Below are 56,058 nucleotides of genomic sequence, written 5' to 3' on the forward strand. Positions count from 1 at the left end.
GGCCGGGGTCGGTGACGAGGTAGATCGTCGCGGCGTCGACGTGGATGTAGTCGGTGGTGACGTCGGGGAACTCCTTCGCCACCTGGTTGAAGACGTTCGTCCAGAGGTGCCCTGCGTACGCGAGGACGTTGTTCTTGTGGACCAGCGTCAGCTTCTTGCGCGGGCGGGCCTGCGCGCGGGCGAAGGCGTCACGGACCACGCGCTCCACGCCGAAGGCCGTGTTGACGGAGACCTCGGTGGCGACCTCGTGCGGGGTGCCGGTGCGGATCGAGCCGCCGTTGCCCGTGTAGGGGCCCTCGGTGCCCTCGCGGACGACGATGAAGTCGATCTCGGGCTGGCCGGCGAGCGGGGTGGCGACGCCGGGCAGCAGCTTCGAGGGCCGCAGGTTGACGTGGTGGTCGAAGAGGAACCGGAGCTTCAGCAGGAAGCCGCGCTCCAGGACGCCGGACGGGACCGAGGGGTCGCCGATCGCGCCGAGGAGGATCGCGTCGTGCTGCTTGAGGGCTTCCACGTCGGCGTCGGTGAGGGTCTCACCGGTGGCGTGGTACCGCCTCGCGCCGAAGTCGAATTCCACCGTCTCGAGCTTCACATCCTGCGGAAGCACGGCGTTGAGGACCTTGAGCCCCTGGGCCACGACCTCTTGGCCGATGCCGTCTCCGGGGATGACTGCGAGATTGATGCTGCGAGAACTGGCCGACATACGAGCACCGTACTCTTCGTCCCAGGGGATGACATGCGGTGTCCGGCATGCGGACAGGCAACGAGCGCGGCACCTCGTGGTCGGATTCTGTTCATCCCGGTGTCTGGCGGGAGTTGGGCCCCGCTGGGAAGTTCCCAGGCATGGACACTCCCCACGTCGGCATTCCGGAGCGGCTCGCGGCCCGGATGAGCATGCCCGAACAGCACGAGTACCTGCGCGGGAAGTTCTCCCGCCGCAGAGTGCTCGCCAGTTCGTTCGCGACGGCCGGGGCGGTGGGCGGCGCGGGGCTGCTCGCCGGCAGTTCGGGCACGGCCAACGGCTCGGGCACGTCGCCGGCGCACTCCGTGAGCGCGCCGCCAGCCCCGGTGCGGGTCGACGGCAAGCTGGTGGCGCCCTTCGGCCGGCACCTCGCCTTCGGCGCCGACCCGAAGACGCAGATGCGGGTCTCCTGGCAGGTGCCGTTCGCGGTCAAGTCCCCCTATCTGCGCGTGGGTCTGAAGCCCTGGGAGCTGAGCCGGAAGATCGAGGCGGAGGTGCGGGACCTGCACACCCCGTCGCTCTCGAAGAAGCTGCCCGCGGTCGAGCAGTACTACCTGCACGCGGCGCTCGACGGCCTGAGCCCCGGCACGACGTACTACTACGGCGTCGGCCACGACGGCTTCGACCCGGCGTCGCCCGAGCGGATGGCCACCATCGGCTCCTTCAGGACCGCGCCCGCCGAGCCGGAGAAATTCGTCTTCACGGCCTTCGGCGACCAGGGCGTCAGCTACCACGCCCTCGCCAACGACCAGGTGATCCTGGGCCAGAACCCGTCGTTCCACCTGCACGCGGGCGACATCTGCTACGCGGACACCACCGGCCACGGCAAGGAGTCCGACACCTACGACGCGCGCGTGTGGGACACCTTCCTCGCCCAGACGGAGTCCGTCGCGAAGTCCGTGCCGTGGATGGTGACCACCGGCAACCACGACATGGAGGCGTGGTACTCGCCGAACGGCTACGGCGGCCAGTGGGCCCGCTGGTCGCTCCCGGAGAACGGCTTCGACCCGCGGAACGCGCCGGGCGTCTACTCCTTCACGTACGGGAACGTCGGCGTCGTCGCCCTGGACGCCAACGACGTCTCGTACGAGATACCCGCCAACAAGGGGTACACCGAGGGCCGGCAGACCGCCTGGCTCGACAAGCGCCTGCGCGAACTGCGCGCGGACGAGTCCGTCGACTTCGTGGTGGTCTTCTTCCACCACTGCGTGTACTCGACGTCGACGCACGCCTCCGACGGCGGGGTGCGCGACGCGTGGCTGGAGCTGTTCACCAGGCACCAGGTGGACCTGGTCGTCAACGGCCACAACCACGTCTACGAACGCACCGACGCCATCAAGGGCGGCGAGGTCGGCAGGCCCGTGCCGGTCGGCGCGTCGACCGATCCGACGCGCGACGGCATCGTGTACGTCACCGCGGGCGGCGCGGGCAAGGACCTCTACGGCTTCGGCCCCGGGGTCAAGGACAGCTATGAGGGCAACGTCCACGACCACGACAGCATCAAGAGCTTCCACTGGACGAAGTCACGCGTGCCGAACCCGGACACCGTGGAGTGGTCCCGGGTGCGCTACACCGGCTTCTCGTTCCTCGCGGTGGAGGTGACGGCCGGGGCGCGCCCGAAACTGTCGGTCTCCGCGCTCGCCGAGAGCGGCGAGCGCATCGACCACTTCGAGGTGGTGCGGGGGGTGGCGCGGGGGACTCGGTGACCTGCCGGGCTCAGTGGCCCGTCTCGCCGCCGTTGTCCCTGCGGTCGAGGGCTCGCTGGAGTGCGGCGGCGGCGTTCCTGCGCTCGGCGTCGCTGGTGCGGGGGGTGTGACGGACTCGGCGGGCGGTCGTCTCGGCCATGGGGGATCCACTCCTTGAGGGAAGGGTGCATTCATTACGAGACGCCGGGGCGGGGAGCGCTGGAGCGGCAGGGTTCGCCTGCGTGCGGCTCCGGCTCGCTACCGCATTCGCTTGATCGAGCGAGACGTTCGGCTCCTACAAAGCTAAGGGAGAACGGAGCGTCTGTCTCCACAGTTACTCGGACTTCCTACTATCTGAGACGGCTTCACCCGCGTACCGCTCTCAGCTCGCGGATCAGTGCCCGTACGGCGAGGGAAGAGGCCAGCTCAGGAGTGGTGACGTAGCCGACCGAGCGCGTCGGGCGCTCCGTTCCGAGATCAGTGATCCGCACCGTGTCCGGTGCTCCGGTCAGGGAGAGGGCCGGCATGATCGCCATGCCGTGACCGTTGCTCACCATCGAGAGCACTGCTCCGTCGTCCTCGGTCAGGACGGTCGCCGCGGGAATCCAGTCCTGCCGCCCCCACCACTCCCTCGTGTACGAGCCACAGTTCTCGTGCCAGTCCACCAGCGGCAGCGAGCGCGGGTCGGGGTGGCCCGCCGGATGCACGAACGAGTACGCCTCTTCCAGGATGACGTCACCGACAAGCCCGGCAGGCACCGGCGACGCGCCCCCGAGCGTCGCGATCCCCACGTCCGCACGCCCCTCGGCGACCTCCCCCGCCGTGCCCGCACCCAGCTCCCGCACCACGCGGACCTCCGGCCTGATACCGGGATGCGCGGCGGCGAGCCGGTCCAGGGCCGCCGGAAGAAGATGCAGCGCAGCGCTACGGAACGCGGCGATCCGCAGCGTCCCCTCCACGGCTCCGTCCGCTCCCCGCGCGGCACCCCGCGCCTCCGCGACGAGCGTGTCCAACAGCCGCAGCACCCGCCGGGCGTGCGCGGCCGCGGCTGCCCCCGCGGGCGTCGGCGTGGCCCCCTTCCTGCCCCGCTCGAAGAGCACGACCCCGACCTTGCGCTCCGTGCCGCGGATGGAGTGGGACACCGCGGACTGGGTGAGCCCCAGGGCCTGCGCCGCCGCCGAGAACCCGCGCTCCCTGTCGACCGCCACGAGGATGCGCAGCTCGTGCGGGGCGAGGTCGGCGGGCAGGGCGGCGGTGGCGCGGGAACCGGCGCCATCGGCGTTCGCCGGGGCCGGAGTGCCGGGGGTCATCAGGGGGCTCACCTGCTTCTATGAGGGCTTCTCATGGTCCGGGCCGTTCCATGAGCGCAACCCCCTGCCCCACCCCCGCATTCCTTCCTACGGTCATCCACATGACCGACACCGCACTCACCGTGCACCAGACCGCCCGCCCCCACGGCTTCCCCACCGCCGCCCACTTCGCCTTCGTGGAGTCCCCGCTCCCCCGGCCCGCCCCCGGCACCGCCCTGGTCGAGAACCTCTACTGGTCCGTCGACCCGTACCACCGCGAGATGATGGACGGCGACTTCGCGCTCCACGCCCCGCTGGAGGGCCGCACCATCGGCCGCGTCGTCGCGTCCCGCGACCCCGCCATCGCCGAGGGCGAGATCGTCCTCCACCGGCAGGGCTGGCGCACGCACGCCGTGGTGACGCCCGACGAGGTGCGGCGGCTGCCCGCCTTCGAGGGCGTGCCGCTCTCCGCGTATCTGAGCATCCTCGGCGGCACGGGCCTGACCGCGTACGTCGGCCTGACCCGCATCGCCCAACTCCGCGAGGGCCAGGACCTGTTCGTCTCCGCGGCGGCGGGCGGCGTGGGCACGGCGACCGGACGCCTCGCCCGGCTCATGGGCGCGGGACGGCTCGTCGGCAGCGCGGGCACGGCGGCGAAGGCGGCGTACCTGACCGAACACGTCGGCTACGACGAGGTCTTCGATCACCACGCGGGGCCGACCGCCGACCTCCTCGCCGAGGCGGCGCCCGACGGCATCGACGTGTACGTCGACAACGTGGGCGGCGAGCACCTGGAGGCGGCGATCTCCTCGCTGCGCCCGTACGGCCGGATCGTACGGGTCGGCACGATCGCCCAGTACAACGCCACGGGCGCGCCGTACGCGCTGCGCAACCTCCCCGACATCGTCGAGAAGAGCCTGCGCATGGAGGGCTTCCTCGTCCGTGATTACGCACATCTCCAGGAGGAGTTGTACGAGTTCGTGGTGCCGCATCTGCAGAGCGGCCGCGTACGGCTCGACGAGACGGTGGTGGAGGGGTTCGACCGGATCGTGGACGCCTTCCTGGGGATGCTGCGGGGCGAGAACCGGGGAAAGATGATCGTCCGCGCGAGCTGATCGGAATTGGTCTGCACCATGGCTCTCCGCACCATGGCGCGGAGGCCGCCCCCGCCGCAGAATCGGACCATGCCTGAGACCGAGCAGAAGCAAGCGTGGACCCCGATCCACGGTGAGCCCTACCGCTCCGTTCCCTATCGGCCCGAGCGCATGCCCGAAGCGCAATCCCTGGCGCGGGCGGCCGAGTTGAGGGCGCGGATGCGGGAGCGGCGGACAGTGCGGCAGTTCGCTCCGGACCCCGTGCCCCCGCAGGTCGTGCGGGACGCCATCGCGTGCGCGGCGACGGCACCGTCCGGCGCGCACCAGCAGCCGTGGACGTTCGTCCTCGTCCAGGACCCGGAGATACGCCGCCGCATCCGCGAGGCCGCCGAGCACGAGGAGCAGATCTCTTACGACGGCCGCCTCGGAGAGGAGTGGCTCGCGGCCCTCCGCCCCCTCGGCACCGACGAGGTCAAGCCGCACCTGACGGACGCGCCCGCCCTGATCGTCGTCTTCCAGCAGCGGTACTGGCTCGGCGAGGACGGCACCAAGCACAAGCACTACTACGTCGACGAATCGGTCGGCATCGCGGTCGGGATGCTGCTGTCCGCGCTGCACCTGTCGGGCCTCGCCGCGCTGATCCACACGCCGAGCCCGATGCGGTTCCTGTCCCAGGTGCTCGGCCGCCCCGAGAACGAGAAGGCGTTCGCGGTGATCCCCGTGGGCTATCCGGCGCCGGACTGCCGGGTCCCCGATCTCGTACGCAAGTCGCTGGATCAGGTGCTCGTGGAGGTCTGAGCGGACACCGGCAGGTCCGTGAGGGCGGGGTAGTCGGTGTAGCCCTCGGCGCCCTCTCCGTAGAGGTGGGTCTGGTCGATCTCCTGGAGGGGGGCGCCCGTGGCGAAGCGCTCCGGCAGGTCGGGGTTGGAGATGAACCCGCGCCCGTACGACACGAGGTCGGCGAGGCCCGACGCGAGGAGGGCCTCGCCCGCCTCCCTGGTCGTCGGGTCGCCGTTCTCGCCGACGTTGGCGATCAGCGTGCCGTGCCAGCGGGGGCGCAGGTCGGCGAGGGCCGGATAGCGGTCGTTGTCGGTGAGGTGGAGGTAGGCGAGGCCCAGGCCGTCGAGCTCGTCGAGCAGCGCGCGGTAGACGGGCCCGGGGTCGGCCTCCACCATGCCGAACTGCGGGTTGCCCGGCGAGAGGCGGAGCCCGAGCCGCTCGGCGCCGATGGCTGCGGCGACGGCGCGGACGACCTCGACGGCGAAGCGGATGCGGTCCGCGACCGAGCCCCTCCCGTACGCGTCGTCACGGAGGTTGGTGTTGTCCGCGAGGAACTGGTGGATCAAGTAGCTGTTGGCGCCGTGCAGTTCGACCCCGTCGAAGCCCGCCTCGATGGCGTTGCGGGCGGCGGCCGCGAAGTCCTGGACGGCGGTGCGGATGTCGTCCAGGGACATCTCGCGCGGAGTGACGGGGTCGGCCTTGCCGCCGGGCACGTGCACGCGCTCCGGGTCCACCAGCACGGCGGACGGCGCGGCGGGGGCGTCCCCGTCGACGCGGGACAGGGGGTGCCCGTGGCGGCCGCCGTGCATCAGCTGCGCGTAGATCCGGCCGCCTTCGGCGTGCACGGCATCGGTGACGCGCCGCCAGGCCGTGATGTGTCCGGCGGTCTCGATCCCCGGGTAGCGCCAGCCGCTCTGGCCCCGGCTGCTGGGCCAGATGCCCTCGGTGACGATGAGGCCGGCGCTCGCGCGCTGGGCGTAGTAGTCGGCGACGACGGGGAGCGGGGTGCCGTCGGCGGTCGCCCGGAGGCGTGTCATGGGGGCCATGACCATGCGGTTGGGGAGGAGGCCGAGGGAGCCGGCGGAGTGGGGCGCGAGGAGCGTGGTGTTCGTCATGCCGGAACGGTAGGAGTTGACACAGGTGTGAAGTTCAAGCCCGGAGGTCCGCAGGACACGGGTCGGCGAGCCGGCGCGGAGGTCCGCCGGACACGGGTCGGCCGGCCCGCCCGGAGCCCCTGGCCCGGTGCCACACCGGGCCGGTACCTTCTGGATCATGAACGTGACTCCCTCCCGCAGGACCGTCCTCGGCGCCGCCGCCGCGGCCCCCGTCTTCCTCTCCGTCCCCGGCACCGCGCACGCGGCGCCCTCCACTGAGGCTCGCCGGCGCCTGCGCGAGCTGGAGAAGGGCTACCCCGGCCGCATAGGCCTGCACGCCCTGAACACCGGCACCGGCGCCACCCTCGGCTACCGCGCCGACGAGCGCTTCGCCATCGCCTCGACGTTCAAGGTCCTGGCCGCCGCGGCGATCCTGCGCAAGGCGCGCGAGGAGGAGCCCGGGCTGCTCGACACCGTGGTCCGGTACGACCGCGACGACCTGGTCACCTACTCGCCCCGGTGCGAGATGCACCTCGCGACGGGCATGACGGTCCGGGAGCTGTGCGACGCGACCGTCACGTACAGCGACAACGCGGCGGGCAACTTCCTGCTCCGGCGGCTCGGCGGCCCGTCCGGCATCACCCGCTTCGCCCGCTCCCTCGGCGACTCCCGCACCCGCCTCGACCGCTGGGAGACCGACCTCAACACCAACATCCCGGGCGACCCGCGCGACACGACGACCCCGGCGGCCATGACCGCGAACCTGCGCAAGCTCGTCCTCGGCGACGCCCTCGACCCGCTCGACCGCGACCAGCTCGTCCGGTGGCTCGTGGAGAACACCACCGGCGACAAGCGGATCCGCGCCGGGCTCCCCGAGGGCTGGCGGGTCGGCGACAAGACCGGATCCCCGGCGTACGGCGGGGTCAACGACGTCGCCGTGGCCTGGCCCCCGAAGGGCGGCGCCCCGCTGGTCATCTCCGTCTACACGACCCGCCTGGACCCGGACACCCCCGGCGAGGACCGCATCGCCGCGGACATGACCCGTATCGCCGTCGACGCGCTCGTCTGACTCCGGACACGACACCGCCTCCGACCGGGGTGGGGCCCGGGTCGGAGGCGGGGTTCAGGGGCGGGCCGAAAGGGCCCGCGGCGGGCGTCAGCCCATGTGCGGGTAGCCGTACTCGGTCGGCGGGACCAGCGTCTCCTTGATGGCGCGGGTCAGCGTCCACCGCTGGAGGTTCTGCGGGGCGCCGGCCTTGTCGTTGGTGCCGGAGGCGCGGCCGCCGCCGAAGGGCTGCTGGCCGACGACGGCGCCGGTCGACTTGTCGTTGATGTAGAAGTTGCCCGCGGCGTAGCGGAGCTTCTCCATCGTGTACGCGGCCGCCGCGCGGTCGTTCGCGATGACCGAGCCGGTGAGCGCGTAGTCCGAGACCGACTCCATCTGGGTCAGCATCTCGTCGTACTTGTCGTCCTCGTAGACGTGGACGGCGAGGAACGGGCCGAAGTACTCGGTCGTGAAGACCTCGTTGGCCGGGTCCGAGCACTCGACGACGGTCGGGCGCACGAAGTAGCCGACGGAGTCGTCGTAGGTGCCGCCCGCGATGATCGTGCAGGAGTCGTCCGCCTTGGCGCGGTCGATGGCCGCCTTGTTCTTGGCGAACGCGCGCTCGTCGATGACCGCGCCGATGAAGTTCGACAGGTCGGTGACGTCACCCATCTTGATGCCGTCGACCTCGGCCGCGAACTCCTCCTTGAAACCGGAGTTCCAGATGGAGGCCGGGATGTAGGCGCGCGAGGTGGCGGAGCACTTCTGGCCCTGGAACTCGAAGGAGCCGCGGGTCAGCGCGGTCTTCAGGATCGCGCGGTCGGCGCTCGGGTGCGCGACGACGAAGTCCTTGCCGCCGGTCTCGCCGACCAGACGCGGGTAGGTGCGGTACTTGGCGATGTTCTCGCCGACCGTCTTCCACAGGTGCTGGAAGGTCGGGGTGGAGCCGGTGAAGTGGATGCCGGCCAGGTCGCGGTGCTGCAGGGCGACCTCGGAGACGGCGATGCCGTCACCGGTGACGAGGTTGATGACGCCCTTGGGCAGGCCCGCCTCCTCCAGGAGCTGCATGAGCAGCACGGCGGCGTGCGTCTGCGTCGGGGACGGCTTCCACACGACCACGTTGCCCATCAGGGCCGGGGCGGTCGGGAGGTTGCCCGCGATGGCCGTGAAGTTGAACGGCGTGATCGCGTAGACGAAGCCCTCCAGCGGGCGGTGGTCCAGGCGGTTCCAGACACCGGTCGCGTTCGCCGGGGGCTGCTCGGCGAGCAGGTCACGGGCGTACTTCACATTGAAGCGCCAGAAGTCGACGAGCTCGCACGGGGTGTCGATCTCGGCCTGCTGCGCGGTCTTCGACTGGCCGAGCATCGTGGAGGCGGCCAGGGTCTCGCGCCACGTCGTGGAGAGCAGCTCGGCGGCGCGCAGGATGATCGCGGCGCGGTCGTCGAAGGACATCGCGCGCCACGCCGGGGCGGCGGCCAGGGCGGCGTCGATCGCGTCCTGGGCGTCCTGCTGGGTCGCGTGGCGGCCGGTGCCGATGACGGCCTTGTGGTTGTGCGGCTGCACGACCTGGAAGGGCTCGCCGCCACCGAGGCGCTTGACGCCGCCGATGGTCATCGGCAGCTCGATGGGGTTCTCGGCCAGCTCCTTGAGCTTGGTCTCGAGGCGGGCGCGCTCCGGGGAGCCGGGCGCGTAGCCGTGTACCGGCTCGTTGACCGGGGCGGGGACCTGGGTCACAGCGTCCATGAGTTCCTTAGCTCCTTTGTGCGAGGGCTCTGCGAGGGCTCTGTACTGGGGGGCGGCTCAGCCCTTGGTGAGGATGGAGCGGCCGAAGAAGAGGAGGTTCGCCGGCTTCTCCGCCAGACGGCGCATGAAATAGCCGTACCAGTCGGTGCCGTACGCGGTGTACACACGCATCCGGTGGCCTTCGGCGGCGAGCCGCAGGTGCTCGTCGCTGCGGATGCCGTACAGCATCTGGAATTCGTACTCATCCAGTTTGCGCCCGGCGCGCCGCGCGAGCTCCTGCGCGATCGAGATCAGACGCGGGTCGTGGGACCCGATCATCGGGTACCCCTCGCCCTCCATCAGGGTACGCAGGATGCGGACGTAGGCCTTGTCCGTCTCCGCCTTGTCCTGGTAGGCGACCTCGGCGGGCTCCTTGTAGGCGCCCTTCACGATGCGGACGCGGCTGCCGTTCTCGGCGAGGCGCCGGGCGTCGGCCTCGGTGCGGAAGAGGTAGGCCTGGATGACGCAGCCGGTCTGCGGGAAGTCCTTGCGCAGCTCGTCATGGATGGCGAACATCGAGTCGAGGGTGGTGTGGTCCTCGGCGTCCAGGGTGACTGTGGTGCCGATGGCGGCGGCGGCCTCGACGACGGGACGCACATTGGCGAGGGCGAGCTCGTGGCCGCCCTCCAGCGCCTGGCCGAACATCGACAGCTTCACGGACATCTCGGCCTTGGTGCCGAGGCCGAGGTCCTTCAGGCGGTCGATCAGCTCCAGGTAGGCGTCCCGGGCCGCGTGGGACTGCTCGACGGTGGTGATGTCCTCGCCCACCACGTCGAGGGTCACCTCCAGGCCCTTGTCCGCGGCGTCGACGATGATCGGGACCACCTGGTCGACGGTCTCACCGGCGATGAACCGCGAGACGACCTGCTTGGTGCCGGGGGCCGCCGAAACGAAACGGCGCATCTTGTCGCTGCGCGACGCGGCGAGGATCACGGGACCCAGCACGGGGCACCTCCACGGGTGTACGAAATCGAGAGCCATACCGACAAACCCCTCCATGGAGGGAATGCGGCGGTACGGCACGGAGAACCACCGTGAAATTTAGGGATACACCGGATCGCGAACCATCGACAGCTGTCACGCATCCGTGCCCTGGATCTCAGACAGATGTCTGAAGAACGCGGCGACCTGCGCGAGAATGGGCCTCGTGAAGGGCGACTACCAAGAACTGGTCGACGAGATCTCGACGCTGCTCGGGGCTCCCGCGACCCTGGAGAACCGGGATTTCGAGCTGATCGCCTTCGGCGCGCACGACGGCGGCGGCGACAGCGGCTTCGACGCGTCCGTCCTCGACCCGGTCAGGACCCGGTCGATCCTGACCCGCCGGTCCACCGCCGAGGTCCGCTCCTGGTTCGAGGGCTTCGGCATCGCCCGCGCCACCGCCCCGGTCCGCATCCCGCCCACCCCAGAGGCGGGCGTCCACCGGGGCCGGATCTGCCTTCCCGTACGACACCGGGGCTTCGCCCTTGGATACGTCTGGCTGCTCGACGACGAGCCGGGCCCCGGCGAGCAGCAGCTGGCCGCCGCCATGGAGGTGGCCGCCAGGATCGGTGCGCTGCTCGCCGACGAGGCGCAGGCGGGCGCCGACCTCACCCGGGAGTTCCGGGCGGTCCTCACGGCCGAGCGGGGCTGGCAGCGCGACATGGCAGTGGCCTCGCTGCGCACGGCGCTCGGCCCGCGCGGCGAGGGACTGCACGCGGTGGTGTGCGTGGCCCCGTGGCGCTCCGCGGACCCGGACGACGCCCCGGCCGCCCGTACGGTGCCGGGCGCGGCGGCGGTGTGCACGGTGCCGTGGGGCACGACCGCGCAGTCCCTGGCGGCGCTGGTGCGGCTGCGCTCGGCCGACGCGCTGACGCCCGCGCACACGGCGGCGTCGCGTCTGCTGGACGCGGCGCCGGGTGCGGCGGCCGGCATCGCGGGGGCCCGGCACGGTCTGGAGGATCTGGGGGCCGCCTGGTGGGAGGCGTCGGGGGCGGCACGGGCGGCGCTCGCCGAGCGGCGCTTCGGCCCGGTCGCGCAGTGGTCGGACGTGGGCCCCTACCGGCTGCTGACCGCCCTGCCCCCGGAGGCGGCGCACGACCCCGTGGGCCGCCAGCTCCTCTCCCCCACCCACCGCGAACTGGCCCGTACCGCCGAGGTGTTCCTCGACTGCGCGGGGCAAGCGGGCCGCGCGGCCGCCGAGTTGGGCATCCACCGCCAGACGCTCTACTACCGCCTGTCGCGCGTGGAGCAGCTCACCGGCCTCGACCTGGACGACGGCGAGGACCGCCTGCTGCTGCACATGGTCCTGAAGTCGTCACGGCTGTAAGCGGCGGGTAACGAACGCCCGATTCCGTGATCTTGGAGGGGTACGGTTTCCCCCGTCCGAAAATCACCCTCCACACGGGAGAACGAACACCCCATGAAGCTCAGGCTGTTGGCCTCCGCCGTCGCCGTCTCCGCCGTCGCGCTCTCCGGCACCGTCCTCACCACGGGTACCGCCGCGGCCGCCACGAGGCCGGACTGCTCCCGCGGCCTCACCAACGTCCCCGCCAAGGAGACGGTGAAGGTCCGCACCACGCCGAAGGTGAACGGCCACGCGGTCGGTCAGCTGAACAAGGGCCGCAAGGCGTTCCTCTGCAACGACGGCCAGTCCTTCACCGGCCAGTCGTACCGCCTCTGCGGCAAGAGCAGCAACAAGTGGCTGTACGTCATGCCGAACAACTACAACATCAAGGGCTACGTCCCGGCCACCTGCATCGACTGGTGAACAACGACCGGTGAACAACGGCTGGTGAACAACGGCTGGTGAACAACGGCTGGTGAACAGCGAAACGCCGGGCGGGCCGGATCTCTCCGGCCCACCCGGCGTTTCGCGTTTCCCTAGTCCGTGAGGTTCACCGCGCGGGCGGAATCCGCGCCGATCTCCTCCGCCAGCTCGTTCAGAACCGGCTGCGGCACCGTGTCGTCGACGGTGAGGACGGCGAGGGCCTCGCCGCCGACGTCGGCGCGGGCGACCTGCATGCCCGCGATGTTGATGCCGGCCTCGCCGAGGACGCGGCCGACGGTGCCGACGACGCCGGGACGGTCGGCGTACCGCAGGACGACCATGTGGTCGGCGAGCGCCAGGTCCACGTCGTACTCACCGATGGCGACGATCTTCTGGAGGTGCTTGGGGCCGGCCAGCGTGCCGGAGACCGCGATCTCCTCGCCGCCGGAGAGCGTGCCGCGCACCGTGACCACGTTCCGGTGGTCGGGGGACTCGGAGCTCGTGGTGAGGCGGACCTCGACGCCGCGCTCCTGGGCGAACAGCGGCGCGTTCACATAGGAGACGGTCTCGTCGACGACGTCCTCGAAGACGCCCTTCAGCGCGGAGAGTTCGAGCACCTTCACGTCGTGCTGGGTGATCTCGCCGTACACCTCGACGTCGAGACGGGCCGCGACCTCGCCCGCGAGGGCGGTGAAGATCCGGCCGAGCTTCTCGGCGAGCGGCAGGCCGGGGCGCACGTCCTCGGCGATGACACCGCCCTGCACGTTCACCGCGTCGGGCACGAGCTCACCGGCGAGGGCGAGGCGCACCGACTTGGCGACGGCGATGCCGGCCTTCTCCTGCGCCTCGTCCGTGGAGGCGCCGAGGTGCGGGGTGCAGACGACCTGGTCGAACTGGAAGAGCGGGGAGTCCGTGCAGGGCTCCTTCGCGTACACGTCCAGGCCGGCGCCGGCGACGCGGCCCTCCTTGAGGGCGGAGTGCAGCGCCTCCTCGTCGACGATGCCGCCGCGCGCGGCGTTGACGATGCGGACGGTCGGCTTGACCTTGTGCAGCGCCTCGTCACCGATGAGACCGAGGGTCTCGGGCGTCTTGGGGAGGTGCACGGTGATGAAGTCGGAGACTTCGAGGAGCTCGTCCAGGGACAGCACCTTCACGCCCATCTGGGCGGCGCGGGCGGGCTGCACGTACGGGTCGTAGGCGACGACCTTCATGCCGAAGGCGCTCATGCGCTGGGCGACGAGGGCACCGATGCGGCCGAGGCCGACGACGCCGAGGGTCTTCTCGGCGAGCTCGACGCCCGTGTACTTGGAGCGCTTCCACTCACCGTTCTTGAGGGCGGCGTTGGCCTGGGGGATGTTGCGCGCGGTGGCCAGGAGCAGGCCGCAGGCGAGCTCGGCGGCGGTGACGATGTTCGAGGTCGGGGCGTTGACGACCATGACGCCGGCCTTGGTGGCGGCGGACACGTCCACGTTGTCCAGGCCGACGCCCGCGCGGGCGACGACCTTCAGCTTCTTGGCCGCGGCGATGGCCTCGGCGTCGACCTTGGTCGCGGAGCGGACCAGGATCGCGTCGACGTCGGCGATGGCGGGCAGCAGCTCGGCGCGGTCCGCGCCGTTGCACTGGCGGATCTCGAAGTCCGGGCCCAGTGCGTCGACGGTGGCGGGCGACAGCTCTTCAGCGATGAGTACGACGGGTTTGCCGGTGGCAGCAGTGCTCACGTGAGTCCTCACAGGTCCATTGCGGACGGCCGTCCCGACGGCCGCAGGCGGTGGAGGGTGCTTGCCGCGTGGAAGACGCACGACGCTGTGGGCCCGACGCGAATGTTGAACAGAAGCATAGTGGCGCCGAACGGATCAGCATGCGCCTCTGCGGAAGGATCACCCGTCCGTGGCTGGACGGGGTGGACAACGACAGCGGGGCCCGGGGCGGTGCCCCGGACCCCGAATACGTCAGTCCTCGTCGTTGACCCACGACATGAGCTTGCGCAGCTCCTTGCCCGTGGTCTCCAGGAGGTGGTTCTCGTCCTGGGTCTTGTACTCGTTGTACTTCTTCAGGCCGCCGTGGTACTCGTCCATCCACTGCTTGGCGAAGGTGCCGTCCTGGATCTCCGCGAGGACCTTCTTCATCTCGGCCTTGGTGGCGTCCGTGATGATCCGCGGGCCGGTGATGTAGTCGCCCCACTCGGCGGTCTCGGAGACGGACCAGCGCATCTTCTCCAGGCCGCCCTCGTACATGAGGTCCACGATCAGCTTCAGCTCGTGGAGGCACTCGAAGTAGGCGATCTCCGGCTGGTAGCCGGCCTCGGTGAGGGTCTCGAAGCCCGCCTTGACCAGCGCGGCGGTGCCGCCGCAGAGCACGGCCTGCTCGCCGAACAGGTCGGTCTCGGTCTCCTCGGTGAAGGTCGTCTTGATGACGCCCGCACGCGTGCCGCCGATGCCCTTGGCGTACGAGAGCGCCAGCTGGAAGCCGTTGCCCGTGGCGTCCTGCTCGACGGCCGCGATACACGGGACGCCGCGGCCCTCCTCGTACTGGCGGCGGACCAGGTGGCCCGGGCCCTTGGGGGCGACCATGCAGACGTCGACGCCCTCGGGGGCCTTGATGAAGCCGAAGCGGATGTTCAGGCCGTGGCCGAAGAACAGCGCGTCGCCGTCCTTGAGGTTGTCCTTGATGGACTCCTCGTAGACCTGGGCCTGGATCGGGTCCGGCACCAGGATCATGATGACGTCGGCCTCGGCCGCCGCCTCGGACGGGGTGACGACCCGCAGGCCCTGCTCCTCGGCCTTGGCCTTGGACTTGGAGCCCTCGTGCAGACCGACGCGGACGTCGACACCCGAGTCACGGAGCGACAGCGCGTGGGCGTGGCCCTGGCTGCCGTAACCGATGACCGCGACCTTGCGGCCCTGGATGATGGACAGGTCGGCGTCGTCGTCGTAGAACAGCTCGGCCACTGGGAATCTCCTATGTGTGCTGGTGTTGCGTCCCACCGTACGGCGGGTTCAGTGAGGGAAGTTCAGGGGTCTCGGTATCCGAGAGGGATGTCCGAGAGGGATACCGGAGCCCCGGGTCAGGCGCTGCGGTCGAGCGCCCGCAGGCTGCGGTCCGTGATGGAGCGGGAGCCGCGGCCGATCGCGATGGTGCCGGACTGGACGAGCTCCTTGATGCCGAAGGGCTCCAGCATCTTGAGCATGGCCTCCAGCTTGTCGCTGCTGCCGGTGGCCTCGATGGTGACGGCCTCCGGGGAGACGTCCACGGTCTTGGCGCGGAACAGCTGGACGATCTCGACGATCTGGGAGCGGGTCTCGTTGTCGGCGCGGACCTTCGCGAGGACGAGCTCGCGGGCCACGGCGGCGCCCGGCTCCAGTTCGACGATTTTCAGGACGTTGACGAGCTTGTTGAGCTGCTTCGTGACCTGTTCGAGCGGCAGGTCCTCGACGTTCACCACGATGGTGATGCGGGAGATGTCGGGGTGCTCGGTGACGCCCACGGCGAGCGAGTCGATGTTGAAGCCGCGGCGCGAGAACAGGGCGGTGATCCGGGCGAGGACGCCGGGCTTGTTCTCGACCAGGACGGAGAGCGTGTGCTTGGTGGACATGACGCGTGGTCTCTCTTTCGCTCTCGGTCTCAGTCGTCTTCGTTGTCGCCGAAGTCGGGGCGGACCCCGCGGGCGGCCATGACCTCGTCGTTCGAGGTGCCGGCGGCGACCATCGGCCAGACCTGGGCGTCCTCGTGGACGATGAAGTCGACGACGACGGGGCGGTCGTTGATGGCGTTCGCCTCCGCGATGACCTTGTCCAGGTCCTCGGGGCGCTCGCAGCGCAGCGCCACGCAGCCCATGGCCTCCGACAGCTTGACGAAGTCCGGGACGCGGGTGCCCTTGTTGGGGCCGATGTCCTCGGGACCGCTGTGCAGGACGGTGTTGGAGTAACGCTGGTTGTAGAACAGGGTCTGCCACTGGCGGACCATCCCGAGGGCGCCGTTGTTGATGATGGCGACCTTGATCGGGATGTTGTTCAGGGCGCAGGTGGTGAGCTCCTGATTGGTCATCTGGAAGCAGCCGTCGCCGTCGATGGCCCAGACCGTGCGGTCGGGCTGTCCGGCCTTGGCGCCCATCGCGGCCGGGACCGCGTAGCCCATCGTCCCTGCGCCGCCGGAGTTGAGCCAGGTGGCGGGCTTCTCGTACTGGATGAAGTGCGCGGCCCACATCTGGTGCTGGCCGACGCCCGCCGCGAAGATCGTGTCGTCGGGTGCGAGCTGCCCGACGCGCTCGATGACGTGCTGCGGGGAGAGCGAGCCGTCCTCGGGCTGGGTGTAGCCGAGGGGGTAGGTGTCGCGCCAGCGGTTGAGGTCGCTCCACCAGGCGGTGTAGTCACCCGTGTGGCCCTCGGTGTGCTCGGTCTGGACGGCCTGGACGAGGTCGGCGATGACCTCGCGGGCGTCGCCGACGATCGGCACGTCGGCGGCGCGGTTCTTGCCGATCTCGGCCGGGTCGATGTCGGCGTGGACGATCTTCGCGAACGGGGCGAAGCTGTCCAGCTTGCCGGTGACGCGGTCGTCGAAGCGGGCTCCGAGGGCGACGATCAGGTCGGCCTTCTGCAGCGCGGTGACGGCGGTGACCGCACCGTGCATGCCCGGCATTCCCACGTGCAGCGGGTGGCTGTCGGGGAATGCGCCGAGCGCCATCAGTGTGGTGGTGACGGGCGCTCCGGTGAGCTCTGCCAGGACCTTCAGCTCCGCGGTGGCCCGCGCCTTCAGGACGCCACCGCCGACGTAGAGAACCGGGCGCTTGGCCGCGGTGATGAGCTTGGCGGCCTCGCGGATCTGCTTGGCGTGCGGCTTGGTCACCGGGCGGTAGCCGGGCAGGTCCTGCTGCGGCGGCCAGGAGAACGTCGTCTGCGCCTGCAGCGCGTCCTTCGCGATGTCCACGAGGACGGGGCCCGGGCGCCCGGTCGAGGCGATGTGGAAGGCCTCTGCGATGGTGCGCGGGATGTCCTCGGCCTTGGTGACCAGGAAGTTGTGCTTGGTGATCGGCATGGTGATGCCGACGATGTCCGCCTCCTGGAAGGCGTCCGTGCCGATCGCCTTGGAGGCCACCTGGCCGGTGATCGCGACCAGCGGGACGGAGTCCATGTGGGCGTCGGCGATCGGGGTGACCAGGTTGGTGGCGCCGGGGCCGCTCGTCGCCATGCAGACGCCGACCTTGCCGGTGGCCTGCGCGTATCCGGTGGCCGCGTGGCCCGCGCCCTGCTCGTGCCGCACCAGGACGTGCCGCACCCGAGTGGAGTCCATCATCGGGTCGTAGGCCGGGAGGATGGCTCCGCCGGGGATGCCGAACACCGTGTCGGCCCCGACTTCCTCAAGAGAACGAATGAGGGACTGCGCACCCGTGACGTGCTCGACGGGGGCGGACTGCTGTCCTGAGGATCGGGGCCGCGGCTGCGGATGGTGGGCCCCGGTGGCCTGCTCGGTCATCGGCATTCTCTTCTCGAAGCTGAGGGTTTTTGCGGGGTGTTTGCGGGGGTTTGGCAGGTGCCAGTGCAACAAAAAACCCCTCGTGCCGTGAGGCAAGCGAGGGGAGCGCGCCGGGTGCGGTCGCTGGGATCCGGTGTTCGGACCGGTCGGTCCCAGCTTCAGCCGACGCGCTTTCCAAGTACGAGAATTCGGGTGCGCATGGCATTGACCCTCCCCCCGGCACGCATGGTGTGTCAAGTAGGTGGGACGGGGGTCTCATCATGTGAACGGGCGTAGGGCGAGGGGCCGCTCGCGTACGCCCCCGGGGAGCCGCCCGCGTACGTCCCCGCGGGCCCGCTCGCGAACGGCCCGGAGGACCCGCCCGCATAGGCACCCGCGGGTCCGCCCGCGTAGGTCGCCGACGCCACGCCGCCGTACGCCACCGGACGGCCGCCCGCGAGCACCGGCTCGGCCGGGCCGTGCGGCACCGGATACTCGCCGATGGTCAGCGCCCGGCGCAGCCGGTACTCGTCGAGCGGCCCGGAGAACGCCATGCCCTGGCCGTGCGTGCAGCCCATCGCGCGCAGGGCGACCACCTGCTCGGGCAGGTCGACGCCGTCGGCCACGGAGACGAGCCCCAGGTCGTTCGCGATGCGGAGCAGGCCGGAGGTGATCTTGTGCAGTCGCGCGGACTCGACGACGCCCTCGATCAGGCCGCGGTCCAGCTTCAGCACGTCGATGGGGAGCCGGCGCAGTGCGGTGATCGCCGCGTATCCGCTGCCGAAGCCGTCGAGCGCGATCCGCACGCCGAGCCTGCGCAGGGACGCGAGGCGGCGCTCCAGGTCGTCGAGCGAGACCCGGGGGTCGCTGTCGGCGAGCTCGATGACGAGCGCGCCGGAGGGCAGGCCGTGCCGGGTCAGGAGCGCCTCGATGGAACCCATGGGCATGGACCGGTCCAGCAGGCGGCGCGCGCTCATCCGGACGGCGACGGGCACCGCGTGCCCGCTCCGGCCGCGCTCGGCGGCCTGCTCGACGGCTTCTTCGAGCATCCAGCGGCCCAGCTCGGCCGCCCGGCCGCCGTCCTCGCCCTTCTTCTCGGACACGCGCAGGAACTCGGCGGGCGTGAACAGGATGCCCTGCGCCGAACGCCAGCGGGCCTGGGCCGCGACCGACGTGATCCGGCCGTCGTCGAGCCGGACCACGGGCTGGTGCAGCAGCGCGAACTCGCCCTCGTGCAGCGCGGCGCGCAGCCGCGTGGCGAGCTGCGCCTTGCGGACGACGTCGGCCTGCATCTGGGGCGCGTACAGCTCGACGCGGTTCTTGCCCCCCGCCTTGGCGCGGTACATCGCGAGGTCGGCGTTGCGCAGGAGCTCTCCCGCGCCGATGCCCGGCTCGGCGAAGGCCACGCCGATGGACGCCGCCACGCGCACGTCGTTGCCGTCGATGGCGTAGGGCTGGGACAGGGTGATTCTCAGCCGGTCGGCGAGCTCGCAGATGTGCCGTTCTCTGGCGGCCTGGTCTCTGGTCCCGTCGCCGACGATGAGGGCCGCGAACTCATCGCCGCCGAGCCGGGAGGCGGTGTCGCCCGAACGCACCGCCTCCTGGAGTCTGCGCGCGGCCTGGATGAGGAGCTCGTCCCCGGCCTGGTGTCCGATGGTGTCGTTGACGGCCTTGAAGCCGTCGAGGTCGATGAAGAGCACGGCCGTGCCGCGGTCGGTCACTCTGCGGCCGGCCAGTGCCTGGCCGACGCGGCGGGTGAACAGGGCGCGGTTGGGCAGGTCGGTGAGCGGGTCGTGCTCGGCGTTGTGCTGCAACTGCGCCTGGAGGCGGACCCGTTCGGTGACGTCTCTGCTGTTGAAGATGAGGCCGCCCTGGTGGCGGTTGACGGTGGACTCCACGTTCAGCCAGTCGCCGTCGCCGGACTTGAAGCGGCACTCGATGCGGGTGGTGGGCTCCTCGACGGGGTTGGCGGCGAGGAATCTGCGGACCTCGTGGACGACCCGGCCCAGGTCCTCGGGGTGCATGAGCGAGGCCAGTTCGGAACCGACGAGTTCTTCGGCGTCGCGGCCGTAGACCCCGGCGGCGGCCGGGCTCACGTACCGCAGGATGCCGTTCGGCGCGGCGATCATGATGACGTCGCTGGAGCCCTGGACCAGGGACCTGAAGTGGTTCTCCTTCTGGGCCAGTTCCTGGGTGAGGGTGATGTTGTCGAGGAGCATGATGCCCTGGCGGACCACGAGCGCGAGCACCACGGTGCCTGCGGTGAAGAGCACGACGCGGTCGACGCTGCGGCCGTTCAGTACGTTGTAGAGAATTCCCAAGGTGCAGACGGCGGCGGCCAGATAGGGCGTGAGGGCGGCCAGCGATCCGGCGATCGGACGGGTCGCGGGGGTCCGCGGCTCTTCGGGGGCGCTGTCGTACGGCACGCGTGCGTGGCCGGTCCCGCGCTCGCCGTACACGTGCCAGGGGGCGGCCCATGGGGCGTACGCGAGGAGCAGCGAGCCCGCGAACCATCCGGCGTCCAGCATCTGACCCGAGCGGTAACTGGCGTGCAGCAGCGGCGAGGTGAAGAGCGCGTCGCACATCACGGTCAGGGCGAGCGCGCCGATCGCGGTGTTCACCGCTGTGCGGTTGGCCGAGGACCGTCTGAAGTGCAGGGCCAGCACCATGCTGACCAGCGCGATGTCGAGGAGTGGATAGGCGAGGGAGAGCGCGGCGTGCGCGACGCTCCGGCCCTCGAACTGCGCGGTGTGCGCGAGGGCGAGGCTCCAGGAGAGCGTGAGGAGCGAGCCCCCGATCAGCCAGGAGTCGAGGGCCAGGCAGCCCCAACCCGCCTTGGTCACCGGGCGCTTGGCGAGCACGAGCAGTCCGATGATGGCGGGCGGGGCGAAGCAGAGGAAGAACAGGTCGGCGAGGCCCGGACTGGGCACGGGCCGCTCCAGTACGACCTCGTACCAGCCCCAGACGCCGTTGCCGAAGGCCGCCATCGCGGAGGAGAGCGCGAAGAGCAGCCATGCGGGTCGAAAGCGGCTGCGGCGCGTGCGGGAGTAGCGGAAGCAGGAGATCGCGGCGGCCGCCGCCGCGATGCTCAGCCCGAAGTCACCCATGATCAGGGCGAGCCGCTCCGAACCCCAGCCGAGCGCCGAGCCCGCGGCATACGCCCCGCAGAGCAGCAGGAGCACCAGCTGGGAGAAGAGGCCGCGGCCCCCGGGCAGCGGGCGCCTGACCAGCGGCACCCTGTGCGGGAGCGCCGCCACGCCCCCGTCGAGGACGGGGGTCGAGGTCGGGCGGGCACTCATCGGGCCGCCCTGGTCCGCGCCGCCCCCGTGTCCGCCCGGCGCGCGCGTCGGCCGTGCCGACAGGGGCGCTGGTGCGTGCGGCGACGGCCGCTCGTGCGGTTCCCGGCTCGCCTGCGTCTGCGGGCCGGTGTGCGGCAGAGTCGCCGGCTGCGGTCCCGCCGCGTCGGATCGTTCGCCCATAGGCCGTGCATCGCCCGTCGCCCCCCTCGCAGTCTGATGTCTCGTCCCCGGCGCCGAACGGTCCACGGCGCATCCCCTGTCGGGACGATACACCAGACTCGTCACTCAGGGACATAGCCCCTCTACGCTCCGTGACTATCGGCGGAGAAGCGGACACGGGGCGCACGCAGTCGGGCGCGGAGCGTGCGCAAAGCGCTTCCGGGCGATCAACTGCCCGTTGTCAGCACCACGTTGTCGAGGGGCTGTCCGGCCACGTACTTGGTCAGTTGTGCGGCCAGGAGGCGCCGGGCGCGGGGCCCGAACGCCGAGGTGGAGCCGCCCACGTGCGGGCTGATGAGCACTCCTGGAGCGTGCCACAGGGGGTGACCTGCGGGCAGGGGTTCCGGATCGGTCACGTCGAGGGCGGCGGTGATGCGGCCGGACTCCAGTTCCGCGAGGAGTGCCTTGGTGTCGACCACGGGGCCGCGGGCGACGTTCACGAGCAGCGCGCCGTCCTTCATGCGGGCCAGGAAGTCGGCGCCGACCAGCCCTCGCGTGCTCTCGGACAGGGGCGTCGAGAGGATGACGACGTCCGCGTCGGGCAGCAGGGACGGCAGGTCGGCGAGCGGATGCACGGGACCGCGCTCCGTGGCACGGGCAGAGCGCGCGACGCGCGCCACCCGCGCGCATTCGAAGGGGGCGAGCCTGTCCTCGATGGCGGAACCGATCGATCCGTAGCCCACGATGAGGACGGACCTGTCGGCGAGCGCCGGATAGAACCCGGACCGCCACTTCTCCAGCCGCTGCCCCTCCACGAAGCGCGGGATCCCCCGCAGCGAGGCGAGCGTCAGGGCGAGCGCGAGCTCGGCGGTGCTGGCCTCGTGCACACCGCGGGCATTGCACAACCGCACGCCGGGCGCGAGGGACGGGATCCCTGGCTCCACGTGGTCGATTCCCGCGGTCAGTGTCTGTACGACGCGCAGGGACGTCATCGCGGACAGGGGGCGTACGGCGATCTCGGTGCCCTTCATATAGGGCACGACATAGAAGGCGCAGTCGGCCGGGTCCGCGGGGAACTCCGGGCCGCCGTCCCAGAAGCGGTACTCGAGGCCCGCCTCGGAGGCCTCGGGCAGCCCTTGTATCTCGTGCGGTGCAAACGGAAGCCATACATCTGTCGTCATGGCCAGGAGGCTAGTGCGCGCCGGTGCGCGCCGCCCTGTGGAGGGCAGCGGTCGGGGCCGAGGTGGCAGCGGTTAGTTTTGATGATCTCCGAACGAGGAGTGGGAGGGTACGTCCAGGTGGAGCGCAGGACGATCGGCGCGGGGGCGCTCGAAGTGGGCGCCGTCGGACTCGGCTGCATGCCGATGAGCTGGGCGTACACCGGCTCGCGGCAGCGCGGCGACGCGTCGTTGCGCACCGTGCACGCGGCGTTGGACGCCGTCGGCGCGGCCGGTGGCGGCGGGGGGCTGCTGCTGGACACGGCGGACATGTACGGGCCGTTCACCAATGAGCTGCTGATCGGCAGGGTGTTGAAGGAGCGGCGCGCGGAGGCGTTCGTGTCGACGAAGTGCGGGCTGCTCGTGGGCGAGCAGCACATCGTCGCCAACGGCCGCCCCGGCTATGTGAAAAGGGCCTGCGACGCGTCGCTGCGGCGGCTCCAGACGGAGACCATCGACCTCTATCAGCTGCACCGCGCCGACCCCGAGGTGCCCATCGAGGAGACCTGGGGCGCGATGGCCGAGCTCGTCGCCGCGGGGAAGGTGCGGGCGCTGGGGCTGTGCGCGGTGGGGGCGCGCGCCCAGCGGCGTGCGGCGCCCGGGCGCCCGGGGCCGGGGCTGCACGACGCGACGATCCGGCAGTTGGAGCGGGTGCAGCAGGTCTTTCCGGTGAGCGCGGTGCAGGCCGAGCTTTCCGTGTGGTCACCGGAGGCGTTGGACGCGCTGCTGCCGTGGTGTGTGGACCGCGGGATAGGGCTGCTCGCCGCGATGCCGCTGGGGAATGGTTTCCTCACGGGCACGCTGAAGCCCGGCCAGGGCTTCGAGCCGGACGACCTGCGGGCCCGGCACCCGCGCTTCACCGCCGAGATGATGGCGGCCAACCAGCCGCTGGTGGTGGGGTTGCGCCGGGTGGCGGAGCGGCACGGGGCGACGCCGGCGCAGGTCGCGCTGGCGTGGGTGCTCGCGCAGGGCAGGCACGTGGTGCCGATCCCCGGTGCCAAGCGGGAGCGCTGGGCGGTGGAGAACGCCGGGGCGGCCTCGGTGCGGCTGACGGAGACGGACCTGGCGGAGATCGCGGCGCTGCCGGCCGCGCTGGGGTCGTGGGACTGAGTCCGGGAATCTGTCGTGGGGCTGAGTTCGGGAACCTGAGGGGCGCGAGCGGTGTATGAACAGTAGAAGCGCTGCGTCGAAGGGACCTGATCGTGCGACGACCTGCTGTTACGGCCTTGCTGGCCGCTGCCTCCCTCGTGTTCGCGGCGGGGTGCTCGTCCGGCGACGACGAACCGGACCGACGCGAGAGCCCGCCGCAGCGGGACACGTCGAGCCGGTCCCCCACCGGTAAGGCGGGCGCCGAGGCCCCACCGGAGAAGGGCTCCGCGAAGGTCGTCCGCACGGTCACCACGGGCCTCAAGTCCCCCTGGGGCCTCGCGCCACTGCCCGGCGGTGACCTGCTGGTGTCCTCGCGCGACGAGGGGACCATCACCCGGGTCGACGGGAAGACGGGCAAGAAGACGGAGCTCGGCTCGGTGCCGGGCGTCTCCCCCGGCGGCGAGGGCGGCCTGATGGGCCTCGCCCTCTCTCCTTCGTACGCATCGGACCACTTGGTGTACGCGTACTTCACGACGGCGTCCGACAACCGCATCGCCCGCATGCTGTACGACGAGAAGAAGCCCTCGGGCGAGCAGCTGGGCGCACCCGACACGGTCTTCAAGGGCATCCCGAAGGGCATGATCCACAACGGCGGTCGGATCGCCTTCGGCCCCGACAAGATGCTGTACGCGGGCGCGGGGGAAACGGGTGAGACGGACCTCGCGCAGGACAAGAAGTCCCTCGGCGGCAAGATCCTCCGCCTCACCCCGGAGGGCGAGCCGGCCCCCGGCAATCCCTTCGACGACTCAGCCGTCTATTCGTTCGGGCACCGGAATGTGCAGGGCCTGGCCTGGGACGAGCAGAAGCGGCTGTGGGCCTCGGAGTTCGGCCAGGACACCTGGGACGAGCTGAACGACATCAAGTCCGGCGGGAACTACGGCTGGCCCGAGGTCGAGGGCAAGGAGGGCAAGGAGGGCTTCCGGGATCCGGTGGCCCAGTGGAAGACGTCGGAGGCCTCACCGAGCGGTGTCGCCTATGCCGAGGGCTCGGTGTGGATGGCGGGTCTGCGCGGTGAGCGGCTGTGGCGCGTCCCGGTGCGGGGTGTGGAGGGCGAGCCGGAGCCGCAGGCGTTCCTGAAGGGCGAGCACGGCCGCCTGCGTACGGTGGTCGCGGCGGGCGGCGACAAGCTGTGGCTGGTCACGAACGAGACGGACTCGCGGGGCACACCCGAGAAGGGGGACGACAAGATCCTGGAGGTGCAGGTGAAGTAGGTCAGGTCAGCTGTCCGGCGCGTCGGGCGAAGGTATCTCCTCGGCACTCGGCGCCTCTTCCTTGCTCGGTGTCTCGTCGACGCTCGGTGTCTCTTCCGTGCTCGGCGTCTCGTCGATGCTCGGCTCCTCGTCGACGCTCGGCGTCTCGTCGGAGCGTGGTGCCGGGACGGGTGGGCGTACGACCACCTTGCCCGAGGTCAGGTCGATCGGTCCGCGCCCCGGGTCGCCGTCGGCGAGGTCGACGCGGGTCATCTCCAGGCGCTTCTGTTCGTCGTCGGTGTGCTTGCGCCCCGGCGCGAACAGAGCCTCGATCGCGTTGAACACTGCGCCTCCCAGGAGCCGAGATCCTGCCGTCAAGCGTAAGCGAGGCGGCCGGAAACCGGCTCGAGACGGGAAAGCGCAGGTCAGCCCCGGGCGGGCTGCTCGTCGGCGGTGGGGAACAGCCGGAGCCGGTGGGCGAGCGCAGCGGCCTCGCCGCGGCCGGTGACGGACAGCTTGGCGAGGATGTTGGAGACGTGGACGCTCGCCGTCTTCGGGGAGATGAAGAGTTCCTCGGCGATCTGGCGGTTGCTGCGGCCCGCCGCGACCAGCCGCAGGACGTCCCGTTCCCGGCTGGTCAGGCCCAGCGCCTCGGCGGGGTGGGCCGGGGCGGCGGGGGCGCGGACGGCCTCGGTGGGGTGCAGGGAGAGGCGGGCGCGCCGGGCGAGTCCGGTGATGGAGTCGGAGAGCGGCCGGGCGCCGAGCCGGTCGGCCACCTCGCCGGCCTGGCGCAGCAGGTGGGCGGCGCGGTCGCGGTCGGTGGTGTCCGGGGCGAGGAGGGATTCGGCCAGGCGCAGGCGGGCCTGGGCGAGGTCGTAGGGGCGGTCGAGGGGTTCGAGGGCGGTGACGACGGTGTGCCAGTCGGCGGGGCGGTCACGGCCCTCGGCGCGCAGGAGTTCGGTGCGGGTCCACTCGTCGAGGGCGAGGGAGAGCGGGGTGGGGGTGGCGAGGGACTTGGTGACGCCGCGGATCCGTTCGAGGGCGGCGGGGCGGCCGGGTTCGGCGGCGGGCAGGCCGCGGGCGTCGGCCTCCATCGTGGCGGCGGCGAGGAGCAGGGGCCAGCCGTATTTGTAGGTGCCGAGGGGGAGGCCGGTGGCGAGGCCGCGTTCGAACTCGGCGCGGCCGTCGAGGATCCGGCCCTCGGCGGCGGCGAGGCCGAGGGCGATGCGGACGAGGACGAGGATGTATTGGGGCTGTGGATCGTGGGTGCCGAGGTGCTGGTGGGCGGTGTGCATGTGCCGGGCGGCCGCGGCGTATTCACCGCGGTAGAGCGCCATGCGCGCGGACCGTTCGGAGGCCGAGGCCCGGGGCTTGGAGCTCTGCACGCAGCGCTGGGTCTCCGCGACGGCGTGGGCCGCCTCGTCCCAGCGGCCGAGGGAGATGAGCGACTCGGCGACATTGGCCCAGACCCAGCCCTCGGAGTCCACCAGTCCGTATTTCCGGCAGAACTCGATGCCCGCCATCGCGACCTCGACCGCTTCGGCGGAGCGGCCGACGCCTTCGAGGGAGGAAGGGAGGTTGATGTGGACCCGGCTGAGGTCGGTGACCAGGGCGTCCCGGACGACGCGGTCCCTGACCTCGTACATCTCGGCGAGGCCCGCCTCGGGGTCGCCGGCCTCGACGAGGAGGGCGCCGCGGGTGAGGCGGGCGTTGAGCTCGATCGTGTCGGCCTTGACCATGCGGGCGTACTCGACGGCGCGTTCGGCGGCGGCCAGGGTCTCGGGGCCCGGGTCGTGCAGCATGCCCCAGGAGGCGCGGTAGACGAGGACGTCGGCGTGCACCTCGGAGGGCGGCAGGCCGCGCATCAGCTCCTCGGCCTTGGCGATCTCCGCCCAGCCGTCGCCGCGGCCGAGGGTGGAGACGAGCCGGGAGCGGGCCACCCAGAACCAGGCGGAGCGGTGAGGATCGTTCTCGCCGTCGAGGAAGCGCAGGGCGCGCTTGGTGATTTTGAGGGCGCGGTCGCGTTCGCCGGAGAGACGGCCGGCGACCGTGGCCTCGGCCATCAGGTCCAGATAGCGCAGGGGGGCGGTGGCGGGGTCGCAGCCGCAGGCGGGGTAGCCCTCGACGTAGTCGGCGGGGCGGAGGGATTCGCGGACGGACTCGGGTGCGTCGTCCCACAGCTCCATCGCCCGTTCCAGCAGGCGGAGTTGCTCGGCGTAGGCGTAGCGGCGGCGGGCCTCGACGGAGGCGTCGAGGACGGCGGGCAGGGCCTTGGCCGCGTCGTGCGCGTGGTACCAGTAGGTGGCGAGGCGGGCGGCGCGCTGGTCGGCGGCGACGAGCGTGGGGTCGGCCTCCAGGGCCTGGGCGAAGCGGCGGTTGATGCGGGAGCGCTCGCCGGGGAGCAGGTCGTCGCTGACGGCCTCGCGGACCAGGGAGTGGCGGAAGCGGTAGCCGTCGCCGTCCGGCGAGGCGAGCAGGATGTTGGCGCCGACGGCCGCTCGCAGCGCCTCGATGAGGTCGTCCTCGTCGAGTCCGGCGACTGCGGCGAGCAGTTCGTACTCGACGGTGGAGCCGCCCTCGGCGACGATCCGCGCCACCCGCTGGGTGTCCTCGGGCAGTTCCTCGACGCGGACGAGGAGCAGGTCGCGCAGGGAGTCCGTCAGACCCGCGCAGCTGCCGCCGTGGGAGGCGACGGCGAGTTCCTCGACGAAGAAGGCGTTGCCGTCGGAGCGGTCGAATATGTCGTCGACCAGGGCCTGTTCGGGTTCGGCGGCGAGTATCCCGGCCATCTGGCGGGCGACTTCGTCCTTGCTGAAGCGGCTCAGCTCGACGCGGCGCACCGTGCGCAGCCGGTCCAGTTCGGCGAGGAGGGGACGCAGGGGGTGGCGGCGGTGGATGTCGTCGGCGCGGTAAGTGGCGAGGAGGACGAGGCGGCCGCCGCGCAGGGTGCGGAAGAGATAGGCGAGGAGGTGGCGGGTGGAGGTGTCGGCCCAGTGCAGGTCCTCCAGGGCGACGACGACGGTGCGGTCGCGGGAGAGGCGCTCCAGGAGGCGTGCGGTGAGTTCGAAGAGGCGGGCCGTTCCCTCGTCGGATCTGCCTCCGGGGGCGTGTCCGTGCGAGGTGTGTCCGTGCGCGGGGCCCGCCAGTTCGGGCAGGAGCCTGGCGAGTTCTTCCTCCTGGCCCTCGGCGGCGGCGGCCAGTTCGTCGGGGAGCTGGCGGCGCAGCGAGCGCAGCGCGGTGGCGAAGGGGGCGAACGGCAGGCCGTCGGCGCCGATCTCCACGCAGCCGCCGAGCGCGACGACGGCGCCTTGTCTCTCGGCGGCCGCGGCGAACTCCTCGACGAGGCGGGTCTTGCCGACCCCCGCCTCACCGCCGAGCAGCAACGCCTGCGGCTCGCCCGGGCCGGGCCCCCCGGCTCCTTCGAGCGGGGTGCCGGTGGCGCGGGCGAGCGCTTCGTTCAGTACGCCGAGTTCGTCGGCTCGGCCGACGAACACCGGGCTCACGGACCTGGTCTCCACAGCCGCGAGCATCGCACAGAGGGCGGCCGGCGCGGCACCCGATGTCCGCGGAGCGGTCACCGGCACGGGCCCCGTCATCTCAGGCGGCCCGCGTGAAGCGCGCCCTGCCCCGCATGAGGCGGTTCCTCCAGAGCGTCGTACTCACCCGCCCCTCGGCTTCGTGGCGGGCCGAACGGCGGGCGGCGGCACGGAGCTTGCGGGCCTCGCCGAGCAGGCGGTGGCGGTCGGCCTCGCGGGCCAGCTCGGCGGCGCGCACCTGGTGCATCTCGTACTCGAACATGTCGTACCCCTCGGGTTGTCGGTGGTATCGCCGGTGTCGTTCTCTGCGATGTCTCCACTTTCGTCTCCCAGGGGGGTCGCCCACATCGGGCGGATGCCGCATCTCCCGGAGGCGCGGGGCCTTAGGTACGACGAAGGGCGGGGCGGGGGCCTTAGCCCCTGCCCCGCCCTTGCCTTACGTGCGCGGGCCGATGGCTCAGGAAGGTGCGGACGGCAGTCCGAGCAGCAGGTCGGAGTACTTGGCGACGGCGAGGAGCAGCCCGATCACGCCGAGCGCGACGCCCGCCCACGCCACGGACTTGATCCACGGCGCCTGCTCCTTGCCGGGCGCGCCGAACGCAGGCCTGACGAGCACCAGGAAGCCGACGACCAGCGCGGCGGCCGCGAAGAAGCCGGCGATCAGCGCGGTGGCCTGCCAGGAGTCGCCGTACATGGCCTGGAGCTGGTCGGAGACGCTCGCGGACTGCTTGGTCTCCAGCTGCCCCATGATGTTCGAGCGCGCGCCGGCGATCGTGCCGAGCCAGCCTCCGGAGAGGCCGATCACGCCGAGCGCGGCGGACACGACGGCCGCGGCGCCCTGGCCGACACCGGTGGGCCCGGCGGGCCGGGCGGCCACGTCGGCATCCACATCGTCATCCGCGTCGGCGTTCTCTGCGTCCTCGGCGGTCTCGGCGTCCGCGTCGGCGGCCTCCGCCGCCTCGGGGGCGGCGCCCTCGGGCCCGGCGGCGTCGGCCGCGTCGGACTTCGTGACGTCGACCGTCTCCGGCTTCCCGGCCCCGGTCACTTCGTCGGCCTCGGCCTCGGTCCCGGCCGCACCCTTGGCACCGGCCGCGTCATCTGTCTTAGTACCCATGCCCCGCACCGTACGGACGGAGTCTGAGAGCTCCCTTAACGCGCGTCCGCCACCTGTGCGTCCCGCGCCGCCCGCCACTCCGGGGCGAGGACGGACCAGACCTCCATGTCGTGGCGCACGCCCTGCCAGGGGAAGCTCTCCCGCAGCACGCCGTCCCTGGTGAACCCGAGCCGCTCGGCGGCCGCCTTGCTGCGGTCGTTGAGCGAGGAGACCAGCCACTCCACGCGGTGCATCCCGCGCTCGTCCACGGCCCAGTCGATGAGCACCCGCGACGCCTTGTTGACCAGGCCGCGCCCGGCGGCCGACGGCTCCAGCCACACACCGATCTCACAGCTGTCGCTGCCGGTGTCGAAGATCCGGAAGAGGACACCGCCGACGAGGGTGCCGTCCAGCCAGATGCCGTAGAAGCGCCCGGTGTCGGAGGCCTGCTTGTCGGCGTACGTCTGGAGGTGCTTCCGCGCGGTCTCGAGGTCCGTCACGACCGCGGTGAACGGCACCCACGGCCCCGCGTACTCCCGCGCCCGCTCGACGTGCTCCAGGAACTCCTGTGCCTGCCACGGCTCCAGCGGCCGCAGCTCAGCGCCCTCGTCCAGCGATATCGCGAACATCCTGCTCCTCCAGCGCACTCACGTCGTCGGCGACGTCCCGGTTTCCGGGGATCTTCGCACGTGTGCCACGCGGGTTCGAACGAGATTCCGGCGGCTCGATGCTGATGCGCGGCAGGAGGCGGTCCAGGCGGCTCGGCAGCCACCAGTTGGCGCCGCCGAGCATGTGCATCAGGGCGGGCACGAGCAGCGTACGCAGCACGAAGGCGTCGAGGGCGACGGCCGCCGCGAGCGCGATGCCGAACATCGCGATGACCCGGTCGCCGCTGAGGACGAAGGCGAGGAAGACCGAGATCATGATGACGGCCGCGGAGTTGATCACGCGGCTGGTCTCGGCGAGGCCCACGCGGACGGCCCGCCGGTTGTCGCCGGTCTCCAGCCACTCCTCGTACATCCGGCTGACCAGGAAGACCTGGTAGTCCATGGACAGCCCGAAGAGGACGGACACCATGATCACCGGCAGGAAGGGCTCGATCGGCCCGGCCCTGCCGAGCCCGAGCAGCTCACTCCCCCAGCCCCACTGGAAGATCGCGACGACGACGCCGAACGCGGAGGCGACCGCGGCGACGTTCATCGCGGCGGCCTTGAGGGGGATCCCGATGGACCGGAAGGCCAGCAGGAGCAGGACGCAGCCGAGCCCGATGACGACACCCACGAAGAGCGGCAGCTTGCCGACGATGACCTCCGCGAAGTCGTCGTAGCTCGCGGTGACGCCGCCGACGGACACCTCCAGGGAGCTCTCCGCCTCCGCCTCAGGGAGGACGTCGTCGCGCAGCCGGTCGACGAGTGCGCTGGTCTTCTCGGACTGGGGAGCCGAGTCGGGGACGACGGTGAGGAAGGCGGCGCGGCCGTTGTCCCCGTACGTCACCGGGCTCACGGAGGCGACGCCTTCGGTCGACCTCAGCGTCGCGGCGAGGTCGTCGACGGCCACCCGGTCGCCCGCTCCGTAGATCTCGCTCACGAGCGTCAGGGGGCCGTTGACGCCGGGGCCGAAACCGTCGGCGAGGAGGTCGTACGCCTGCCGGGTGGTCGCCTTCGAAGGGTTGTTGCCCTGGTCGGACGTGCCCAGGTGCAGGCCGAGAGCGGGCAGCGCGAGCACGGCCATGACGAGGACCGCGACGGCACCGAGCAGCCGCGGGTGACGCTCCACGAAGACGGCCCAGCGGGCGGCGAGTCCGGTCGGCAGCTCCGGTTCGGGACCGTGCTCGGCCATGCGGCGGCGTTCGCGGCGGCTGAGGGCGCGCGGGCCGATCCAGGTGAGGAGCGCGGGCAGCAGGGTCACGGACGCGGCGACGGTGAGGACGACGGTGAGCGAGGCGGCGATCGCGACTCCGTTGAGGAAGCCGAGCCGCAGGATGAGCATGCCGAGCAGGGCGATGCAGACGGTGGCGCCCGCGAAGACCACGGCGCGGCCTGTGGTGGCGACGGCGCGTTCGGCGGCGACGGCCACGGGCAGGCCGCGTTTGAGGCCCTTGCGGTGCCGGGTGACGATGAAGAGGGCGTAGTCGATGCCGACGCCGAGCCCGATCAGGGTGCCGAGCATCGGTGCGAAGTCCGCGACGGTCATCACATGGCCGAGCAGCACGATGCCCGCGTACGCGGTGCCGACGGACACCAGTGCGGTGGCGATGGGCAGGGCGGACGCGGCGAGCGAGCCGAAGGCGACGAAGAGCACGACGGCGGCGACGGCCACCCCGACGATCTCGGCGACCTGGGCGCTCTTGGACTCGGTGAGGCCGATGGCGGTGCCGCCGAGCTCCACCTGCAGGCGGTCGGACGCGGCGGCCTTCGCGGTGTCGACGACGGCCTGCGCGTCGGCCTTGTCCATGTCGTCGGCCTGCTCGCGGAAGGTGACGGTGGCGTACGCCGTGCGGCTGTCCGGGCTGACCTGGCCCGCGCCCCCTCCCTCGCCCTCGTAGGGCCCGGTCACGGAGGCCACGGCGGGCAGCTCGGCGATCTTGTCGAGGGCGCCGGACATCGTCTGCTCGACGTCGGCGGCGCGCACGGAGGTGCCGGGGCCGGTGTGCCAGACGACGGTGTCGCTGTCGCCGCCGAGGCCGTGGAAGTTCTCGTTCAGGAGCTGGGTCGCGCGGCCGGACTCGGTGCCCGGCACCTCGTAGTCGTTCGAATACGCGGATCCGGCGACGGCGGCGGCCGAGACGGCCCCACCGAGAGCGAGGAGCCACAGCAGGACGACGACGAGTCGGTGCCTGACGCACCACCGGGCGAGTGCTGCCACGGACTGGCTCCCTGAATGGTTCGTGGATCTTCATCGGGAGCAACAGTCAAGCAAGTGGACAGCCCGCAGCCCGCAAAGAACGCATGAGTGGCGACATCGGCGCCACAGTCACTTTGACAGCCGTTGGTGATCGTTGGTCCGTTTCGTGGCCTTACTCACAAGGGCACAAGGTGTGCGCGGAGGCACCGGGGGTACCTCCGCGCACCCGGCGTGCCGGGGTCATCCCGAGACGCTCACGCGTCCGTTCTCAATGTGGCCCATGAGGCGGCGGCGGAAGGCGGTGTCGCGGTCGGTGGTCACCTCGACGTCGTACCAGCCGTGCTCGCCGGCGGTGTGCCAGGCGACGGTGCGGCTGCTGCGCGCCTTGACCCGGACGGTCCGCGTGCGGCGCCTGATGTCGTCCTCGTCCACATAGCCGAGGGGCTTGACCGTGAAGACCAGGTCGTGGCGGCCGCGGTTGGCGAGGGTGAGGTGTATCTCGCGGCGGGTGATCGCGGAGGCGAGCCGCGCGCCGCCGTCCCCGGCGCCCTTGGCCCCCGCGAACTCGCGGCGGAAGCCGTTCGGCCCGGTGACGGTGAAGGCGTACGCGTCCCCCGGCACCGGCACGGTCCAGGAGCCCTTGCGCACGACGTCCTGGTGCTGCGGGATCGCGAACTCACCGGCGTACGGATAGAGCGCGAAGTGCGCGCTGGAGCTGCCGCCGTTGCGCAGCCGCACCGTGAGCGTGCCGTCCTCGCCGGGCGTCACGTCGGCGTCGGGCTGGTAGGGCAGCGGGCGGGCGCGGCGGGTGCCGGGCTCCTGGACCGGCATCGACTGCTTCAGGGGCGGCTGCGGCGCCCAGCGGCCGCTGAACGCGGGGATGGCGCCGGGCTGGTCGATGTCGGGCCTGCGGTGGCCGCGCCGGAAGTCGAAGGCGCCGGTGAGATCGCCGGTGACCTTGCGGCGCCAGGCGCTGATGTTGGGCTCCCGCACGCCGGTCCACTTCTCCAGGAAGCGCACGACGGAGGTGTGGTCGAAGACTTCGGAGCAGACGTATCCGCCGACGGTCCACGGCGAGATGACGAGCATCGGCACGCGCGCCCCGAGACCGGTCGGCTTCCCGTCCCAGCGCTCTTCCTTCTCCTCGGCGGAGTCGCCGCCGGGCACGGGCGGCGGAACGTGGTCGAAGAAGCCGTCGTTCTCGTCGTAGTTGATGAACACGGCGGTGCGACGCCAGACCTCGGGGTGGGAGGCGAGGGCGTCGAGCACCTTGTAGACGATGGTCGCGCTGTGGATGGGCGAGGAGACGCTGGGGTGCTCGGAGTCCACCGCTGAAGGCACCAGATAGGTGACTTTCGCGAGCTTGCCGCCCGCGACGTCCTTCGCGAACTCCTCGGCGAGCTTGCCGGTCGGCACGCGCCGCAGACCGCGCTCGAACAGCGACCGCTCGCTCTTGGTGAGGGTGGCGACGCCCTTGTCCAGGTCGGCGAGGAGCTTCGCGCGCGCCGTCTCGTCCTTGGTGTCGCGCACCTTGGCGTAGAAGGCCTCCATGTAGGTCAGGCCGGTGCCCGCCGCGGTCAGGGCCTTGCGGGCGATGGCCTTGAAGGTGGTGAAGAACTCGATCTGGTTGTCGGTGAAGTTCTCCCACTCGGTGTATGTCCGCCAGCTCACACCGGCCTTCTCCAGGCGCTCGGCGTACGTCCCCCAGCCGTAGCCGGGATGCGTTCCCTCGGCGTAGGCGTCGTTGCCGACGGCCCGCTTGCCGTTCGCCTCGTAGCCCGTCTTCCCGCTCCACAGGTGGTTGCGGTTGGGGCTGGTGGAGGTGTGGATGGACGAGTGGTAGGCGTCGCAGACGGTGAAGGTGTCGGCGAGTTCGTAGTGCAGCGGGATGTCCTCGCGTGTGTAGTACGCCATCGTGGCCGCCGTCTTGGCGGTGATCCAGCCGTCCATCCAGCCGTCGTGCCAGGCCTTGGCGCCGCCGCTCCAGGAGTGGTCCAGGTCGCCGATGTACTGGAGGTCCTTCTTCTGCGTCTCCGCGGCCTGGCGGACGGGGAAGGGCAGGATCGTGCGCAGGGCGCCGGGCTGCTCGAACACCGTCTTGCCGCTGGGCAGTCGGATGGCGTTGCGGTCACCGAAGCCGCGCACGCCGCGCAGGGATCCGAAGTAGTGGTCGAAGGACCGGTTCTCCTGCATGAGGATCACCACGTGCTCGATCTTGTCGAGACCGCCGTCCCTCGGCGGCTCCTGCGCGAGCGCCTCCTGCAGCGAAGGCGGCAGGAAGGAGCCGACGGTGGCGGCACCGAGCGCGCCGCCGCCGATCGCCATCAGGCGTCTGCGCGAAATCTCCGGAGTCACGTGGGACCTCCCAGTTGTCCTGGCCGACATCCAATGGTTCTCTGCTGATCCATTGACCTGTTCGGCGGGGACGCTAGTGACGTCCGGTTTCCTTGTGAAGGCCGCGGGACGAAGTCGGAGTGAACGTCCAAGAGTTCACCAGGACTTCCCGATACGAGTGAGGGGGCGGCGCCCCTGTCGGGTGCGCCGCCCCCTCACCGGGAGGAAGGGAAACCTCAGCCCTCGCTGACGCCCAGCTTCTCCAGGATGAGCTCCTTGACGCGGGCCGCGTCGGCCTGGCCACGGGTGGCCTTCATGACCGCGCCGACCAGCGCGCCGGCGGCCGCGACCTTGCCGCCACGGATCTTGTCCGCGACACCGGGGTTGCCGGCGATGGCCTCGTCGACGGCGGCCGTCAGCGCGCCCTCGTCCGAGACGACCTTCAGGCCGCGCTTCTCGACGACCTCGTCCGGGGTGCCCTCGCCCTTCAGGACGCCCTCGATGACCTGGCGGGCCAGCTTGTCGTTCAGGTCACCGGCGGCGACGAGCTCGGTCACCCGGGCGACGTGCGCCGGGGTGATGGGGAGCTCTTCGAGAGCCACACCCGATTCGTTGGCGTTGCGGGCCAGCTCGCCCATCCACCACTTGCGGGCCGACGCCGCGTCGGCGCCCGCCTCGATGGTGGCGACGATCGGCTCGACCGCGCCCGCGTTGAGGATCGACTGCATGTCGTGCTCGGTGATGCCCCACTCCTCGCGGAGGCGGTTGCGGCGCACGCGCGGCATCTCGGGCAGGCCGGCCCGCAGCTTCTCGACCCACTCGCGGGACGGGGCGACGGGGACGAGGTCGGGCTCCGGGAAGTACCGGTAGTCCTCGGCGTTGTCCTTGATGCGGCCGGAGGTCGTGGAGCCGTCGTCCTCGTGGAAGTGACGGGTCTCCTGGACGATGGTGCCGCCGGAGCTCAGGACCGCCGCGTGGCGCTGGATCTCGAAGCGCGCCGCGCGCTCCACGGACCGCAGCGAGTTGACGTTCTTCGTCTCGCTGCGGGTGCCGAACTCCTGCTGGCCCTTGGGGCGCAGCGAGAGGTTCACGTCGCAGCGCATCTGGCCCTTGTCCATGCGGGCCTCGGAGACGCCGAGCGCCTTGATGAGCTCGCGCAGCTCCGCGACGTACGCCTTGGCGACCTCGGGGGCGCGCTCGCCGGCGCCCTCGATCGGCTTGGTGACGATCTCGATGAGCGGGATGCCGGCGCGGTTGTAGTCCAGGAGGGAGTGCGAGGCGCCGTGGATGCGGCCCGTCGCGCCACCGACGTGCGTGGACTTGCCGGTGTCCTCCTCCATGTGAGCGCGCTCGATCTCCACGCGGAAGATCTCGCCGTCCTCCAGCTGGACGTCCAGATAGCCGTTGAAGGCGATCGGCTCGTCGTACTGCGAGGTCTGGAAGTTCTTCGGCATGTCCGGATAGAAGTAGTTCTTCCGGGCGAAGCGGCACCACTCGGCGATCTCGCAGTTCAGCGCGAGACCGATCTTGATCGCGGACTCGACACCGATCTCGTTGACGACCGGCAGCGCGCCGGGCAGGCCGAGGCAGGTGGGGCAGGTCTGGCTGTTCGCGTCCTGCTTGAGCGCGGTCGAGCAGCCGCAGAACATCTTGGTCTTGGTGCCGAGCTCGACATGGACCTCGAGGCCCATGACGGGGTCGTACGTCGCGAGGGCTTCCTCGTACGACACCAGGTCAGAAGTGACAGTCACGGTGAAACTTTCCCTCTCAGCCCAGCAGGACGTCGTCGTCGCCGAGGCGCTTCAGCTCGCGCACGAGCAGGGCGACGCCGGTGGCGATGGCGGCAGCGGAGACGATCGCGTCCACGAGGCGGAGCGTGTCGTGGTCGTAGCGGGCCTTCTTGGCCTGCTTGATCACGCTCACCGCGCCGAAGGCGGTGGTGCCGATCGACAGGTACGTGCCGGTCTTGGACTTCTTGAAGCCCTTGGCCTTGTTCAGTGCACTCACAGCGACGGTGCCTCCTCAAGCAGCGGGTGTCCCCACTTTTCCACGAAGGCGGCCTCGACGGCAGCACCGACCTTGTACAGCCGGTCGTCCTTCATGGCGGGGGCGATGATCTGCAGTCCGACGGGCAGGCCGTCCTCCGGCGCGAGGCCGCAGGGCAGCGACATGGCGGCGTTGCCCGCCAGGTTGGTCGGGATGGTGCACAGGTCCGCGAGGTACATCGCCATCGGGTCGTCGGCGCGCTCGCCGATCGGGAAGGCGGTGGTCGGCGTCGTCGGGGAGACGATCACGTCGACCTGCTCGAAGGCCGCCTCGAACTCACGGGTGATGAGCGTGCGGACCTTCTGGGCGCTGCCGTAGTACGCGTCGTAGTAGCCGGAGCTGAGCGCGTACGTACCGAGGATGATGCGGCGCTTGACCTCGTCGCCGAAGCCGGCCTCGCGGGTCAGCGCGGTGACGTCCTCGGCGGACTTCGTGCCGTCGTCGCCGACGCGCAGGCCGTAGCGCATGGCGTCGAAGCGGGCGAGGTTCGAGGAGCACTCCGAGGGCGCGATCAGGTAGTACGCGGAGAGCGCCAGGTCGAACGTCGGGCAGTCCAGCTCGACGATCTCGGCACCGAGCTCCTTGAGGAGCTCCACGGACTCGTCGAAGCGCTGGACGACACCGGCCTGGTAGCCCTCGCCGCGGAACTGCTTGACGACGCCGACCCGCATGCCCTGGACGGAGCCGTTGCGCGCGGCCTCGACGACCGGCGGGACCGGGGCGTCGATGGACGTCGAGTCGAGCTCGTCGTGCCCGGCGATGGCCTCGTGCAGCAGGGCGGCGTCGAGGACGGTGCGGGCGCAGGGGCCGCCCTGGTCGAGGCTGGAGCTGAAGGCGACCATGCCGTAGCGGGAGACGCCGCCGTAGGTCGGCTTGACGCCGACCGTGCCGGTGACGGCCGCGGGCTGGCGGATCGAGCCGCCGGTGTCGGTGCCCATGGCGAGGGGGGTCTCGTACGCGGCGAGGGCCGCGGAGGAGCCGCCGCCGGAGCCGCCCGGGATGCGGGTGAGGTCCCAGGGGTTGCCGGTGGGGCCGTACGCGCTGTTCTCGGTGGAGGACCCCATGGCGAACTCGTCCATGTTGGTCTTGCCGAGGATGACGACGTCGGCGGCCTTAAGGCGCTTGGTGACGGTCGCGTCGTACGGCGGGATCCAGCCTTCGAGGATCTTCGAGCCGACCGTGGTCGGCACGCCCTCGGTGGTGAAGATGTCCTTGAGCGCGATCGGGACGCCGGCCAGCGGGCCGAGCTTCTCTCCCCTGGCGCGCTTCTCGTCGACGGCGCGGGCCTGCGCGAGAGCGCCCTCGCGGTCGACGTGCAGGAAGGCGTTCACCTTCTCGTCGACGGCTTCGATACGGGCCAGGTGGGCCTCGGTGACCTCGACCGCGGTGAGCTCGCCGGAGGCGATCCCCGACGCGATCTCGGCGGCGGTGAGCTTGATGATGTCCGTCATGATCTTCAGTCCTCCCCCAGGATCTGCGGCACCTTGAAACGCTGCTGCTCCTGGGCCGGGGCGCCAGAGAGCGCCTGCTCGGTGGTGAGCGACGGACGGACCTCGTCCGCGCGCATGACGTTCGTCAGCGGCAGCGGGTGCGAGGTCGGCGGTACGTCTTGGTCGGCGACCTCGGAGACGCGGGCGACCGCGCCGATGATGTCGTCGAGCTGTCCGGCGAAGTGGTCGAGCTCCTCGGCCTTCAGCTCCAGACGTGCAAGGCGGGCGAGGTGGGCGACCTCCTCGCGCGTGATGCCAGGCATGCGGCGGTCCTCAGGGGTGAGTGTGCGGGTTGTGGCCCCAATCCTATGGGTCGCTCCGGGGTGCCCGTTAAACGGTTTCCTCCGCACCGCTCCGAGGCGGCTACTTGACCACGTGGCCCGAGGACTGTTCCGCCGCGGAGGCCGCCTCCGCGGCGACGTCCGCCGGGCGGCGCCAGCCGCGGGAGCCGCGCGCGCGGAGCCACGCCGTCGCCTCCTCGGCGGGCATCGCCGCGGCGACGAGCCAGCCCTGGACCGCGTCGCACCCGAGGTCCCGCAGCCGCTCCCACGTCTCGTCGTCCTCGACGCCCTCCGCGACGACGAGCAGGCCGAGCGAGTGGGCGAGGTCCACGGTGCAGCGGACGATCTCCGCGTCTTCGTTGTCGATGGCGAGGCGGGCCACGAAGGAGCGGTCGATCTTCAGTTCGCTGACCGGGAGGCGGCGCAGGTGGACCAGGGAGGAGTACCCCGTGCCGAAGTCGTCGAGGGACATCTTGACCCCGTGGCCGGTGAGCCCGGCCAGTGTGTCCGCGGCGCGCTGCGGGTCCTCCAGGAGGACGTGCTCGGTTATCTCCAGCTGCAGCGCCCCGGGCGGGACCCCGTGCCGGGCGAGACGCGCCGCGACCGCACCCGCGAAGCCGGGGGTGTGGACGTCGCGCGGGGACACGTTCACCGCGACGGGGACCTTGAGTCCCATCGCCTGCCACTTGGCGACCTGGCCGAGCGCCGTCTCCAGGACGTACTCCGTCAGGTGGGGCATGAGGCCGGACGACTCGGCGATGGCGATGAACTCGTCGGGCGGCACCCGGCCGCGCTCGGGGTGCACCCAGCGGACGAGGGCCTCCAGGCCCGCGACCTTGCCGTCGAAGCGGACCTTCGGCTGATAGTGCAATTCGACGTCGCCCGCGTCGAGCGCGCGGCGCAGGTCGCCCAACAGGCCGAGGCGGTCCGGGGTGTTGGAGTCCCGCTTGGACTCGTACACCTCGACGCCGGTGCGGTCACGCTTCGCCTGGTACATCGCGACGTCGGCGCGGCGCAGGAGGCCCTCCGCGTCGAGCGCGTGGTCGGGGAAGACGGCGAGGCCGGCGCTGGCCTCCAGGACGAGGGTGAGGCCGTCCAGGTCGAGCGGCGAGCCGAGGGCGGCGACCAGCTGGCGCGCCACGCGCGTGGCCGAGGTGGTGGAGTCGACGACCGGCAGCAGGACGGCGAACTCGTCGCCGCCGAGCCGTGCGGCCTCGGCGCCGCGCGGCAGCGCGAGCCGCAGCCGGTCCGCTATCTGCAGCAGCAGCCGGTCGCCGGCGAGGTGGCCGAGGGTGTCGTTGACCGACCGGAAGCGGTCCATGTCGATCAGCATTAACGCGGCCCGTGCGCCGAGCCGCTCGGCGTCGTCGAGGGCCGTCCAGGTCCGTTCGAGCAGCCACTGCCGGTTGGGCAGGCCGGTGAGCGGGTCGCGCAGCTGCTCCTCCGCCCGGGCGCGGGCGATCCACAGGGTGGAGTCGAGCGCGACCAGCGGGATGGCGAAGAGGGGCAGCAGGATGGGCAGGGAGATCGCCACCACGCAGATCAGCGGGGCGATGCCGAGCAGCGCGACGCTGAGGAGGCCCTGCCTGACGAGGGCGGTGCGGGTGACGGTGGGCAGGGCGCCGGTGCGGGGCGCGTGGACGTACCAGAGCAGGACGCGGGTGACGACGAGGTACGCGACGGCGACCAGGGCCACTTGGGGGGCGGTGTACAGGTCCCAGGTGGCGGGCAGCCAGGGGGATTCGGCGCTCGGCGCCGTGCCGAAGGCGGCCAGGGCGAGGCCGCCCGCGCCGATGCCGAGGATGTCGACCGCGCCGTGCAGCAGGCCCTGCCGCCAGCGGTGTCTGCGCGCGACGCCGACCAGGACGACGACGGTGAGGCTGACCAGGCCGGCGGGCACCCAGCCGTAGAGCAGGAGGACGGCGACGGTGAGCGCGCCGCCGGATCCCGTGCCGCCCCACCAGCGGTCGCGGCCGAGGGCGACGAGGTGGGCGACGATGAGGCCGGTGAGGACGGCGAGGGACCAGCCGGCCGCGCCGGTGGGGAACAGCGCGTGCCGGCCCGTGACGGCCTGGAAGAAGCCGGTGCCGAGGAACACGGCGGCCGCGGCGACGACCATGACGGGCAGCAGGGGCCAGGCCTCGCGGGAGTCCTGCACGGCCGGGTCGGCCGTGCAGGTGACGGGGGTGTCGGTGCGGTCCGGTGCGGCCATCCAGGCCCGCTCGCGTGGTTCCACGGCGGTGCTCAGCGCGGCGGATCCGGAGCGGGCGGCCGCGCCGACGGCGGCGCCCGGGTCGGTGGCCGGCACTGCCCGGCGGCCCCGCAACCAGGCTCCCGGCGCGCGCCACAGGCGCGCGCGCAGCCGTGAGTCCGGGGCGGCGCTCTCGGTCGGTTCCATTCCCGTCCCTCTCACAGCCGGCGGTGCCCACGCCACGCGGACTCGGCCCACGAGTCGGCCGCGCCCGAACAACCGTCCCCATGCTCCGCACGAGCAGGGAGACGCAGCCCTCCCGGACCCTTGCCGAGCAGGGGATGCCCCCTTCCGAGCTCTTGATGAGCAGGTGATACCCCGTTCGCAGCGGGGCACGGCAGGCGCACACCTCAACAGTAGGCCGCAGAAGGCTTCCACGGGCAGCGGTCGGCTACGGTTGCCCGAATGCGACCCGGCCACCCGTATGCCTCTGGTATGCGCCGAACGGGTGGCCTTCAACCGCTACTCCTCGGTCGGAAGCGCGACTTCCCGCGCCGCGTCAGGTCCTTGTTCGAGCAGCACAGCGAAGCCTTCCTCGTTGAGAACCGGAACCTTCACCTGCATGGCCTTGTCGTACTTCGACCCGGGGTTGTCGCCGACGACGACGAATGAGGTCTTCTTCGAAACGGAACCGGTCACCTTTGCTCCCCGGCTCTGCAGCGCCTCTTTCGCGCCATCCCGGGTGTGGTGCTCGAGCGTCCCGGTGACGACGACGGTGAGGCCCGCGAGCGGGCGCGGTCCCTCCTCCTCGCCGCCCGACTCCTCCTCCATGCGCACGCCGGCGGCCCGCCACTTGCGCAGGATCTCCCGGTGCCACTCCTCGGCGAACCACTGTTTGAGTGAGGCCGCGATGGTCGGGCCGACGCCCTCCGTCGTGGCCAGCTCCTCCTCGGTGGCCTGTTCGATGCGGTCGATGGAGCGGAACTCGCGGGCCAGCGCCTCGGCGGCCACCGGTCCTACGTGCCGGATCGAGAGGCCCGTGAGGACGCGGGCGAGCGGGCGCTCCTTGGCCGCCGCGATGTTCTCCAGCATGGCGAGGGTGTTCTTCTTCGCCTCGCCCTTCTGGTTGGCGAAGAAGGTGACGACCTTCTCCTCGCCGGTCTTGGGGTCGCGCTTGGGCAGGCCGGAGTCCTGGTCGAGGACGTACGACTTGATGGGCAGGAGCTCGTCGACCTTCAGGTCGAAGATGTCGCCCTCGTCGAGGATCGGCGGCTCGGCGGGCTCCAGGGGCCTGGTGAGCGCGGCCGCGGCGACGTACCCGAAGTTCTCGATGTCCAGGCTCTTGCGGCCCGCCAGGTAGAAGAGGCGTTCGCGCAACTGGGCCGGGCACGACTGGGCGTTGGGGCAGCGGAGGTCGATGTCGCCCTCCTTCATGGGCCGCAGCGCGGTGCCGCACTCGGGGCACTCGGCGGGCATCACGAACTCCCGCTCGCTGCCGTCCCGCAGGTCCACGACGGGGCCGAGGATCTCCGGAATGACGTCACCGGCCTTGCGGATCACGACGGTGTCGCCGATGAAGACGCCCTTCTTCTTCACCACGTCCTGGTTGTGCAGGGTCGCGAACTCGACCTCGGAGCCCGCGACGGTGACGGGCTCCACCTGGGCGTACGGCGTGACGCGGCCGGTGCGGCCGACGCCGACGCGGATGTTGATGAGCTTGGTGTTGACCTCCTCCGGCGCGTACTTCCAGGCGATGGCCCAGCGGGGGGCGCGTGAGGTGGAGCCGAGGCGGCCCTGGAGCGGGATCTCGTCGAGCTTGACGACGACGCCGTCGATCTCGTGCTCCACGGAGTGCCGGTTCTCTCCGAAGTACGCGATGAAGTCGCGGACGCCGTCGAGGCCGTCCACCACCTTGTTGTGCTTGGCGGTGGGCAGGCCCCACTCCTTGAGCAGGTCGTAGGCGTGGCTGAGGCAGTCGATGTCGAAGCCCTCGCGGGCGCCGATGCCGTGCACCACCATGTGCAGCGGGCGGGTCGCGGTGACGCGCGGGTCCTTCTGGCGCAGCGAACCCGCCGCCGCGTTGCGCGGGTTGGCGAAGGGCTTGTCGCCCGCCTCGACCAGGCGGGCGTTCAGCTCCTCGAACTTCTCCATGGGGAAGAAGACCTCGCCGCGGATCTCCACCAGGGCGGGGACGCGGTCGCCCTTGAGGCGCTGGGGGATGTCGGCGATCGTGCGGACGTTCGGTGTGATGTCCTCGCCGGTGCGGCCGTCGCCCCTGGTGGCGGCGCGGGTCAGCTTGCCGTCCTCGTACGTGAGGTTGACCGCGAGGCCGTCGACCTTCAGCTCGCACAGGAGGTGGAAGTCCGGGGAGCCGACCTCCTTGGCGACACGGTCGGCCCAGGCGGCCAGCTCCTCGTCGTCGAAGGCGTTGTCCAGGGAGAGCATGCGCTCGCGGTGCTCCACCGCGGTGAACTCCGTCTCGTACGAGCCGGAGACCTTCTGGGTGGGCGAATCCGGGGTCCTGAGCTCCGGATACTTCTCCTCCAGGGCTTCGAGAGAACGCAGGAGCCTGTCGAACTCGGCGTCGCTGACGACCGGTTGGTCCTTCACGTAGTACCGGAAGCGGTGCTCCTCGATCTGTTCGGCCAGCTGGGCATGCTGATCCCGTGCCTCGGCGGGCACAGAGCCTTGCTGTTCGACAGCCACCGTTTCGTCCTCCCGTTACGTCATACCCAATTACTCAGGGTTGTCCGCGAGCGATCGCGCCGCTCTCACGCAATGGCCGAGCACCTCGCGTGCGTACGCGGGAGAAGAGCCCGCGAGACCGCACGACGGAGTGACCACGACCGACTCCGCGAGCGATCCCGGATTCAGCCCCAGCCTGCGCCAGAACGTCCTGACACCCATGACGCTACCGGCAGGGTCTGACAATCGGCCGTCCACGCCCGGCACGACACCGGCGAAGAGCTTCGTGCCGCCCTCGACCGCCTCACCGATCGCCTCGTCGTCACGCTCGGTGAGCAAGGAGAAGTCGAACGAGATCGCGTCGGCCCCGGCGCGGCGAAGCAGCGCGAAGGGCACGTCGGGGGCGCAGGAGTGGACGACCGCGGCGCCCTCGCCCCGGACGGCGAGGACGTCCCGCAGCGTGCTCTCTACGACCTGCCGGTCCACGGCGCGGTGCGTGCGGTACTCGCTGGCGGTCTTGACCTGCCCGCGCAGCACGGCGATGAGCGAGGGCTCGTCGAGCTGCAGGACCACCTGTGCGCCGGGCACCCTGCGGCGCACGTCGGCGAGGTGTTCGCGCAGGCCTTCGGCGAGGGATCCGGCGAGGTCGCGGCAGGCGCCGGGGTCGGAGAGCGCGGCCTCGCCGTTCCTCAGCTCCAGGGCGGCGGCGAGCGTCCAGGGGCCGACGGCCTGGACCTTCAGCGGGCCCTCGTACCCCTGGGTGAACTCCTCGAGGGCGTCGAGGTCCTCGCCGAGCCAGGCCCTGGCGCGCCGGGTGTCCCGGCCCGGGCGGTCGCCGACGCGCCAGCCGCTGGGCTCCACGCGCGCGTACAGGTCGACGAGGAGCCCGGCGGTGCGGCCGATCATGTCGGCGCCGGGTCCGCGCGCGGGCAGCTCGGGCAGGTACGGGATGCCCTGCTCGGGCCCCTCGAAGCTGCCGGTCACGGTCTTCGCGGCCTCGCGGGCGTCCCCGCCGGGCATCGACCCGATGCCGGTGGCGGGGCCCCAGGTGAAGGTGTCGCTCATCGTCCCGGCCGCACCGTCAGGTCGTTGACCTCCGCGTCGCGCGGCAGGTCCAGGGCCATGAGGATCGTCGTGGCGACCGACTCGGGGTCGATGTAGCGCGACGGGTCGTACTCCTTGCCCTCCTGCTGGTGGACCTTGACCTGCATGGCGCTCGCCGTGCGGCCGGGGTAGACGGAGGTGACACGGACGCCGTTGCCGTGCTCCTCCTGGCGCAGCGAGTCGGCGAGGGCCTTCAGGCCGTGCTTGGAGGCCGCGTACGCGGACCAGTCGGCGTGGGCGTTGAGGCCGGCGCCGGAGTTGACGAAGACCACGTGCCCCTGGGCGACCCGGAGCTGGGGCAGGAAGTGGCGGGTCAGTTCGGCGGGGGCGATGAGGTTGACGTTGAGCTGGTGGCGCCACGCCTTGGGGGTGAGCTCGCCGACCGGGCCGAGGTCGACGACGCCCGCGATGTGCAGCAGGGAGTCGACTCGGGACGGCAGCGACTGGTGGCCGAAGGCCCAGGACAGCTTGTCGGGGTCGGAGAGGTCTCCGACGAGCGTGCTCGCGCCGGGAAACTCGGCGGCGAGCTCCTTGGCGCGGCCCGCGTCCCGCGCGTGCAGGACGAGGTCGTCGCCGCGTGCGTGGAGGCGGCGGGCGACGGCCGCGCCGATGCCGGAGCCCGCCCCGGTGATCACATGTGTAGCCATACCCGCCATGCTCGCATCACCGGGTGCCGAAGGATTCCTCCAGGTAGGCCAGGGCGCCGACGGGCTCCTCCGCGAAGAAGACCAGGTCGGTCAGCGGGACGGGCAGGAAACCCTCGTCCTCCATGCGGCGGAACTGCTCCTTGAGGCCGTCGTAGAACCCGGCGGAGTTCAGCAGGACCACCGGCTTGGTGTGCTTGCCGTGCTTCTTCAGCTCCAGGATCTCGGTGGCCTCGTCGAGGGTGCCGGTGCCGCCCACCATGATCACGATCGCGTCGGCCTTCTCCAGGAGGAGCGCCTTGCGCTCGGCGAGGTCGCGCGCGATCACCATCTCGTGGGGCTCGACGACCTGCCGGGCCTTGGCGGCGAGGAAGTCGACGGAGACGCCGACGAGCCGCCCGCCCGCCTCGTGCACGCCGTCCGCCACGACCTTCATGAGGCCGCTCTCGGAGCCGCCCCACACCAGCGTGTGGCCGCCCTTGCCGAGCAGTTCGGCGAATTCACGGGCCGGGCGGGTGTAGCGCTCGTCGAGATCGGCGGCGGAGAGGAAGACGCAGATGTTCATGCGCCCACGGTACGTTCCGTCTCAGAAGGCACTCGTCGAGGAGGGCATCTCATGACCAACGGACACCGGATCACCGTCGAGCAGGGCACGGACCACGTGCGCGTGGTGTGTGACGGGCAGGTCGTGGCGGAGAGCAGCCGCCCCCTGCTGCTGCGCGAGACGGGGTATCCCGTACGCCACTACCTCCCCCCGGAGGACGTGCGCACGGACCTGCTGACACCGTCGGAGACCCACACGTACTGCCCGTTCAAGGGCACGGCCGCCTACTGGTCGCTGCCGGGTGCCCCGGACACGGTGTGGGCGTACCCGGAGCCGAAGCCGGCCGTGGCGCAGATCAAGGACCACTTCTGCTTCTACGAAGCAGAGGTCACGAAGCAGCCGTGAACGTCCGCCGGTAGGCGGCCGGCGAGACGCCGAGCACGGAACGCATGTGCTGGCGCAGGGAGTTGCCGGTGCCGAACCCCGCCCGGTGGGCCACGACGTCCACGGGCAGGTCGCTGGACTCCAGGAGCTGCCGGGCGAGTTCGATGCGCTGGGCGGCCAGCCAGCGGCCGGGCGGCATGCCGGTCTCTTCCTGGAAGCGGCGGGTGAAGGTCCGCAGGCTCATGCGGGCGTGGGCGGCGAGTTCGCTCAGGGGCAGCGGCTCCTGGAGCCGTTCGAGGGCCCACGCGCGCGTGGCGGCCGTCGTGGCGAGCGTGGGCTCCGGGACGGGCCGCTCGATGTACTGCGCCTGCCCGCCGTCGCGCCAGGGCGGTACGACGCAGACGCGGGCGACGTGGTTGGCGACGGCCGCGCCGTGGTCGCGGCGCACGAGGTGGAGGCAGAGGTCGATGCCGGCGGCGACGCCCGCCGCGGTGAGCACGTCGCCGTCGTCCACGAAGAGCACGTCCGCGTCGACCTTGATCCTGGGGAAGGACCGCTGGAAGTCGCGGGCGACGTGCCAGTGCGTCGTCGCGGGGCGCCCGTCGAGGAGGCCGACGGCGGCGAGGACGTACGAGGCGTTGCAGAACGACACGATGCGAGTGCCGGGCCTGATCCGCCCCAGGGCGGCGACCACGCCCTCCGGCAGCTCGTCACCCTCCATGCCCCGGTCGAAGCGGCGGGTCGGCGTGATCACCACGGTGTCCGCGCGCTCCAGGGCCTCGGGGCCGTGCTCGACGGCCACCGTGAACCCGGAGTCCGTGCGCACCGGGTTCCCGTCCACCGTGCAGACCACGACGTCGTAGAGCGGTGTGCGCCCGGCGCCCTCGGCGACACCGAAGACCCGGGACGGAATGCCCAGCTCGAAGGCGTACACGCCGTCCAGGGCGAGGACGGCCACGCGATGCGCACCCTTTGTGCCACTTGCTCCACTGCACTGCATGGCCGAATCCTGTCACATGATGACCAAACTGCCAGCACTGTCCTCGGTCGCACCGTCGCACGCTTGGTCCCGCAAGCCGTTCCCAAGGACATTCCTGAAGAAAGCGGAAGACCATGAAGATGCGTGCCGTCAGCCCCCGCGCCTGGGGCGCCCCCGAGAACCTCGTCCCCGTGGAGGTCGACCGCCCCGAGCCGGGACTGACCGAGATCCTCGTCCGGGTGCACGCGGCGGGCGTCAACCCCGTCGACTGGAAGACCCGCGCGGAGGGCGCCTTCGGCACCTGGGGCGACACCCCGATCCTCGGCTACGACGTGTCGGGCGTCGTCGAGGCGGTGGGCCCCGGAGTGACCCTCTACCAGCCCGGTGACGAGGTCTTCGGCATGCCCCGCTTCCCCGAACAGACCGGCGCGTACGCCGAGTTCGTCGCGGCCCCCGCCCGGCGCTTCGCGCCCAAGCCCACGGGCATCAGCCACATCGAGGCGGCCGCGCTGCCCCTCGCCGCCCTCACCGCCTGGCAGGGCCTGATCGAGACGGCCGGGCTGCGCGCCGGACAGCGGGTGCTGGTCCACGCGGCCGCCGGCGGCGTGGGCCACCTCGCCGTGCAGATCGCCAAGGCGCACGGCGCGTACGTGATCGGCACCGCGCGCGAGGAGAAGCACGACTTCCTGCGCGGCCTCGGCGCGGACGAAGTCGTCGACTACACGCGCGTGGACTTCACCGAGGCGGTGAGCGACGTGGACGTGGTCCTCGACGGCGTGGGCGGCGCGTACGGGGCACGGTCCCTGGAGATCATCCGCCCCGGCGGCCACTTGGTCACGCTGCCCGACCCCGGCGGCCTCCCGGACTCGGCACGGGCCGCGGAGCTCGGCGTGCACACGGGCTGGACGATCGTCGAGCCGGACCGCCTCGGCCTGCTGGAGATCTCCCGCCTGGTCGACGAGGGGAAGCTCCGCGTGGAGATCGACGCGGTCATCCCCCTGGAGGAGGCGGCGAAGGCCCACGCGCGCGGCGAACAGGGCCGCACCCAGGGCAAGATCGTGCTCCGCGTCGCCTGATCGACTCGGCCCGGCTATAGTCCCTGTAATAGCCTCTATCGTGAATTGGTTATTACAGAGGGGGATGGCATGGACGACCTCGTACGGGCCTGGGTCGACGGCTGGGTGGTGTCGCGCGGGGCCGCGCCGCCGCTCACCGAGCCGTGGGGCTGGACCATCGACGTGGGCCATCTCGACCACGTCACCCGGCACGTCCTCGGGGCGGTGGGCGACGAGGTCGACGAGACCACCGTCCGGAAGGTGGCCGACCAGGTGACCGGGGCCGGCGTCTGGTTCAAGGCGTTCGCGGACCCGGAGGTGGTACGCGCGTGGCTGGGCCCTCGCTGGCGGATCGACCCGGAGCCGGGGTGCCTGATGTCGCTGCCGCTGACGCAGGACGCGCCGGAGCCCGCGCCGGTGCCCGCGGGATACCGGCTGCGCGTCTGGACCCGCGGCGGGGTCACCCGGGCGCTGGTCACCGCCCCCGACGGCGCCCTCGCGGCTCGCGGCCAGATCGCGCCGACCGGGGCGACCGCAGTCGTCGACCAGGTCGAGACCGCCCCCGCACACCGGCGCAGGGGCCTGGGCGGCCTGGTGATGCGCACCCTCCAGCACGCGGCCGCGGCCCGGGGCGCCCGCACGGCCGTCCTCGCGGGTACTCCGGAGGGACGGGCGCTGTACGGGTCGCTGGGGTGGACCTACCGGGCCCCGCTCACCAGCGCGATGTTCACGGCGGCTCCGTGAGCGGCCTTGCGGGCGGCCCGGTGAGGGGCCTTGAGAGTGGGGCGCTCAGGCGGCCGCCGTCACCCGCTCCGTAGACGCGATCGTCGCCGAGCCGACCACGCGTGTGCCGTCGTAGAGCACGACGGCCTGGCCGGGGGCGACGCCGCGGACGGGCTCGTCGAAGGAGACTCGAAGCTCCCCTTCCACCAGCTCCGCGGTGACCGGGGTCTCGTCGCCGTGCGCGCGCAGCTGCGCCGTGTACGTGCCCGGACCCGTGGGGGCCGCTCCGCACCAGCGGGGCTTGATGGCCGTCAGGGCCGTGACGTCCAGGGCGGCGGCCGGGCCGACCGTCACGGTGTTGTTCACCGGGGAGATGTCCAGGACATAGCGCGGCTTGCCGTCGGGGGCGGGGGTGCCGATGCGGAGGCCCTTGCGCTGGCCGATGGTGTAGCCGAACGCTCCCTCGTGGGTGCCGAGGACCTCCCCGGACTCGTCCACGATGTCGCCCTCCGCCTTGCCGAGGCGGGAGGCGAGGAAGCCCTGGGTGTCGCCGTCGGCGATGAAGCAGATGTCGTGGCTGTCGGGCTTCTTGGCGACGGCCAGACCGCGCTCCTCGGCCTCCGCGCGGATCTCTTCCTTGGTGGTGACCGTGTCGCCCAGGGGGAACATCGCGTGGGCGAGCTGCTTGTCGTCCAGGACGCCGAGGACGTAACTCTGGTCCTTGGCCATGTCCGAGGCCCGGTGCAGCTCGCGTGTGCCGTCCTCGCGGACGATCACCTTGGCGTAGTGGCCGGTGACGACCGCGTCGAAGCCGAGGGCGAGGGCCTTGTCGAGGAGCGCGGCGAACTTGATCTTCTCGTTGCAGCGCAGGCACGGGTTCGGGGTGCGGCCCGCCTCGTACTCCGCGATGAAGTCCTCGACCACGTCCTCGCGGAACCGCTCGGCGAGGTCCCACACGTAGAACGGGATGCCGATGACGTCCGCGGCGCGGCGGGCGTCGCGCGAGTCCTCGATGGTGCAGCAGCCGCGCGCGCCCGTGCGGAACGACTGGGGGTTCGCCGAGAGCGCGAGGTGCACTCCGGTCACGTCGTGCCCCGCTTCCGCCGCGCGGGCGGCGGCGACGGCGGAATCCACGCCTCCGGACATGGCGGCCAGGACGCGGAGGGGGCGCTGGGGACGCTGCGAGGGCTGAGGCTGCGGGGTCTCGGTCAAAGTCATAGCCCTCATAGGGTACGGGGCCGCGGGAACCGGATGCCCGTGAGTAAGCGTTGACGATCATATGGGGGATGCAGAGCAGGAGAAGCCGGGGCGCCGGGGCATCGACCGGCGCACTCTGCTGATCGGCGGCGCCGCGGCGGCCGTCGGCACCGCCGTGCTCGCCGGGGACGAGCTGGGCCGGCTGTGGTGGCGGCTGCCGGGCGTGGTCAAGAAGCGCAAGGAGGGCGAGGTCGACGCCCCGGGCGCCCAGTGGATAGCCGCCTCGGACTACAACTGGCGCCGCGCGGACCGCCCCGACGACTACGAGATCGACCGCGTCGTCATCCACGTCGTCCAGGGCGGGTACCAGACGGCGCTGCGGGTCTTCAAGGACCCGGGCCACGGCGCCGCCGCGCACTACGTGGTGCGCAAGGACGGCCACATCGCGCAGATGATCCGCGAGCTGGACGTGGCGTTCCACGCGGGCAACAAGAGCTACAACGAACGCAGCATCGGCATCGAGCACGAGGGCTTCGTCGACAAGAAGTCGTCGTTCACGGATGAGATGTACGCGGCTTCGGCGCGGCTCACCGCCGGCATCTGCCGGCGGTACGACATCCCGGTGGACCGCGAGCACATCATGGGCCACGTGGAGGTGCCGGGCACGGACCACACGGACCCCGGGCCGCACTGGGACTGGGACCGCTATCTGCGTCTGGTGCGGGCGGAGCGGGACAGACCGGAGAAGCCCACGAAAAACGCGAGCAAGGAGAAGAAGCCCTAGCTGAGGCCCGCCGTCCGCGCCCGCTCCACCGCCGGGCCGATCGCCGCCGCCACCGCGTCGACGTCCGCCTTCGTGGATGTGTGGCCCAGCGAGAAGCGGAGGGTGCCGCGGGCCAGGTCGGGGTCGGTGCCGGTGGCGAGCAGGACGTGGCTGGGCTGCGCGATGCCCGCCGTGCACGCGGAGCCGGTGGAGCACTCGATGCCCTGTGCGTCCAGGAGCAGCAGGAGGGAGTCGCCCTCGCAGCCGGGGAAGGTGAAGTGGGCGTTGGCGGGCAGCCGGCCACCGGGGGCCGGGTCGCCGCCGAGGATCGCCTCGGGGACCGCCGAGCGGACGGCGGTCACCAGGTCGTCGCGGAGCGCGCCGATCTCGGCGGCGAACCGCTCGCGGTGTGCCGCCGCGTGCTCGCCCGCGACGGCGAACGCCGCGATGGCGGGCACGTCCAGCGTCCCGGAGCGCACATGCCGCTCCTGGCCGCCGCCGTGCAGGACGGGCACGGGGCTGTACTCACGGCCGAGCAGCAGCGCGCCGATGCCGTAGGGACCGCCGATCTTGTGGCTGGACACGGTCATCGCGGCGAGGCCGGAGGCGGCGAAGTCGACGGGGATCTGGCCGTAGGCCTGGACGGCGTCGGCGTGCAGCGGGACGCCGAACTCATGGGCGACGTCGGCCAGTTCGCGGACCGGCTGGACCGTGCCGATCTCGTTGTTGGCCCACATGACGGTGGCCAGGGCGACGTCGTCGGGGTTGCGCTCGATGGCTTCGCGCAGCGCGTCGGGGTGCACGCGGCCGTGCCGGTCGACGGGGAGGTATTCGACGGTGGCGCCCTCGTGCTCGCCGAGCCAGTGCACGGCGTCGAGGACGGCGTGGTGTTCGACGGGGCTCGACAGGATGCGGGTGCGGGCCGGTTCCGCGTCGCGGCGGGCCCAGTACAGGCCCTTCACGGCGAGGTTGTCGGCCTCGGTGCCGCCGGAGGTGAAGACGGTCTCGCTGGGGCGGGCGCCGAGTGACTCGGCGAGCGTCTCGCGGGCCTCCTCGACGGTGCGTCGCGCTCGGCGCCCCGCCGCGTGCAGCGAGGAGGCGTTGCCGGTGACGGCGATCTGCGCGGTCATCGCCGCGATCGCCTCCGGGAGCATCGGAGTGGTCGCTGCGTGGTCGAGGTAGGCCATGGTGGGCACGATTCTACGAGCCGTGCGCCGCCCTCCGCCCCGGCGGTGTCAGCCTGCGAGACCCGTCACCCCGAGAGACCCGGGACAGGTGTCAGCCCGCGAGACCCCAGGACACGGTGTCGTCCGTCGCGACGAGCGCGGCGAGCACGACGAGGTCGGCCACGCCGAGTCCGAGGCCGAGCAGCGCGCGGCCCCTGCGGGCGGTGCCGCGCCACAGGGCCATGCTCGCGAGGACGATCGCGATGGGCCCGAGGAAGAGGTTCAGGACGAGCAGTCCGAGCAGACCGAGGACGAAGGAGGCGACGGCCATGCCGTCGGTGTCCCGCCGTCCGACGGGACGGGGCTCCTCGGTGACGGGACGGGGCTCCTCGGTGGAGGCAGGGGTCGTGCTCTCGGAACGGGTGCGGGTTGCGGTGCTTCCCATGGTGCGACTCCTGGCAGGTGGAGGTGTCGTACGGAGAGGTGGGCTCAGCGGTGCCGCGCGTGGCGCTCGCGCAGGGCGAAGACCGCGAGCCACACGCCGATGACGGCGGCGGCGACGAGGGTGACCGGAAGCGGGGCGTGCGCCACGGTACCCATGGCGACACCCAGCAGCATCAGGGCGGCGACGATGAAGAGCACGGAGATCCCTCTCTCATTCGGTGAACGCTTGTGGTTACAACTGTTCACTGACTTACAGAGTACTCCGTCTCCGGCTTTCAAAACTCGGAGAACAGTTGTTAACTGCATGGCATGAGTCACACCCTCGGCGTCCGGCAGGCCCAGAAGCAGAAGACCCGGCAGGCACTCCTCGAAGCGGCGCTCCAGCTGCTGGACGAGCAGAGCCTCAGCAGCCTGGGCCTGCGCGAGGTCACCCGTGCCGTGGGCGTCGCCCCCACCGCCTTCTACCGGCACTTCCGCGACACCGCCGACCTGGGCGTGGCCCTGGTCGAGGAGGCGCTCGGCAGTCTGCACACCACGCTGACCGCGATGCTGGCCGCGACCGGCGACGGTGAGGAACGCATCGCGGGCACGGTCGAGTTGATAGCGGGCTACGTCCACACGCATCCCGCGCACGTCCGCTTCATCGCCCGCGAGCGGCACGGCGGCGTGCGGGCGGTGCGGGACGCGATCGGCGCCCAACTCGCCCTGTTCGCCAAGGAGGTGGCGGAGCAGTTCGCCCAGGAGGAGCCGACGGCGGGGTGGACCGAGGACGATCTGCTGATGCTGGCCGGAATGTACGTCGACCACATGGTGATGACCGCGTCGGCGTTCCTGGACGCGGGCCCCGGGACGACGGCGGAGGCCCGGGTCGCGGACGTCGCCCGCAGGCAGCTCCGGCTGGTGGGCCTCGGCCGCAGGCACTGGCACGACACGTAAAACTCTGGCACGGCATGTAAGGAGCAACTAGCCTTACGGTCATGTCAGCTGCCTCGGACCGTGACCTCCCGGCCCTCGACTGGGTCCTCGACCAGACCTTCGACAGCTCCGCCGGCGCCGTCCGCTGGGCGGCCCTCGGCCCCGCCGACGCCCCGCCCCTCGTCCTCGTCCACGGCACGCCCTTCTCGTCGTACGTGTGGCGTGGCGTCGCCCGCGCGCTGGCCGGCGGCCACCGCGTGTACGTGTGGGACCTGCCCGGCTACGGCGCCTCGGAGATGCGGGACGGGCAGGACGTATCGCTCGCCGCGCAGGGCCGGGTCTTCAGCGAACTCCTCGGCCACTGGGGCCTGGACCGGCCCGCCGTCGTGGCGCACGACTTCGGCGGGTGTGTCGCCCTGCGCGCGCACCTGCTGCACGGCGTCCGCTACGAACGGCTCGCCCTCGTCGACCCGGTGGCGCTCGCCCCCTGGGGCTCCCCCACGTACCGGCTGCTCGGCGCGAACGCCGACGTGTTCGCCCAGCTGCCGCCCGAGCTGCACCGGGCGCTGGTCCGCGAGTACGTCGGCTCGGCCAGCCGGCGCGGACTGCATCCGGCCGTGCTCGACCGGCTCGTGGAGCCCTGGTGCACGACAGAGGGGCAGGCCGCCTTCTACCGGCAGATCGAGCAGAACGACCAGCGGTTCACCGACGAGATCCAGGGCCGGTACGGCGAGCTGCGGCTGCCCGTGCTGATCTGCTGGGGCGCCCAGGACACCTGGATCCCCGCGGCCAAGGGCGAGGAGCTCGCGCAGCTCGTCCCCGGCGCCGAGCTGCGTCTGATCGAGGGCGCGGGGCATCTCGTCCAGGAGGACGCGCCCGCCGAGCTCGCCGGGGAGCTGATCGGCTTCCTCCGGGAGAGCCGGAGCCGCTAGCCGAGCCGCGCCCGCGCCAGCTGCCGCGACTGTGCCACCAGGCGGTCCTCGCTGTCCCAGACCTCGGCGTCCTCCTCCAGGAAGCCGCCCGCGAGGTTCCGCGTGGTGATCGCGACGCGCAGCGGGCCCGGGGCCGGGCGGTGACGGACGTGGACCGTCAGCTCCACGGTCGGCACCCAGCCGGTGAGGCCCATCTCGAAGGCGGTCGGCGGCAGCGCGTCGACGGCGAGCAGCAGCGAGAGCGGGTCCGCGTCGCGGCCGTCCGCGAGCCCGAACCAGGCCCGCATCTCGCCCTTGCCGGACGGCTGGCCGAGCGCCCAGCCGAGCGTGGCCGGGTCGAGCTTGAGGAAGAGGCGGTCGGCGATGGCCGAACTGCCGGGCACCGGGCGGTGGTCGGGTGCGTCCTGCGCACCGAAGCACTGGTCGAGCGGCGGGATGGCGGGCGGCTTCGCCGTCGTGCGGACGTCGTCGGGGAGAGCGTCCAGGTCGCCGTACGAGGCGAGCACGCGGATCCGCTCGACCTCGCGCCCCTCCTCGTCGTACTGGAAGAGCGAGGCCTGACCGGTGGAGAGCGACCGGCCGCCGCGCACCACGTCCGTGCGGATCACGGCGGGGCCGGGACTGGACGCGGTGAGGTAGTGCGCCGAGATCGTGAAGGGGTCGGCGTGCGGCAGGGCGTCCGCGAGCGCGCGGCCGATGACGGCGAGGAGATAGCCGCCGTTGACGGCGCTGATGATCGTCCAGCCCGCGGAGAGCTCCGTGTCGTAGACGCCGGGCTCCCGGCGGGTGACCGCCGTGTCGCGGTCGAACTCGCTGTCGCCGATGCGCGCGGGCACCGATGCGGGAATTGATGCTGCCGTTGCCATGGCAGCAACGTACAACATCTAATTACTGAGCGGTAGCTTTTCCGGGACGCTCAACAGCCACGGCCCCGGAGTGCTTCACGGCGTCTCCCGCACCTCTGCCTCCACCGCGGTGGAGCGGCGGTTCCAGGCGCGCGGCGCCCGCCAGTGGTAGCGGATCGCGAGCAGCCGCAGGGTGAACGCCGTCACGGCGGCGAGGCCGCTGGTGAAGCCCGTCAGCTGCTCGAAGTGGATGCACAGGGCGACCATCGTGGCGCCCACGATGGCGGGGACCGCGTACAGGTCGCGGTCCCAGCGGACCAGCGAGGGCACTTCGTTGGCGACGATGTCGCGGAGCACGCCGCCGCCCACCGCGGTCATCAGGCCCAGGGTCGCCGACGCGGTGAGCCCGAGGCCGTAGTCGTACGCCTTGGTCGTGCCCGCCACACAGAACAGGCCGAGGCCCGCCGCGTCGAAGACGTTCACCGCGAGCTGGGTGCGCTCGACCTCGGGGTGCAGGAAGAAGACCAGCGCGGCCGCGAAGAGGGGGGTGATGAAGTAGCCGAGGTCGGTGAAGGCGGCCGGCGGGACCGCCCCGATGACCAGATCGCGGAAGAGGCCTCCGCCCAGCGCGGTGACCTCGGCGAGCACGGCGATGCCGAAGACGTCGAAGTTCTTGCGCACGGCGAGCAGCGCGCCGGAGATCGCGAAGACGAAGATCCCCACGATGTCGAGCGCGTGCTGGACGGAGGGCGTGAACAGATCCTGGAGCACGCGCCATTCTTACGCGTGTCTTCCCCATGGCCGGACCGCCCTGCCCGCCGCCTTCTCCCCGGTTTGAGGGTTGTCGGGCCGGCACCTATGGCCACCCATGGACCTTGCCCGGGAAAGTCTCACAAAGGAGTTCAATGACAGGGTTGAACCCATGAGATTCCAGTTGGAGATCGACATGGGTGAGACCGCGTTCGACGGCAGGGCCGCCGAGGAGCTGGGCCGGATCCTGCGGTACTGGGGCGGCAACCTCGGCCACTACGCGCTGACGCCGGGCGACGGCGAGAGCGTCTACGACTCCGCGTACCGGGAAGTGGGGCGCTGGACCGTCACGGAGTGACACACGACAGAGGGAGGGCGCGCGATCAGTCGCACG

At 71.4% G+C, this 56,058-nt stretch carries 50 protein-coding genes (1 of these 50 cut by a window edge); 15 read left to right on the forward strand and 35 right to left on the reverse strand.

Translation table 11 applies throughout. The annotated features are described in order from the left end of the window. Positions 1–700, reverse strand: the 5' portion of a protein-coding gene (locus tag ACH4D5_RS31105; protein WP_398308811.1) for a 3-isopropylmalate dehydrogenase. The gene continues 350 nt to the left of window position 1, outside the view; the window shows 700 of its 1,050 coding nt (coding positions 1–700); its start codon is at positions 698–700; its stop codon lies off the left edge, out of view. A gap of 140 nt (positions 701–840) precedes the next feature. On the opposite strand from ACH4D5_RS31105, the gene ACH4D5_RS31110 reads away from it, so the two are divergent. After that, positions 841–2,445 carry a purple acid phosphatase family protein gene (locus ACH4D5_RS31110; protein WP_398308813.1) on the forward strand — a complete coding sequence of 535 codons (1,605 nt, stop codon included), beginning with the start codon at positions 841–843 and terminating at the stop codon, positions 2,443–2,445. A gap of 10 nt (positions 2,446–2,455) precedes the next feature. Here the strand turns inward: ACH4D5_RS31110 and ACH4D5_RS31115 are convergent, their stop codons facing one another. Beyond that, positions 2,456–2,584, reverse strand: coding sequence for a hypothetical protein (locus ACH4D5_RS31115; RefSeq protein WP_398308815.1), 129 nt, complete (start codon positions 2,582–2,584; stop codon positions 2,456–2,458). 205 nt (positions 2,585–2,789) lie between these two features. Next, the gene (locus tag ACH4D5_RS31120; protein WP_398308817.1) at positions 2,790–3,734 is read right to left on the reverse strand and encodes a LysR family transcriptional regulator; all 945 of its coding nucleotides are present in this window, start codon (positions 3,732–3,734) and stop codon (positions 2,790–2,792) included. 101 nt (positions 3,735–3,835) lie between these two features. On the opposite strand from ACH4D5_RS31120, the gene ACH4D5_RS31125 reads away from it, so the two are divergent. Both ACH4D5_RS31125 and ACH4D5_RS31130 read left to right on the forward strand, forming a co-directional pair. Beyond that, entirely contained in the window at positions 3,836–4,828 is a 993-nt protein-coding gene (locus tag ACH4D5_RS31125; RefSeq protein WP_398308819.1) for an NADP-dependent oxidoreductase, read from the forward strand. A 69-nt stretch (positions 4,829–4,897) separates the two neighbouring features. After that, entirely contained in the window at positions 4,898–5,605 is a 708-nt protein-coding gene (locus ACH4D5_RS31130; protein WP_398308821.1) for a nitroreductase family protein, read from the forward strand. On the opposite strand, the gene ACH4D5_RS31135 is transcribed toward ACH4D5_RS31130, so the two are convergent. Further along, positions 5,584–6,702 (reverse strand): alkene reductase, encoded by a 1,119-nt coding sequence (locus ACH4D5_RS31135; RefSeq protein WP_398308823.1) that lies wholly within the window; start codon positions 6,700–6,702, stop codon positions 5,584–5,586. The two genes, ACH4D5_RS31130 and ACH4D5_RS31135, sit on opposite strands and share 22 nt — an antisense overlap. A 157-nt stretch (positions 6,703–6,859) precedes the next feature. Here ACH4D5_RS31135 and bla point away from each other — a divergent pair, with 157 nt between their 5' ends. Continuing rightward, positions 6,860–7,750: a class A beta-lactamase gene (gene bla, locus ACH4D5_RS31140; RefSeq protein ID WP_398308825.1), complete on the forward strand. Its 891-nt coding sequence runs from the start codon at positions 6,860–6,862 to the stop codon at positions 7,748–7,750. An 87-nt stretch (positions 7,751–7,837) separates the two neighbouring features. On the opposite strand, the gene pruA is transcribed toward bla, so the two are convergent. Together pruA and ACH4D5_RS31150 are read right to left on the reverse strand one after the other, a co-directional pair. Then, a complete protein-coding gene (gene pruA / locus ACH4D5_RS31145; RefSeq protein WP_398308827.1) occupies positions 7,838–9,469 on the reverse strand; it encodes an L-glutamate gamma-semialdehyde dehydrogenase in 1,632 nt (543 codons plus the stop codon). A gap of 57 nt (positions 9,470–9,526) precedes the next feature. Next, a complete protein-coding gene (locus ACH4D5_RS31150) occupies positions 9,527–10,453 on the reverse strand; it encodes a proline dehydrogenase family protein (protein ID WP_398308829.1) in 927 nt (308 codons plus the stop codon). Positions 10,454–10,646: 193 nt separating this feature from the next. Here ACH4D5_RS31150 and ACH4D5_RS31155 point away from each other — a divergent pair, with 193 nt between their 5' ends. Next, on the forward strand, positions 10,647–11,816 hold the full coding sequence (locus ACH4D5_RS31155; protein WP_398308831.1) for a PucR family transcriptional regulator: 1,170 nt from the start codon (positions 10,647–10,649) through the stop codon (positions 11,814–11,816). A gap of 93 nt (positions 11,817–11,909) precedes the next feature. Beyond that, a complete protein-coding gene (locus tag ACH4D5_RS31160; RefSeq protein WP_398308833.1) occupies positions 11,910–12,257 on the forward strand; it encodes a hypothetical protein in 348 nt (115 codons plus the stop codon). 113 nt (positions 12,258–12,370) lie between these two features. Here ACH4D5_RS31160 and serA read toward each other — a convergent pair whose 3' ends face one another. From serA to ACH4D5_RS31190, 6 genes are all read right to left on the reverse strand, one after another. Further along, entirely contained in the window at positions 12,371–13,975 is a 1,605-nt protein-coding gene (serA, locus tag ACH4D5_RS31165; RefSeq protein ID WP_398308835.1) for a phosphoglycerate dehydrogenase, read from the reverse strand. A gap of 231 nt (positions 13,976–14,206) precedes the next feature. Next, positions 14,207–15,205: a ketol-acid reductoisomerase gene (ilvC, locus tag ACH4D5_RS31170; protein ID WP_398308837.1), complete on the reverse strand. Its 999-nt coding sequence runs from the start codon at positions 15,203–15,205 to the stop codon at positions 14,207–14,209. Positions 15,206–15,321: 116 nt separating this feature from the next. Continuing rightward, positions 15,322–15,849: an acetolactate synthase small subunit gene (ilvN, locus tag ACH4D5_RS31175; RefSeq protein ID WP_030785263.1), complete on the reverse strand. Its 528-nt coding sequence runs from the start codon at positions 15,847–15,849 to the stop codon at positions 15,322–15,324. A gap of 29 nt (positions 15,850–15,878) precedes the next feature. Then, the gene (locus ACH4D5_RS31180; RefSeq protein ID WP_398308839.1) at positions 15,879–17,726 is read right to left on the reverse strand and encodes an acetolactate synthase large subunit; all 1,848 of its coding nucleotides are present in this window, start codon (positions 17,724–17,726) and stop codon (positions 15,879–15,881) included. A gap of 233 nt (positions 17,727–17,959) precedes the next feature. Continuing rightward, complete coding sequence (locus tag ACH4D5_RS31185; protein ID WP_398308841.1) at positions 17,960–21,004, reverse strand: putative bifunctional diguanylate cyclase/phosphodiesterase; 3,045 nt, start codon at positions 21,002–21,004, stop codon at positions 17,960–17,962. 386 nt (positions 21,005–21,390) lie between these two features. After that, complete coding sequence (locus ACH4D5_RS31190; RefSeq protein WP_398308843.1) at positions 21,391–22,344, reverse strand: 2-hydroxyacid dehydrogenase; 954 nt, start codon at positions 22,342–22,344, stop codon at positions 21,391–21,393. 117 nt (positions 22,345–22,461) lie between these two features. On the opposite strand from ACH4D5_RS31190, the gene ACH4D5_RS31195 reads away from it, so the two are divergent. Together ACH4D5_RS31195 and ACH4D5_RS31200 are read left to right on the forward strand one after the other, a co-directional pair. Further along, complete coding sequence (locus ACH4D5_RS31195) at positions 22,462–23,490, forward strand: aldo/keto reductase (RefSeq protein WP_398309022.1); 1,029 nt, start codon at positions 22,462–22,464, stop codon at positions 23,488–23,490. An 86-nt stretch (positions 23,491–23,576) separates the two neighbouring features. Next, positions 23,577–24,740 carry a PQQ-dependent sugar dehydrogenase gene (locus ACH4D5_RS31200; RefSeq protein ID WP_398309024.1) on the forward strand — a complete coding sequence of 388 codons (1,164 nt, stop codon included), beginning with the start codon at positions 23,577–23,579 and terminating at the stop codon, positions 24,738–24,740. Between the two features lie 6 nt (positions 24,741–24,746). Here the strand turns inward: ACH4D5_RS31200 and ACH4D5_RS31205 are convergent, their stop codons facing one another. The 16 genes from ACH4D5_RS31205 to ACH4D5_RS31280 form a co-directional block, all read right to left on the reverse strand. Further along, positions 24,747–25,064 (reverse strand): DUF6191 domain-containing protein, encoded by a 318-nt coding sequence (locus tag ACH4D5_RS31205; protein WP_398308845.1) that lies wholly within the window; start codon positions 25,062–25,064, stop codon positions 24,747–24,749. Positions 25,065–25,144: 80 nt separating this feature from the next. Then, positions 25,145–28,249, reverse strand: a complete 3,105-nt coding sequence (locus tag ACH4D5_RS31210) for an AAA family ATPase (RefSeq protein WP_398308847.1) — start codon at positions 28,247–28,249, stop codon at positions 25,145–25,147. A gap of 67 nt (positions 28,250–28,316) precedes the next feature. Further along, entirely contained in the window at positions 28,317–28,517 is a 201-nt protein-coding gene (locus ACH4D5_RS31215) for a hypothetical protein (RefSeq protein WP_398308849.1), read from the reverse strand. A 195-nt stretch (positions 28,518–28,712) separates the two neighbouring features. Further along, positions 28,713–29,369 carry a hypothetical protein gene (locus ACH4D5_RS31220; RefSeq protein WP_398308851.1) on the reverse strand — a complete coding sequence of 219 codons (657 nt, stop codon included), beginning with the start codon at positions 29,367–29,369 and terminating at the stop codon, positions 28,713–28,715. 35 nt (positions 29,370–29,404) lie between these two features. Further along, on the reverse strand, positions 29,405–29,977 hold the full coding sequence (locus ACH4D5_RS31225) for a GNAT family N-acetyltransferase (RefSeq protein ID WP_398308853.1): 573 nt from the start codon (positions 29,975–29,977) through the stop codon (positions 29,405–29,407). Beyond that, positions 29,946–32,213 carry an MMPL family transporter gene (locus tag ACH4D5_RS31230; protein WP_398308855.1) on the reverse strand — a complete coding sequence of 756 codons (2,268 nt, stop codon included), beginning with the start codon at positions 32,211–32,213 and terminating at the stop codon, positions 29,946–29,948. The genes ACH4D5_RS31225 and ACH4D5_RS31230 overlap by 32 nt, the downstream gene beginning before the upstream one ends. 219 nt (positions 32,214–32,432) lie before the next feature. After that, positions 32,433–34,547, reverse strand: coding sequence for a phosphocholine-specific phospholipase C (locus tag ACH4D5_RS31235; RefSeq protein WP_398308857.1), 2,115 nt, complete (start codon positions 34,545–34,547; stop codon positions 32,433–32,435). Positions 34,548–34,762: 215 nt separating this feature from the next. Beyond that, positions 34,763–36,277: an Asp-tRNA(Asn)/Glu-tRNA(Gln) amidotransferase subunit GatB gene (gene gatB, locus ACH4D5_RS31240; RefSeq protein WP_398308859.1), complete on the reverse strand. Its 1,515-nt coding sequence runs from the start codon at positions 36,275–36,277 to the stop codon at positions 34,763–34,765. A 16-nt stretch (positions 36,278–36,293) separates the two neighbouring features. Further along, the gene (locus ACH4D5_RS31245) at positions 36,294–36,533 is read right to left on the reverse strand and encodes a hypothetical protein (RefSeq protein WP_362999095.1); all 240 of its coding nucleotides are present in this window, start codon (positions 36,531–36,533) and stop codon (positions 36,294–36,296) included. Then, a complete protein-coding gene (gene gatA, locus ACH4D5_RS31250) occupies positions 36,530–38,023 on the reverse strand; it encodes an Asp-tRNA(Asn)/Glu-tRNA(Gln) amidotransferase subunit GatA (RefSeq protein ID WP_398308860.1) in 1,494 nt (497 codons plus the stop codon). The genes ACH4D5_RS31245 and gatA overlap by 4 nt, the downstream gene beginning before the upstream one ends. A gap of 5 nt (positions 38,024–38,028) precedes the next feature. After that, the gene (gene gatC, locus ACH4D5_RS31255; RefSeq protein WP_362999093.1) at positions 38,029–38,325 is read right to left on the reverse strand and encodes an Asp-tRNA(Asn)/Glu-tRNA(Gln) amidotransferase subunit GatC; all 297 of its coding nucleotides are present in this window, start codon (positions 38,323–38,325) and stop codon (positions 38,029–38,031) included. Positions 38,326–38,425: 100 nt separating this feature from the next. Beyond that, a complete protein-coding gene (locus ACH4D5_RS31260) occupies positions 38,426–40,741 on the reverse strand; it encodes a putative bifunctional diguanylate cyclase/phosphodiesterase (protein WP_398308863.1) in 2,316 nt (771 codons plus the stop codon). A gap of 315 nt (positions 40,742–41,056) precedes the next feature. Continuing rightward, complete coding sequence (ligA, locus tag ACH4D5_RS31265) at positions 41,057–43,240, reverse strand: NAD-dependent DNA ligase LigA (protein ID WP_398308864.1); 2,184 nt, start codon at positions 43,238–43,240, stop codon at positions 41,057–41,059. Between the two features lie 30 nt (positions 43,241–43,270). Next, entirely contained in the window at positions 43,271–44,284 is a 1,014-nt protein-coding gene (locus tag ACH4D5_RS31270) for a methionine synthase (protein ID WP_398308866.1), read from the reverse strand. Next, positions 44,281–44,979: an SDR family oxidoreductase gene (locus ACH4D5_RS31275; protein ID WP_398308868.1), complete on the reverse strand. Its 699-nt coding sequence runs from the start codon at positions 44,977–44,979 to the stop codon at positions 44,281–44,283. Before ACH4D5_RS31275 ends, ACH4D5_RS31270 begins: the two co-directional genes overlap by 4 nt. A 7-nt stretch (positions 44,980–44,986) precedes the next feature. Beyond that, entirely contained in the window at positions 44,987–45,532 is a 546-nt protein-coding gene (locus ACH4D5_RS31280) for a TIGR00730 family Rossman fold protein (RefSeq protein WP_398308870.1), read from the reverse strand. 51 nt (positions 45,533–45,583) lie between these two features. Between ACH4D5_RS31280 and ACH4D5_RS31285 the strand changes: the two genes are divergently transcribed. Further along, a complete protein-coding gene (locus ACH4D5_RS31285; RefSeq protein WP_398308871.1) occupies positions 45,584–45,916 on the forward strand; it encodes a DUF427 domain-containing protein in 333 nt (110 codons plus the stop codon). On the opposite strand, the gene ACH4D5_RS31290 is transcribed toward ACH4D5_RS31285, so the two are convergent. Continuing rightward, positions 45,900–46,895, reverse strand: coding sequence for a GlxA family transcriptional regulator (locus ACH4D5_RS31290; RefSeq protein ID WP_398308873.1), 996 nt, complete (start codon positions 46,893–46,895; stop codon positions 45,900–45,902). The two genes, ACH4D5_RS31285 and ACH4D5_RS31290, sit on opposite strands and share 17 nt — an antisense overlap. A gap of 119 nt (positions 46,896–47,014) precedes the next feature. On the opposite strand from ACH4D5_RS31290, the gene ACH4D5_RS31295 reads away from it, so the two are divergent. Together ACH4D5_RS31295 and ACH4D5_RS31300 are read left to right on the forward strand one after the other, a co-directional pair. Further along, positions 47,015–47,950 carry an NADP-dependent oxidoreductase gene (locus ACH4D5_RS31295; RefSeq protein WP_398309027.1) on the forward strand — a complete coding sequence of 312 codons (936 nt, stop codon included), beginning with the start codon at positions 47,015–47,017 and terminating at the stop codon, positions 47,948–47,950. 69 nt (positions 47,951–48,019) lie between these two features. Continuing rightward, on the forward strand, positions 48,020–48,673 hold the full coding sequence (locus tag ACH4D5_RS31300) for a GNAT family N-acetyltransferase (protein ID WP_398308875.1): 654 nt from the start codon (positions 48,020–48,022) through the stop codon (positions 48,671–48,673). 45 nt (positions 48,674–48,718) lie between these two features. Here the strand turns inward: ACH4D5_RS31300 and mnmA are convergent, their stop codons facing one another. Further along, the gene (gene mnmA, locus ACH4D5_RS31305; RefSeq protein WP_398309030.1) at positions 48,719–49,864 is read right to left on the reverse strand and encodes a tRNA 2-thiouridine(34) synthase MnmA; all 1,146 of its coding nucleotides are present in this window, start codon (positions 49,862–49,864) and stop codon (positions 48,719–48,721) included. A 67-nt stretch (positions 49,865–49,931) separates the two neighbouring features. On the opposite strand from mnmA, the gene ACH4D5_RS31310 reads away from it, so the two are divergent. Then, the gene (locus tag ACH4D5_RS31310; protein ID WP_398308877.1) at positions 49,932–50,633 is read left to right on the forward strand and encodes an N-acetylmuramoyl-L-alanine amidase; all 702 of its coding nucleotides are present in this window, start codon (positions 49,932–49,934) and stop codon (positions 50,631–50,633) included. Here ACH4D5_RS31310 and ACH4D5_RS31315 read toward each other — a convergent pair. The 3 genes from ACH4D5_RS31315 to ACH4D5_RS31325 form a co-directional block, all read right to left on the reverse strand. Next, complete coding sequence (locus ACH4D5_RS31315) at positions 50,630–51,799, reverse strand: cysteine desulfurase family protein (RefSeq protein WP_398308879.1); 1,170 nt, start codon at positions 51,797–51,799, stop codon at positions 50,630–50,632. The two genes, ACH4D5_RS31310 and ACH4D5_RS31315, sit on opposite strands and share 4 nt — an antisense overlap. 91 nt (positions 51,800–51,890) lie before the next feature. Next, positions 51,891–52,109, reverse strand: a complete 219-nt coding sequence (locus ACH4D5_RS31320; protein WP_398309033.1) for a DUF4190 domain-containing protein — start codon at positions 52,107–52,109, stop codon at positions 51,891–51,893. Between the two features lie 158 nt (positions 52,110–52,267). Then, positions 52,268–52,420 (reverse strand): hypothetical protein, encoded by a 153-nt coding sequence (locus tag ACH4D5_RS31325; protein WP_398308881.1) that lies wholly within the window; start codon positions 52,418–52,420, stop codon positions 52,268–52,270. A gap of 111 nt (positions 52,421–52,531) precedes the next feature. Between ACH4D5_RS31325 and ACH4D5_RS31330 the strand changes: the two genes are divergently transcribed. After that, positions 52,532–53,158, forward strand: coding sequence for a TetR family transcriptional regulator (locus tag ACH4D5_RS31330; protein ID WP_398308883.1), 627 nt, complete (start codon positions 52,532–52,534; stop codon positions 53,156–53,158). A gap of 41 nt (positions 53,159–53,199) precedes the next feature. Further along, positions 53,200–54,069 (forward strand): alpha/beta fold hydrolase, encoded by an 870-nt coding sequence (locus ACH4D5_RS31335; protein WP_398308885.1) that lies wholly within the window; start codon positions 53,200–53,202, stop codon positions 54,067–54,069. Here ACH4D5_RS31335 and ACH4D5_RS31340 read toward each other — a convergent pair. Together ACH4D5_RS31340 and ACH4D5_RS31345 are read right to left on the reverse strand one after the other, a co-directional pair. Next, positions 54,066–54,935: a thioesterase family protein gene (locus ACH4D5_RS31340; protein ID WP_398308887.1), complete on the reverse strand. Its 870-nt coding sequence runs from the start codon at positions 54,933–54,935 to the stop codon at positions 54,066–54,068. The two genes, ACH4D5_RS31335 and ACH4D5_RS31340, sit on opposite strands and share 4 nt — an antisense overlap. A 75-nt stretch (positions 54,936–55,010) precedes the next feature. Then, a complete protein-coding gene (locus tag ACH4D5_RS31345; protein ID WP_398308889.1) occupies positions 55,011–55,685 on the reverse strand; it encodes a trimeric intracellular cation channel family protein in 675 nt (224 codons plus the stop codon). 151 nt (positions 55,686–55,836) lie between these two features. Between ACH4D5_RS31345 and ACH4D5_RS31350 the strand changes: the two genes are divergently transcribed. Further along, positions 55,837–56,022: a hypothetical protein gene (locus ACH4D5_RS31350; RefSeq protein ID WP_398308891.1), complete on the forward strand. Its 186-nt coding sequence runs from the start codon at positions 55,837–55,839 to the stop codon at positions 56,020–56,022. Positions 56,023–56,058 lie beyond the last annotated feature (36 nt).

The organism is Streptomyces sp. NPDC018029, assembly GCF_044327655.1.
In the GTDB taxonomy this organism is placed as follows: domain Bacteria; phylum Actinomycetota; class Actinomycetes; order Streptomycetales; family Streptomycetaceae; genus Streptomyces.

Excerpts from the sequence above, each read along its gene's own strand:
- ACH4D5_RS31285 (WP_398308871.1), top strand. The coding sequence starts at position 45,584 with ATGACCAACGGACACCGGATCACCGTCGAGCAGGGCACGGACCACGTG.
- ACH4D5_RS31180 (WP_398308839.1), bottom strand. The coding sequence starts at position 17,726 with ATGACCGAGCAGGCCACCGGGGCCCACCATCCGCAGCCGCGGCCCCGA.
- ACH4D5_RS31335 (WP_398308885.1), top strand. The coding sequence starts at position 53,200 with ATGTCAGCTGCCTCGGACCGTGACCTCCCGGCCCTCGACTGGGTCCTC.
- ACH4D5_RS31135 (WP_398308823.1), bottom strand. The coding sequence starts at position 6,702 with ATGACGAACACCACGCTCCTCGCGCCCCACTCCGCCGGCTCCCTCGGC.
- ACH4D5_RS31130 (WP_398308821.1), top strand. The coding sequence starts at position 4,898 with ATGCCTGAGACCGAGCAGAAGCAAGCGTGGACCCCGATCCACGGTGAG.
- ACH4D5_RS31310 (WP_398308877.1), top strand. The coding sequence starts at position 49,932 with ATGGGGGATGCAGAGCAGGAGAAGCCGGGGCGCCGGGGCATCGACCGG.
- ACH4D5_RS31315 (WP_398308879.1), bottom strand. The coding sequence starts at position 51,799 with ATGGCCTACCTCGACCACGCAGCGACCACTCCGATGCTCCCGGAGGCG.
- ACH4D5_RS31350 (WP_398308891.1), top strand. The coding sequence starts at position 55,837 with ATGAGATTCCAGTTGGAGATCGACATGGGTGAGACCGCGTTCGACGGC.
- ACH4D5_RS31290 (WP_398308873.1), bottom strand. The coding sequence starts at position 46,895 with ATGCAGTGCAGTGGAGCAAGTGGCACAAAGGGTGCGCATCGCGTGGCC.
- ACH4D5_RS31155 (WP_398308831.1), top strand. The coding sequence starts at position 10,647 with ATGGGCCTCGTGAAGGGCGACTACCAAGAACTGGTCGACGAGATCTCG.
- ACH4D5_RS31270 (WP_398308866.1), bottom strand. The coding sequence starts at position 44,284 with ATGAGCGACACCTTCACCTGGGGCCCCGCCACCGGCATCGGGTCGATG.
- pruA (WP_398308827.1), bottom strand. The coding sequence starts at position 9,469 with ATGGACGCTGTGACCCAGGTCCCCGCCCCGGTCAACGAGCCGGTACAC.
- ACH4D5_RS31220 (WP_398308851.1), bottom strand. The coding sequence starts at position 29,369 with ATGGGTACTAAGACAGATGACGCGGCCGGTGCCAAGGGTGCGGCCGGG.
- ACH4D5_RS31225 (WP_398308853.1), bottom strand. The coding sequence starts at position 29,977 with ATGTTCGCGATATCGCTGGACGAGGGCGCTGAGCTGCGGCCGCTGGAG.
- ACH4D5_RS31125 (WP_398308819.1), top strand. The coding sequence starts at position 3,836 with ATGACCGACACCGCACTCACCGTGCACCAGACCGCCCGCCCCCACGGC.
- ACH4D5_RS31120 (WP_398308817.1), bottom strand. The coding sequence starts at position 3,734 with ATGACCCCCGGCACTCCGGCCCCGGCGAACGCCGATGGCGCCGGTTCC.
- ACH4D5_RS31295 (WP_398309027.1), top strand. The coding sequence starts at position 47,015 with ATGCGTGCCGTCAGCCCCCGCGCCTGGGGCGCCCCCGAGAACCTCGTC.
- gatA (WP_398308860.1), bottom strand. The coding sequence starts at position 38,023 with ATGACGGACATCATCAAGCTCACCGCCGCCGAGATCGCGTCGGGGATC.
- ACH4D5_RS31115 (WP_398308815.1), bottom strand. The coding sequence starts at position 2,584 with ATGGCCGAGACGACCGCCCGCCGAGTCCGTCACACCCCCCGCACCAGC.
- ACH4D5_RS31210 (WP_398308847.1), bottom strand. The coding sequence starts at position 28,249 with ATGCTCGCGGCTGTGGAGACCAGGTCCGTGAGCCCGGTGTTCGTCGGC.
- ACH4D5_RS31280 (WP_398308870.1), bottom strand. The coding sequence starts at position 45,532 with ATGAACATCTGCGTCTTCCTCTCCGCCGCCGATCTCGACGAGCGCTAC.
- bla (WP_398308825.1), top strand. The coding sequence starts at position 6,860 with ATGAACGTGACTCCCTCCCGCAGGACCGTCCTCGGCGCCGCCGCCGCG.
- ACH4D5_RS31330 (WP_398308883.1), top strand. The coding sequence starts at position 52,532 with ATGAGTCACACCCTCGGCGTCCGGCAGGCCCAGAAGCAGAAGACCCGG.
- ilvN (WP_030785263.1), bottom strand. The coding sequence starts at position 15,849 with ATGTCCACCAAGCACACGCTCTCCGTCCTGGTCGAGAACAAGCCCGGC.
- ACH4D5_RS31110 (WP_398308813.1), top strand. The coding sequence starts at position 841 with ATGGACACTCCCCACGTCGGCATTCCGGAGCGGCTCGCGGCCCGGATG.
- ACH4D5_RS31190 (WP_398308843.1), bottom strand. The coding sequence starts at position 22,344 with ATGACGACAGATGTATGGCTTCCGTTTGCACCGCACGAGATACAAGGG.
- ACH4D5_RS31320 (WP_398309033.1), bottom strand. The coding sequence starts at position 52,109 with ATGGCCGTCGCCTCCTTCGTCCTCGGTCTGCTCGGACTGCTCGTCCTG.
- ACH4D5_RS31215 (WP_398308849.1), bottom strand. The coding sequence starts at position 28,517 with ATGTTCGAGTACGAGATGCACCAGGTGCGCGCCGCCGAGCTGGCCCGC.
- ACH4D5_RS31185 (WP_398308841.1), bottom strand. The coding sequence starts at position 21,004 with ATGAGTGCCCGCCCGACCTCGACCCCCGTCCTCGACGGGGGCGTGGCG.
- ACH4D5_RS31260 (WP_398308863.1), bottom strand. The coding sequence starts at position 40,741 with ATGGAACCGACCGAGAGCGCCGCCCCGGACTCACGGCTGCGCGCGCGC.
- ACH4D5_RS31340 (WP_398308887.1), bottom strand. The coding sequence starts at position 54,935 with ATGGCAACGGCAGCATCAATTCCCGCATCGGTGCCCGCGCGCATCGGC.
- gatC (WP_362999093.1), bottom strand. The coding sequence starts at position 38,325 with ATGCCTGGCATCACGCGCGAGGAGGTCGCCCACCTCGCCCGCCTTGCA.
- ACH4D5_RS31160 (WP_398308833.1), top strand. The coding sequence starts at position 11,910 with ATGAAGCTCAGGCTGTTGGCCTCCGCCGTCGCCGTCTCCGCCGTCGCG.
- ACH4D5_RS31275 (WP_398308868.1), bottom strand. The coding sequence starts at position 44,979 with ATGGCGGGTATGGCTACACATGTGATCACCGGGGCGGGCTCCGGCATC.
- ACH4D5_RS31300 (WP_398308875.1), top strand. The coding sequence starts at position 48,020 with ATGGACGACCTCGTACGGGCCTGGGTCGACGGCTGGGTGGTGTCGCGC.